At 73.8% G+C, this 54193-nt stretch carries 59 protein-coding genes, 1 tRNA gene and 1 pseudogene (2 of these 61 only partly in view); 22 read left to right on the top strand and 39 right to left on the bottom strand.

Translation table 11 applies throughout. The features are described from left to right. Window positions 1-834 carry the 5' portion of a permease gene (locus OF852_RS13650; protein ID WP_271119704.1) on the bottom strand. Its footprint begins 243 nt before the window's first position, so 834 of the gene's 1077 nt are visible here — the first part of the coding sequence; the start codon lies at window positions 832-834; its stop codon lies off the left edge, out of view. A 36-nt stretch (window positions 835-870) separates the two neighbouring features. On the opposite strand from OF852_RS13650, the gene OF852_RS13645 reads away from it, so the two are divergent. From OF852_RS13645 to OF852_RS13630, 4 genes are all read left to right on the top strand, one after another. Beyond that, the gene (locus tag OF852_RS13645) at window positions 871-1755 is read left to right on the top strand and encodes a metal-dependent hydrolase (protein WP_271119703.1); all 885 of its coding nucleotides are present in this window, start codon (window positions 871-873) and stop codon (window positions 1753-1755) included. A gap of 103 nt (window positions 1756-1858) precedes the next feature. After that, entirely contained in the window at window positions 1859-2389 is a 531-nt protein-coding gene (locus OF852_RS13640) for a MarR family winged helix-turn-helix transcriptional regulator (RefSeq protein ID WP_271119702.1), read from the top strand. Window positions 2390-2585: 196 nt separating this feature from the next. Then, window positions 2586-2933 (top strand): hypothetical protein, encoded by a 348-nt coding sequence (locus OF852_RS13635; protein ID WP_271119701.1) that lies wholly within the window; start codon window positions 2586-2588, stop codon window positions 2931-2933. A 47-nt stretch (window positions 2934-2980) separates the two neighbouring features. Further along, window positions 2981-3301, top strand: a complete 321-nt coding sequence (locus tag OF852_RS13630; RefSeq protein WP_271119700.1) for a DUF3263 domain-containing protein — start codon at window positions 2981-2983, stop codon at window positions 3299-3301. 26 nt (window positions 3302-3327) lie between these two features. Here the strand turns inward: OF852_RS13630 and OF852_RS13625 are convergent, their stop codons facing one another. Then, on the bottom strand, window positions 3328-3561 hold the full coding sequence (locus tag OF852_RS13625) for a CUE domain-containing protein (RefSeq protein WP_271119699.1): 234 nt from the start codon (window positions 3559-3561) through the stop codon (window positions 3328-3330). 161 nt (window positions 3562-3722) lie between these two features. Here OF852_RS13625 and OF852_RS13620 point away from each other — a divergent pair, with 161 nt between their 5' ends. Then, window positions 3723-4343: a hypothetical protein gene (locus tag OF852_RS13620; RefSeq protein WP_271119698.1), complete on the top strand. Its 621-nt coding sequence runs from the start codon at window positions 3723-3725 to the stop codon at window positions 4341-4343. A gap of 120 nt (window positions 4344-4463) precedes the next feature. Here the strand turns inward: OF852_RS13620 and OF852_RS13615 are convergent, their stop codons facing one another. Next, window positions 4464-4889 carry an ImmA/IrrE family metallo-endopeptidase gene (locus OF852_RS13615; protein ID WP_271119697.1) on the bottom strand — a complete coding sequence of 142 codons (426 nt, stop codon included), beginning with the start codon at window positions 4887-4889 and terminating at the stop codon, window positions 4464-4466. After that, window positions 4886-5257 carry a hypothetical protein gene (locus OF852_RS13610; RefSeq protein ID WP_271119696.1) on the bottom strand — a complete coding sequence of 124 codons (372 nt, stop codon included), beginning with the start codon at window positions 5255-5257 and terminating at the stop codon, window positions 4886-4888. The genes OF852_RS13615 and OF852_RS13610 overlap by 4 nt, the downstream gene beginning before the upstream one ends. A 110-nt stretch (window positions 5258-5367) precedes the next feature. On the opposite strand from OF852_RS13610, the gene OF852_RS13605 reads away from it, so the two are divergent. After that, on the top strand, window positions 5368-5613 hold the full coding sequence (locus OF852_RS13605) for a hypothetical protein (RefSeq protein ID WP_271119695.1): 246 nt from the start codon (window positions 5368-5370) through the stop codon (window positions 5611-5613). Between the two features lie 240 nt (window positions 5614-5853). Here OF852_RS13605 and OF852_RS13600 read toward each other — a convergent pair whose 3' ends face one another. Beyond that, on the bottom strand, window positions 5854-6147 hold the full coding sequence (locus OF852_RS13600) for a DUF2510 domain-containing protein (RefSeq protein WP_271119694.1): 294 nt from the start codon (window positions 6145-6147) through the stop codon (window positions 5854-5856). Window positions 6148-6205: 58 nt separating this feature from the next. On the opposite strand from OF852_RS13600, the gene OF852_RS13595 reads away from it, so the two are divergent. The 3 genes from OF852_RS13595 to nadE all read left to right on the top strand — a co-directional run bounded on the left by OF852_RS13595 (window position 6206) and on the right by nadE (window position 8485). After that, a complete protein-coding gene (locus OF852_RS13595; protein WP_271119693.1) occupies window positions 6206-7135 on the top strand; it encodes an aldo/keto reductase in 930 nt (309 codons plus the stop codon). A gap of 235 nt (window positions 7136-7370) precedes the next feature. After that, on the top strand, window positions 7371-7631 hold the full coding sequence (locus tag OF852_RS13590; protein WP_271119692.1) for a hypothetical protein: 261 nt from the start codon (window positions 7371-7373) through the stop codon (window positions 7629-7631). A 32-nt stretch (window positions 7632-7663) separates the two neighbouring features. Then, entirely contained in the window at window positions 7664-8485 is an 822-nt protein-coding gene (gene nadE, locus OF852_RS13585) for an ammonia-dependent NAD(+) synthetase (RefSeq protein ID WP_271119691.1), read from the top strand. A gap of 58 nt (window positions 8486-8543) precedes the next feature. Here nadE and OF852_RS13580 read toward each other — a convergent pair whose 3' ends face one another. Both OF852_RS13580 and ribB read right to left on the bottom strand, forming a co-directional pair. Next, a complete protein-coding gene (locus tag OF852_RS13580) occupies window positions 8544-10016 on the bottom strand; it encodes an MFS transporter (RefSeq protein WP_442908633.1) in 1473 nt (490 codons plus the stop codon). Between the two features lie 65 nt (window positions 10017-10081). After that, window positions 10082-10678 (bottom strand): annotated as a pseudogene (gene ribB / locus OF852_RS13575) (3,4-dihydroxy-2-butanone-4-phosphate synthase); the annotation flags it as partial. Window positions 10679-10771: 93 nt separating this feature from the next. Here ribB and OF852_RS13570 point away from each other — a divergent pair. After that, window positions 10772-11203, top strand: coding sequence for an RbsD/FucU family protein (locus OF852_RS13570; protein ID WP_271119690.1), 432 nt, complete (start codon window positions 10772-10774; stop codon window positions 11201-11203). Window positions 11204-11205: 2 nt separating this feature from the next. Here the strand turns inward: OF852_RS13570 and OF852_RS13565 are convergent, their stop codons facing one another. The 9 genes from OF852_RS13565 to OF852_RS13525 all read right to left on the bottom strand — a co-directional run bounded on the left by OF852_RS13565 (window position 11206) and on the right by OF852_RS13525 (window position 21046). Further along, a complete protein-coding gene (locus tag OF852_RS13565; RefSeq protein ID WP_271119689.1) occupies window positions 11206-12183 on the bottom strand; it encodes a sugar-binding transcriptional regulator in 978 nt (325 codons plus the stop codon). A 23-nt stretch (window positions 12184-12206) separates the two neighbouring features. Further along, window positions 12207-13187, bottom strand: coding sequence for a sugar phosphate isomerase/epimerase family protein (locus OF852_RS13560; protein WP_271119688.1), 981 nt, complete (start codon window positions 13185-13187; stop codon window positions 12207-12209). 77 nt (window positions 13188-13264) lie between these two features. Then, window positions 13265-14242, bottom strand: coding sequence for a D-ribose ABC transporter substrate-binding protein (locus OF852_RS13555; RefSeq protein WP_271119687.1), 978 nt, complete (start codon window positions 14240-14242; stop codon window positions 13265-13267). A 63-nt stretch (window positions 14243-14305) separates the two neighbouring features. After that, the gene (locus OF852_RS13550) at window positions 14306-15436 is read right to left on the bottom strand and encodes an ABC transporter permease (protein WP_271119686.1); all 1131 of its coding nucleotides are present in this window, start codon (window positions 15434-15436) and stop codon (window positions 14306-14308) included. After that, window positions 15433-16986, bottom strand: a complete 1554-nt coding sequence (locus OF852_RS13545; RefSeq protein WP_271119685.1) for a sugar ABC transporter ATP-binding protein — start codon at window positions 16984-16986, stop codon at window positions 15433-15435. Before OF852_RS13545 ends, OF852_RS13550 begins: the two co-directional genes overlap by 4 nt. Next, complete coding sequence (locus OF852_RS13540; protein WP_271119684.1) at window positions 16983-17630, bottom strand: DUF2291 family protein; 648 nt, start codon at window positions 17628-17630, stop codon at window positions 16983-16985. The genes OF852_RS13545 and OF852_RS13540 overlap by 4 nt, the downstream gene beginning before the upstream one ends. 34 nt (window positions 17631-17664) lie before the next feature. Continuing rightward, complete coding sequence (locus tag OF852_RS13535; RefSeq protein WP_271119683.1) at window positions 17665-19200, bottom strand: FGGY family carbohydrate kinase; 1536 nt, start codon at window positions 19198-19200, stop codon at window positions 17665-17667. Beyond that, entirely contained in the window at window positions 19197-20159 is a 963-nt protein-coding gene (locus OF852_RS13530) for a transketolase family protein (protein ID WP_271119682.1), read from the bottom strand. The genes OF852_RS13535 and OF852_RS13530 overlap by 4 nt, the downstream gene beginning before the upstream one ends. Beyond that, window positions 20156-21046 carry a transketolase gene (locus OF852_RS13525; RefSeq protein ID WP_271119681.1) on the bottom strand — a complete coding sequence of 297 codons (891 nt, stop codon included), beginning with the start codon at window positions 21044-21046 and terminating at the stop codon, window positions 20156-20158. The genes OF852_RS13530 and OF852_RS13525 overlap by 4 nt, the downstream gene beginning before the upstream one ends. Window positions 21047-21187: 141 nt before the next feature. Between OF852_RS13525 and OF852_RS13520 the strand changes: the two genes are divergently transcribed. Further along, window positions 21188-22165, top strand: a complete 978-nt coding sequence (locus OF852_RS13520; RefSeq protein ID WP_271119680.1) for a sugar-binding transcriptional regulator — start codon at window positions 21188-21190, stop codon at window positions 22163-22165. A gap of 42 nt (window positions 22166-22207) precedes the next feature. After that, window positions 22208-22873 (top strand): hypothetical protein, encoded by a 666-nt coding sequence (locus tag OF852_RS13515; protein WP_271119679.1) that lies wholly within the window; start codon window positions 22208-22210, stop codon window positions 22871-22873. A gap of 55 nt (window positions 22874-22928) precedes the next feature. On the opposite strand, the gene OF852_RS13510 is transcribed toward OF852_RS13515, so the two are convergent. The 6 genes from OF852_RS13510 to galU form a co-directional block, all read right to left on the bottom strand. Continuing rightward, window positions 22929-23004: transfer RNA gene (locus OF852_RS13510), tRNA-Ala, on the bottom strand. Between the two features lie 55 nt (window positions 23005-23059). Further along, window positions 23060-23536, bottom strand: coding sequence for a nitroreductase family deazaflavin-dependent oxidoreductase (locus tag OF852_RS13505; protein ID WP_271119678.1), 477 nt, complete (start codon window positions 23534-23536; stop codon window positions 23060-23062). 7 nt (window positions 23537-23543) lie between these two features. After that, complete coding sequence (gene pdxH / locus OF852_RS13500) at window positions 23544-24191, bottom strand: pyridoxamine 5'-phosphate oxidase (RefSeq protein ID WP_271119677.1); 648 nt, start codon at window positions 24189-24191, stop codon at window positions 23544-23546. A 4-nt stretch (window positions 24192-24195) separates the two neighbouring features. Beyond that, complete coding sequence (locus OF852_RS13495; protein ID WP_271119676.1) at window positions 24196-25209, bottom strand: hypothetical protein; 1014 nt, start codon at window positions 25207-25209, stop codon at window positions 24196-24198. A 98-nt stretch (window positions 25210-25307) separates the two neighbouring features. Beyond that, the gene (locus OF852_RS13490; protein WP_271119675.1) at window positions 25308-25955 is read right to left on the bottom strand and encodes a GNAT family N-acetyltransferase; all 648 of its coding nucleotides are present in this window, start codon (window positions 25953-25955) and stop codon (window positions 25308-25310) included. Continuing rightward, a complete protein-coding gene (gene galU / locus OF852_RS13485) occupies window positions 25933-26850 on the bottom strand; it encodes a UTP--glucose-1-phosphate uridylyltransferase GalU (protein WP_271119674.1) in 918 nt (305 codons plus the stop codon). The genes OF852_RS13490 and galU overlap by 23 nt, the downstream gene beginning before the upstream one ends. Window positions 26851-26888: 38 nt before the next feature. Between galU and OF852_RS13480 the strand changes: the two genes are divergently transcribed. From OF852_RS13480 to mscL, 3 genes are read left to right on the top strand one after another with little or no spacing between them, the layout of a single operon-like run. Next, window positions 26889-27473 carry a 5-formyltetrahydrofolate cyclo-ligase gene (locus OF852_RS13480; RefSeq protein WP_271119673.1) on the top strand — a complete coding sequence of 195 codons (585 nt, stop codon included), beginning with the start codon at window positions 26889-26891 and terminating at the stop codon, window positions 27471-27473. An 18-nt stretch (window positions 27474-27491) separates the two neighbouring features. Beyond that, window positions 27492-27791 carry an FmdB family zinc ribbon protein gene (locus tag OF852_RS13475; protein ID WP_271119672.1) on the top strand — a complete coding sequence of 100 codons (300 nt, stop codon included), beginning with the start codon at window positions 27492-27494 and terminating at the stop codon, window positions 27789-27791. A 13-nt stretch (window positions 27792-27804) separates the two neighbouring features. Then, on the top strand, window positions 27805-28296 hold the full coding sequence (mscL, locus tag OF852_RS13470) for a large conductance mechanosensitive channel protein MscL (protein ID WP_271119671.1): 492 nt from the start codon (window positions 27805-27807) through the stop codon (window positions 28294-28296). 14 nt (window positions 28297-28310) lie between these two features. On the opposite strand, the gene OF852_RS13465 is transcribed toward mscL, so the two are convergent. Next, a complete protein-coding gene (locus OF852_RS13465; protein ID WP_271119670.1) occupies window positions 28311-28490 on the bottom strand; it encodes a hypothetical protein in 180 nt (59 codons plus the stop codon). Next, window positions 28483-32190, bottom strand: a complete 3708-nt coding sequence (locus OF852_RS13460) for an AAA family ATPase (protein WP_271119669.1) — start codon at window positions 32188-32190, stop codon at window positions 28483-28485. Before OF852_RS13460 ends, OF852_RS13465 begins: the two co-directional genes overlap by 8 nt. A 183-nt stretch (window positions 32191-32373) precedes the next feature. On the opposite strand from OF852_RS13460, the gene OF852_RS13455 reads away from it, so the two are divergent. Continuing rightward, entirely contained in the window at window positions 32374-33765 is a 1392-nt protein-coding gene (locus OF852_RS13455) for a carboxylesterase family protein (RefSeq protein WP_271119668.1), read from the top strand. On the opposite strand, the gene OF852_RS13450 is transcribed toward OF852_RS13455, so the two are convergent. From OF852_RS13450 to OF852_RS13420, 7 genes are all read right to left on the bottom strand, one after another. Then, the gene (locus tag OF852_RS13450) at window positions 33749-34450 is read right to left on the bottom strand and encodes a hypothetical protein (RefSeq protein ID WP_271119667.1); all 702 of its coding nucleotides are present in this window, start codon (window positions 34448-34450) and stop codon (window positions 33749-33751) included. The two genes, OF852_RS13455 and OF852_RS13450, sit on opposite strands and share 17 nt — an antisense overlap. Further along, window positions 34447-35631 carry a zinc-binding dehydrogenase gene (locus OF852_RS13445; protein WP_271119666.1) on the bottom strand — a complete coding sequence of 395 codons (1185 nt, stop codon included), beginning with the start codon at window positions 35629-35631 and terminating at the stop codon, window positions 34447-34449. Before OF852_RS13445 ends, OF852_RS13450 begins: the two co-directional genes overlap by 4 nt. A gap of 3 nt (window positions 35632-35634) precedes the next feature. After that, complete coding sequence (locus tag OF852_RS13440) at window positions 35635-36651, bottom strand: NAD-dependent epimerase/dehydratase family protein (RefSeq protein ID WP_271119665.1); 1017 nt, start codon at window positions 36649-36651, stop codon at window positions 35635-35637. A 16-nt stretch (window positions 36652-36667) separates the two neighbouring features. Then, window positions 36668-37567, bottom strand: coding sequence for a fumarylacetoacetate hydrolase family protein (locus tag OF852_RS13435; protein ID WP_271119664.1), 900 nt, complete (start codon window positions 37565-37567; stop codon window positions 36668-36670). Further along, window positions 37564-38361 carry an ABC transporter ATP-binding protein gene (locus OF852_RS13430; protein ID WP_271119663.1) on the bottom strand — a complete coding sequence of 266 codons (798 nt, stop codon included), beginning with the start codon at window positions 38359-38361 and terminating at the stop codon, window positions 37564-37566. Before OF852_RS13430 ends, OF852_RS13435 begins: the two co-directional genes overlap by 4 nt. 11 nt (window positions 38362-38372) lie before the next feature. Next, a complete protein-coding gene (locus OF852_RS13425) occupies window positions 38373-39407 on the bottom strand; it encodes an ABC transporter substrate-binding protein (protein WP_271119662.1) in 1035 nt (344 codons plus the stop codon). 76 nt (window positions 39408-39483) lie between these two features. After that, a complete protein-coding gene (locus OF852_RS13420) occupies window positions 39484-40356 on the bottom strand; it encodes an ABC transporter permease (RefSeq protein WP_271119661.1) in 873 nt (290 codons plus the stop codon). Window positions 40357-40462: 106 nt separating this feature from the next. Between OF852_RS13420 and OF852_RS13415 the strand changes: the two genes are divergently transcribed. Beyond that, window positions 40463-41692 carry a PucR family transcriptional regulator gene (locus OF852_RS13415; protein WP_271119660.1) on the top strand — a complete coding sequence of 410 codons (1230 nt, stop codon included), beginning with the start codon at window positions 40463-40465 and terminating at the stop codon, window positions 41690-41692. A 49-nt stretch (window positions 41693-41741) separates the two neighbouring features. On the opposite strand, the gene OF852_RS13410 is transcribed toward OF852_RS13415, so the two are convergent. Both OF852_RS13410 and OF852_RS13405 read right to left on the bottom strand, forming a co-directional pair. Beyond that, window positions 41742-42032 carry an iron-sulfur cluster biosynthesis family protein gene (locus tag OF852_RS13410; RefSeq protein ID WP_271119659.1) on the bottom strand — a complete coding sequence of 97 codons (291 nt, stop codon included), beginning with the start codon at window positions 42030-42032 and terminating at the stop codon, window positions 41742-41744. A gap of 196 nt (window positions 42033-42228) precedes the next feature. Then, window positions 42229-42684, bottom strand: coding sequence for an Lrp/AsnC family transcriptional regulator (locus tag OF852_RS13405; RefSeq protein WP_271119658.1), 456 nt, complete (start codon window positions 42682-42684; stop codon window positions 42229-42231). 137 nt (window positions 42685-42821) lie between these two features. Between OF852_RS13405 and OF852_RS13400 the strand changes: the two genes are divergently transcribed. Beyond that, on the top strand, window positions 42822-44504 hold the full coding sequence (locus OF852_RS13400) for an alpha-keto acid decarboxylase family protein (protein WP_271119657.1): 1683 nt from the start codon (window positions 42822-42824) through the stop codon (window positions 44502-44504). Beyond that, window positions 44501-45550: a Glu/Leu/Phe/Val family dehydrogenase gene (locus tag OF852_RS13395; RefSeq protein ID WP_271119656.1), complete on the top strand. Its 1050-nt coding sequence runs from the start codon at window positions 44501-44503 to the stop codon at window positions 45548-45550. The genes OF852_RS13400 and OF852_RS13395 overlap by 4 nt, the downstream gene beginning before the upstream one ends. A gap of 12 nt (window positions 45551-45562) precedes the next feature. Here OF852_RS13395 and OF852_RS13390 read toward each other — a convergent pair whose 3' ends face one another. Further along, complete coding sequence (locus OF852_RS13390; RefSeq protein WP_271119655.1) at window positions 45563-45982, bottom strand: VOC family protein; 420 nt, start codon at window positions 45980-45982, stop codon at window positions 45563-45565. Between the two features lie 259 nt (window positions 45983-46241). On the opposite strand from OF852_RS13390, the gene OF852_RS13385 reads away from it, so the two are divergent. Then, window positions 46242-47144: a hypothetical protein gene (locus OF852_RS13385; protein ID WP_271119654.1), complete on the top strand. Its 903-nt coding sequence runs from the start codon at window positions 46242-46244 to the stop codon at window positions 47142-47144. Continuing rightward, window positions 47141-47692: a hypothetical protein gene (locus OF852_RS13380; protein ID WP_271119653.1), complete on the top strand. Its 552-nt coding sequence runs from the start codon at window positions 47141-47143 to the stop codon at window positions 47690-47692. Before OF852_RS13385 ends, OF852_RS13380 begins: the two co-directional genes overlap by 4 nt. Here OF852_RS13380 and OF852_RS13375 read toward each other — a convergent pair. Then, window positions 47680-48549 carry an alpha/beta fold hydrolase gene (locus OF852_RS13375; protein ID WP_271119652.1) on the bottom strand — a complete coding sequence of 290 codons (870 nt, stop codon included), beginning with the start codon at window positions 48547-48549 and terminating at the stop codon, window positions 47680-47682. The genes OF852_RS13380 and OF852_RS13375 overlap by 13 nt on opposite strands. Before the next feature lie 115 nt (window positions 48550-48664). Between OF852_RS13375 and OF852_RS13370 the strand changes: the two genes are divergently transcribed. Then, entirely contained in the window at window positions 48665-49552 is an 888-nt protein-coding gene (locus OF852_RS13370) for an intradiol ring-cleavage dioxygenase (protein WP_271119651.1), read from the top strand. On the opposite strand, the gene mtnN is transcribed toward OF852_RS13370, so the two are convergent. The 4 genes from mtnN to OF852_RS13350 form a co-directional block, all read right to left on the bottom strand. Next, window positions 49536-50237, bottom strand: a complete 702-nt coding sequence (mtnN, locus tag OF852_RS13365) for a 5'-methylthioadenosine/S-adenosylhomocysteine nucleosidase (protein ID WP_271119650.1) — start codon at window positions 50235-50237, stop codon at window positions 49536-49538. The two genes, OF852_RS13370 and mtnN, sit on opposite strands and share 17 nt — an antisense overlap. Beyond that, entirely contained in the window at window positions 50234-50728 is a 495-nt protein-coding gene (locus OF852_RS13360; protein ID WP_271119649.1) for an S-ribosylhomocysteine lyase, read from the bottom strand. Before OF852_RS13360 ends, mtnN begins: the two co-directional genes overlap by 4 nt. A 122-nt stretch (window positions 50729-50850) precedes the next feature. Beyond that, window positions 50851-52599 (bottom strand): acetyl/propionyl/methylcrotonyl-CoA carboxylase subunit alpha, encoded by a 1749-nt coding sequence (locus OF852_RS13355; RefSeq protein WP_271119648.1) that lies wholly within the window; start codon window positions 52597-52599, stop codon window positions 50851-50853. Continuing rightward, window positions 52596-54193: the 3' portion of a carboxyltransferase domain-containing protein gene (locus tag OF852_RS13350; RefSeq protein ID WP_271119647.1), read on the bottom strand. Its footprint extends 61 nt past the window's final position; the window shows 1598 of its 1659 coding nt (coding positions 62-1659); the start codon falls outside the window, past its right edge; its stop codon occupies window positions 52596-52598. Before OF852_RS13350 ends, OF852_RS13355 begins: the two co-directional genes overlap by 4 nt.

Genomic DNA, 54193 nt, shown 5'->3' with positions numbered 1-54193 from the left:
CGCGAGCACCGAGAGCACGGGGTGCTGCCCGAGCTGGACGAGCAGGTCGCGCTGCACCGCCACCTGGATGAGGCCGGCGATCGCGGATCCGACGAGAAGCGCCGGGAGCATCGCGGTCGTCTCGGCGGCGAACATGCGGGCCGCGCGCGGCAGGCTCGCCCGCTGCGAGCTTCCCGCGTCGTGGGCGCAGGCGGCCTGGAAGGAGGGCGTGAGCAGGCGGTCCGGCTCCGGGTGACGGCTCAGCAGCCAGCCGATCCCGTTCGCGACGAGGAAGCCGCCCACGACGCGCCAGACGAGGATGCCGTCCTGGAGTCCGAAGGCCTGGTACGTCGTGATGATCGTGACCGGGTTGAGGATGGGGGCCGCGAGCAGGAAGGTCATCGCGTCGGGCACGGTGAGCCCTCGCATCACGAAGCCGCGCGCCAGCGGGACGTTGCCGCACTCGCACACGGGCAGCAGCACGCCGAGCAGCGAGAGCACGGCGCGGCGCGGGAGGGCGCGCCGCGGCAGGATGCGCATGAGGACGCTCGAGGGCACCCAGAGCTGCACCGCGATCGAGAGCAGCAGCCCGAGGAAGACGAAGGGCAGCGACTCGACGACGACGCTGGTCGCGAGCGTGATGCCGTCCTGCACCGCGTCCTCGAGGGCGAGCTCGCCGGGCGCGACGAGGCGGATCGCGGCGAGCGTCGCGACGAGGCCCGCGACGAGCAGGATGCGGGTCGGCAGCGTGCGCCCGCGACGCGGGTCGCGCGGCGCGTGCCGACCGTGTGCTCCCCCGGTGCCGCGGCGGCCGCCCGGGCCGGGGCGCGGCGGATCGAGCAGAGCGGAGGGCACGGCTCAAGGGTAGGCGTCGTGTCATAGCGTTGCGGGGTGACGCTCCCAGGAACCGACACCGAGATCCGCTACGCCGCCGGCGACACCTCCGCGACCGCCCTCGTGCTGCACGTCGAGGAGGCCGGCGACGGCCTGGTCGCGGTGCTCCTCGACCGCACCGCGGCGCACCCCGTCGACGCCGGGTGGCCCGATCAGGGCCCTGACCGCGGTGCCCTGCTCGCGGGCGGTGCGCGCCTCGAGCTGCGCGACTGCGTCGTCGGCGCGACCGACGGCGCCGTCCTCCATCTCGGGGCCGACGTGCCGGTCCGCAAGGGCGCGGAGGGCTGGGCCTTCGTCGTCGCCCATCTCGTGGAGGCGGACGCCGCCGCGGCGGCCGGCCTCCGGGAGGGCGGGGAGGTGGAGGTCGAGGTCGATCGGCCGCACCGCCGCGCGCTGTCCCTCGGCCACTCCGCCTGCCACCTCGCCTCCCTCGCCCTCAACGCCGAGCTGGCGGGCGCCTGGCGCAAGGTGGGGCGCAGGGATGCGGCGGGCAGCCCCGACTTCGACGGCACGGCGATCGAGCGGTCGACGATCGAGCCGCACGGGAGCGTCGACGAGTACCGCGTCGGGAAGTCGGTGCGCAAGGCGGGCTTCGACCCGGCCGCGCTCGACGACCTCCCCTCGCTGACCGCGGCCGTCCAGGCGCGCCTCGACGCCTGGACCGCCTCGTCGGGCACCATCCGCATGGAGCTCGACGGGCCCGGTCTCGCCGACCGCCGCCGGTGGACGGCCGAGCTCCCGGAGGGCGAGGTCCGGATCCCCTGCGGCGGCACGCACGCGAGCGCCCTCGCCGAGCTCGCCGGCCTGCGCGTCGTGCTCGCGCCCCGCGAGCTCGAGGGCGCGGTCGGCGTCACGATGACCACCTGCGTGCCCGCGGCCTGAGCCCGCGCGCGACGGGAGCGGCGAGCTGCCGAACCTGAGCGCGAGTGCAGAGACCCCGCGCTTCGCTAGACAGGCTAGAGATGAGGGTGGATAACATCTCTGCATGAGCAGCGCGCAGATCGAGAGCGCCTCCGGCTACTGGTACGGCGACGACTCGAAGACCCAGCAGGGGGTCGACGTGCTGAACGCGCTCCGCCAGTACCGGGCCGCCGAGGTCGCGATGCGTCGCCGCACCCGCACCTCGATGGGCATGGGGGAGACCGACATCCTCGCGCTGCGCTACGTCGTGGCGGCCGAGAAGGCCGGGCGGATCGTCACCGCGAAGCAGCTCGCCTCCCGACTCGAGATCTCGACGCCGTCGACGACCGCGCTCATCGACCGCCTCGAGCGCAGCGGTCACGTGCGCCGCGAGCCGCACCCGACCGACCGTCGCGCCGTCACGATCGTGCCGACCGCGAGCACGCACGACGAGGTCCGGCACACGCTCGGGTCCATGCACGAGCGGATGGTCGAGGTCGCGGAGACCCTCGACCGCCGGAGCGCGCAGGCGGTCATCGAGTTCCTGACGCGGATGCGGGAGGCCGTCGACGAGGTCGACGAGGGCCACGCGTCCGACGCCGTCCCGGGCGCGTAGTCCGACCGCACCCTGCCCGCGCGGGCCGGTGCATTCTGACGTGCCGTCGGCAGCCCGCCGCCCGCCGGGCGCGACGTTCGCGCGCGGTCCGAACCGCCGCTCGTGGCGCGCGACGACCCGAGCAGCAAGCCTGACTTGTCATTTGGATCAGGAATAACTAGTCTGACTAACAATTCACGACAAGGAAGGACCGGCCATGACCGCCACCGTCGCCGCCCCCCGCGAGCACCTCGCCGCTCACGCCGAGCGCGTCACCTGGTCCTCCCCCGACGCCGGCCTCTGGGTCGCGCGCAGTGCCGAGACCTACCTCGGCATGATCGAGCTCCGCGGCCGCTTCTACGCGGTGAGCGGCGCCGACGCGCAGAAGCTCGGCACCTACCGGGGTCTCGCCCAGGCGAAGCGCACCATCGACCCCAGCCGGCCGACCGGCCCCCTCGCCGACCGCGACGACCGGGCCGACCTCGTCGGCACCCTCATCGCCGCCGGCACCGGCCTCATCGCGCTCGCCGCCGCCGTCGCCGGCGTCATCGAGCTCGCCGGCTGACGACGACCATCCCCCTGAATCGCCCACGACGCAAGGAGCCGAACGACATGACCGCCGTCCTCCCCACCACGACCGCCCCGATCCAGACCGCGCGCCCCGGCACCCTCGCCTCCGCGCAGCCCGTCCTCGCCGAGCTCGACCGCCGCATCCTCGACTTCGAGGTCGAGAACCCCGTCAACGGGCAGGCGAAGAACCGCCTCATCCTCTCGACCTTCAGCATGCCGGTCCGCCGCTACTTCCACCTCCTGCAGCGCGTCATCGAGACGCCGATGGCGATGGAGGAGTACCCGCAGGTCGTCGCCCGCTGCCTCCGGGACCCGCGGCTCCAGGCCGACGAGACCCTCTGGGGTCGCGCGCACGCCGGCTGAGCCGTCGACGCCGTCCCGTCTCGGGGCTAGCCCGCGGCCGACGCCGTATCGCCGCGCGACTCGATCGTGGCGCGCAGCAGGCGCTCGCGGACGCCCTCCGCGACCGCGGCCGGCACCAGGTCGCCGGGCACACCGCCGACGATGATCTCGTGCTCCTCGACGAGCACGGACTCGATGTGGCCCCGCCCGATGTGCGGGAAGACCTCGGACAGATGGTCGACGATCCCGGTGAAGGGCACGGCGCCATCGGGGTCAAGCATGATCCGAGCATCGGGCCCCGGGAGAGGCAAGTCAAAGTCGGGCAAGGGGGTTGACAAGCCGGTCCCGGTCGCTCTCGTGCGCGGCGAGTCCACGGGTCACTCAGCGCGGACCCACAGGATGCGGCAGGCGGGCCCCAAGACGCGTGCCGCTCAATGAGTCCATGAGCGATGACGACCGCCTCCCGACCGCCGGCGGATCGGACGCCGCCGCGCGACTCGGGCCCGAGCTCCCGCCTCGCCACGAGAGCCGCCGCCACGGGAGGGTCCTCCGCCAGGTGATCGGCGCCCTGGCCGCCCTCGCCGTCATCGGCTCGCTCGCCGCGATCGGGCCCGCCGCCCCCGCGGGCGCGACCGCGCTCGGCGTCGCCGCCCGCACGGCCGTCGCCGCCGCGGCACTCGCCACGAGAGCGAGCGCACGCACCGCGGAGCTCGAGCAGCGGATGGACGCCGACCGGCTCGCGCGCCTCCGCGACGCCGACCGCGGCCTCCCCCTCGGCGAGCTCGACGAGGAGGAACGCGCCCTCGCCCTCGGCCTGTTCCGCGAGGTCCTCAGCCAGGACGCCTGGACGCAGCTCGAGACGGCCATGGCGGCCGACGAGGAGCTCGACCTGGCCGCCGGCGGGGGCACCGCCTGGGCGACCTCGGCCTACACGATCACGATCCTCGACGCGGGGACCGCCGAGGACCCCGCGCGCTTCGTGCAGCTCCGCGGCCTCGAGCTCGGCGTCAGCGCGATCATCCGGGCGGACGGCGTCGCGGTCGAGGCGGAGCTCGTCGGCTGAGGCTAGGCAGCCGGCTCGGCAGCCGACGCGGGACGGGGCGGCAGGGTCGCGTCCCCTCGCGTGTCGCGGATCCGAGCGACGCGCTCCTCGGCGCCCCGGCCTCCTCGGCGAGCCGGCCTCCTAGGCGACCCGGCGGGCGGAGGCGAGCCCCTCGGGCGCATCGCGTCCGAGGCGCGACAGCCGCTCCCCGTGCCGCTCGAGGTACACGCCGAGCACCTTGCGGGTGACGCCGAGCTCGAGCGACCACCGCGTCGCATCCCCCGTCGCGCGCATCGAGTCGAGCAGGGCGGCGCGATCGACGAGCCGCTCGGCGGCGTAGCGGTCGGCCGCCGCCTCGGTTCGCGGCGTGCTGGCGCGGTGCCCGAGCACGGCGTGGCCGATCTCGTGCGCGAGGATGCAGCGCTCCTGGATGGCAAGCAGGCCCGGCCGCAGCAGCACCAGGCCCTCGTCGGGAAGCCAGAGGCCGTCGTGCCCCATGCGCGCCGTCTCGACCCGCAGCCCCAGGACCTCCGCGTGGCGGTACGGGTCGTAGGGTGCTCGGGTCACGGGTGCTCCTGCTCCGGATCTGCCTGGGTGCGGTCGTCGCCCGCGGCACGGGCTTCGATCTCATCCTGCCGGGCGGGGGCGACATCGTCGCGGGACGGGAGCGCCGAGAGCGGGGCTCGACGCCCGCCGGACTCGACACCGGCGAGGAACGCGGCCGGCTCGAAGCCGAGGACCGTGCCGAGGATCTCGATGTCGGTGAGGGTGAAGCTCTTCTCCTCGCGGAGCCGCTCGGCGAGGTAGTTCGCGGACAGGGGGCTCCGCCTGGCGATCGTCGCGATCGAGAGCCCCTGCTCGGTCTTGCGAGCGCGGAGGGCCGCCGCGACGGCGCGCGCGTAGGCGCTGGGCGACGGCTCGGCTCGACGGGGCACGTGCCACACCGTACCGAAACCGGCTGGACGCGTCTGCCCGCGCGTGCGGTTCTCCACAGGGCAACCGATATCGGTTGACGTGGTCGACGAGCGCGACGACGATGGTCCGCATGTCTGAGCGTCGGATGCCGCTGCACCTCGTCGTCGCGCGGAACCTCCTCGAGGAGCTGCGACTCCGCGAGACGCCCGCGATGCCGCCGCGACGTCGGCTCGCCGCGGAGCTCGACCTCGAGGAGGCCGAGGCGCAGCGCATCCTCGACGGCGATCGCGCGCTCGACCTCGACGAGCTCGACCGGATCGCGACGGCGCTCCTCGTCAGCCGCGCGCGGCTTCTCGGCCTGTCCGCGGGGCGTTGACCACCGTCCGCGATGCGCTGATCGGGTCGCGATCGAGACCGCCGCGATCCGACGAGGCGCAGGCTCGCGCGACGACCGTCGCGTGCGCTGGGGGAACACTGGCAGAACGATCTGTTCAGGAGCCGCAGGGCGAGCCGGCCCGCCTACCGTGGATTCGGCTGCCAGGATCCGGCAGCCGGCCGCATCCCCCCATGCGGCATCAGACGCCCCGGCGGGCTCTCCGTCGGGGCGTCGCCGCGCTCAGGCGCCGGCGGCCGCGAGGAGCATCCCCATGATCACGGCCCCGAACAGGATGACGAGGCCGCCCGCTCCGAGGACGATGAAGACGACGCCCGCGACGGGCACCTGGCGGCGAGGCGGGGCACCGGGCGCCGAGCCCGGAGCCCCCGGCGCCGCCGGGAGGCCGAGCGCCTGCCGGGCACCCGGGGCGTCGAGGTGCTCGTCGGCGAAGTAGGCGCTCCAGGCGGCGCCATCCCACCAGCGCTGACGGCCGGTCGCGGGGTCCAGGTACCAGCCTGCCGGCGTCGCGCTCATGTCGGCCGAGCCTAGCGCGGGCCTGGCGTGCAGGCGCCGGAGCGCTGAGGATGGAGGCATGAAGACCCTCCCCATCCCCGCCCTGGGCCGCTCCGCCTCCAGCGTCGTCCTCGGGCTCATGCGCATCGCCGAGCTCGACGACGAGCAGATCCGCACCCTCGTCCGCACCGCGATCGACCACGGCGTCGACGTGTTCGACCACGCCGACATCTACGGCGGCGAGCGCCACCGCTGCGAGGAGCGCTTCGGCGAGTCGGGCGCGATCCCGGCGGCCTCGCGAGGCGACGTGATCATCCAGAGCAAGGTCGGCATCCGGCCCGGCATGTTCGACTTCTCCTACGAGCACATCATCCGCACGGTCGACGAGTCGCTCGCGGCGCTGCGGACCGACTACCTCGATCTGCTCCTCCTCCACCGTCCCGACACCCTCGTCGAGCCCGAGGAGGTCGCGCGCGCCTTCTCCGAGCTGCAGGCCGCCGGCAAGGTGCGCGCCTTCGGCGTCTCGAACCACACGCCCGGGCAGATCGAGCTGCTGCGCCGGAGCCTGCCGATGCCGATCGCCGTGAACCAGGTGCAGCTCTCGATCACGCACGCGCCGATCATCGCGCAGGGGCTCGCCGCGAACATGGCGGGCCTCGACCAGTCGATCGACCGCGACGGCGGGATGCTCGACTACGCCCGCCTCCACGACATCACGCTGCAGGCGTGGTCGCCCTTCCAGAAGGGGTTCTTCGACGGCGTCTTCGTCGGCGACCGCGAGGCCTACCCGGAGCTCAACACGGCGCTCGACGAGATCGCGGCGGCGCACGGCATCACGCCCACCGGCGTCGCGGTCGCGTGGATCGCGCGCCACCCGGCCGGCATCCAGACCGTCCTCGGCACGACGAGGCCGGAGCGGGTGGCGGAGTCGGCGGCGGGCGGCGGCGTGCAGCTCAGCCGCGAGGAGTGGTACCGCCTCACGACCGCCGCCGGTCACCTCCTCCCCTGACTTCCCTCACCCCGTAGACATGTCTGTGGCGCCGGGGACGGCTGCATCACGCCGTCCCTCTCGCCGCAGACATGTCTATTGCGGGAAGGGGAGGGGGATGGGGCGGGATCGGCTGGTGAGAAGCTCCGGATCGGCTGTGCGCGGCCGGGGGACAGACGACAGGCGGCGAATAGTTCGACAGACTAGTAATTCGTCGTCCTCGGGCGACGCGCACCATCGACGAAAGGGCTCCACCATGACGATCCTCGACCGCACCCGCACCGAGATCGCCGCCTCCGAGACCCACCCCTCGCTCGGCTCCGCCGGCGCCGCCGAGGTCTCCCCCGTGACCGCGACGCTCTACCGCGTCACCTTCGGCGACGACATCGTGGGGTACATCGACTACGTCGAACCGCTCTGGATCGCCTACCGCGGGACGCGATCCGATCTCGCCGTCGAGAGCGGCCAGCACCGCTCCATGGTGCTCGCGCTGCGGGAGCTCACCGCCCGCGCTTGACGCGCACCCCTCCCCCGCGCTGGACTCTGTGGATGGAGTCCTCCCGCCCCGACATCATCCGCGACCTCGGCGTCGCCCCCGAGATCGATCCGGCCGCCGAGATCGAGCGCCGCGTCGCGTTCCTCGTCGACTATCTCGCCGCATCCCGTGCACGCGGCCTCGTGCTCGGCATCAGCGGCGGCCAGGACTCCTCGCTCGCGGGGCGCCTCTCGCAGCTCGCCGTCGAGCGCGTGCGCGCCGCCGGCGGCGAGGCGTCCTTCACCGCCATCCGACTGCCCTACGGCGCGCAGGCCGACGAGGACGACGCGCAGCTCGCGCTCCGCTTCATCCGGCCCGACCGCTCGCTCGCGATCGACATCCGACCCGGCGTCGACGCGCTCGCCGCGACCGTCGGCGAGGCGCAGGGCGCGCCCCTCTCCGACTACCAGCGGGGCAACGTGAAGGCGCGGATGCGGATGGTCTCGCAGTATGCGGTCGCCGGCACGGAGGGCGCCCTCGTCGTCGGCACCGACCATGCGGCGGAGGCCGTGACGGGCTTCTTCACGAAGCACGGCGACGGCGGCGCCGACGTGCTCCCGCTCGCCGGGCTCTCGAAGGGCCAGGGCGCCGCGCTCCTGCGCGAGCTCGATGCGCCGGCGCGGCTCTGGGAGAAGGCGCCGACCGCCGACCTCCTCGACGACCTCCCCGGCCAGACCGACGAGTCGGAGCTCGGCGTCGGCTACGCCCAGATCGACGCGTTCCTCGAGGGGCGCGAGGTGGATGCGGAGGCCGCGAGCGCGCTCGAGGCCCGCTATGCGGCGACCGAGCACAAGCGCCGACCGCCGGTCGGCGTCGACGACGACTGGTGGCGCTGAGCGCCGGGGATGACGCGCTGAGCCGCGATCCGGCTCTCCCGGCGTCACCCGGAACGCGTCAGCGCGGGAGCGCGGTCGAGGCGTCGGCGACCGAGTCGCCCGCCTCCCCTGCGCCGGACCCGCCCGCGCCCTCCTCCGAGCCGGGCGCCGGGACGGACTCCTCGTTGTCGCGGTAGAGCGCCGAGATGCGCCGGTACGACCTCGTGAGGAAGGCCAGCGCCGCGATGACGATCATGACGAGCCCCGCGACGAGGAACACGAGGGCGATGCCGCGAGCCTCCCCCTCGCCGAGCAGCCAGCCGAAGGCCTCCTTGCCGGCGGTCGAGTCCATGTAGGGGATGATCGCGAACTGCGCGATCGGCGCGATGAGGAACGCGGTGACCGGCGCCGCCGCCGACTCGAATGCCTGCGCGAAGCCGAACACGCGACCCTGCGTCCGGAAGGGCACGACGCGCTGGATGACGGTCTGCTCGGCCGCCTCGATGGCCGGCACGAGCGACATGTAGAGCCAGATCCCGAGGACGTAGATCCACCACCAGTCGCGGATCGTGAAGAGCGCGCCGAGCAGGCCCATGACCATGAGCAGGAACAGCATGGTGCGGATCGGGTTGCGGCCCAGACCGAACTTCGCGATGACGAGCCCGCCGATGATGAAGCCCGTCGAGGTCGCGCCGAGCACGATGCCCCAGATCTCGACCGGGAAGATCTCGAGGCCGTACGGGTCCATGAGCGCCATGTACACGCCGCCGATGAGGTTGTTGAAGGTCGAGAAGACGATGAGCGCGAAGAGGCCGGTCGCGGCCCGGACGGCCGTGATGCTGCCACGGAGGTCGACGAGCGGCTGCCGCTCGCCGCTGCGCTCGGGCTCGGCCTCGGGGATGCGGAGCACCAGCAGGTGGGCGAGCGCGACGGCCGTGAGGATGATCGCGATGAGCAGCGTCCACCCCATGCCGAGGAGGCCCATCGAGAGGCCGCTCAACACGCTCGTGACCATGAACGCGAGCCCCTGGACGGTGCCGACGAGGCCGTTCGCGTTCGCGTGCCGCTCCTGCGGGACGAGGAGCGTGACGGTCGTCGAGAGCGCGATGTTGCGCATGTTCTCGACGACGGCGCCCGCGAGGATCGCGAGTCCGAAGACCCAGATGAGCGGTGAGCCGAGGTCGAGCAGGGTGCGCTCCGGCACGAGCAGGTAGAGGACGCCCGCCGCGCCGAAGAGCACGAGGGTCACGATGCTCGCGAAGATCATCACCCGGTGCTTGCGATGGCGGTCGACGATCGTGCCGAACACCATCGCGAAGATCGCGATGAGCAGCATGTAGAGCCCGCCGATGACGCCGGTCGCGAGCACGGAGCGCGTCTCGAGGTAGATCCAGAAGGTCAGGGCGAACCAGAGGTAGCTCGTCGTGACGTTCGCGACGGCGGTGTTGACGAGCACGCCCATGAAGGTGCGCATCCCCCGCTCGGGCGTCTGCGAGGCGGAGATCGCGACGGGGGTCTCGGGCGCTGCGTCGCCCGACTCGCTGTGGCTCATGTGAACAACGTACACATGGCCGCCGACATCGGCCAGAGGCAGCGGGCTCAGACGGGCGAGGAGCGCAGGTACTCGACGAGGTCCGCGATCGACGCGACCAGCACCCCCTCCCGCGCTCCGATCTCGAGGAGCTCGGGGAGGCGCGCCATCTCGCCGTCGGCGCCGACGATCTCGGAGATCGCGGCCACCGGCTCGAGCCCGGCGAGGCGGAGCAGGTCGATCGCCGCCTCCGTGTGCCCGTCGCGCTCGAGCACGCCGCCCTCGACCGCGCGGAGCGGGAGGATGTGGCCGGGTCGGGTGAGCGCGCTCGGAGCCGAGGCGGGGTCGGCGAGGACACGCAGCGTGTGGGCGCGGTCGGCGGCGCTGATGCCGGTCGAGAGCCGGTCGGCCGCATCCACCGTCACGGTGTAGGCGGTGCCGCGCGGGTCCTCGTTGTCGGCGACCATGAGCGGGAGCGCGAGCCGGTCGGCGAGCTCGTTCGTCATGGGGGCGCAGATGAAGCCGGAGGAGTTGCGCACGAGCCAGGCGATCCAGGGCTGCGTCGCGTGCTGGGCGGCGAGGACGACGTCGCCCTCGTTCTCGCGATCCTCGTCGTCGACGACGATGACCGGTCGGCCGGCGGCGAGCTCGGCGACGACGTCGGGGATGGACGAGAGCGGCATGGTCCGAGTGTTCCACGGAGGCGACAGAGAGCGCGAATCCAAGCGGATGCGACTGCCTATTCAGCGACACCCGCGGTGCGCTACCGTTCGACCATGCTCAAGGGGATCGATCCGCTGCTGTCGGGAGCGCTGCTCAAGGCGCTGGATGAGATGGGCCATGCCGATCGACTGCTCCTCGTCGACCGCAACTACCCGGCGAACTCGGCCGGCGCGCCCGTCATCCGCCTCGGCGAGGTGACCGCGGTGCGCGCGATGACCGCGATCCTCTCCGTCCTCCCGCTCGACGACTTCGTCGAGCGCCCGCTCGCCCGGATGGAGACCGACGGCGATGCGGCGGTCACGACCGCCACACAGGACGAGGTCCTCCGCCTCGCCTCGGCCGAGCACGGCAGCCGGCTCGAGTACGAGGTCATCCCCCGCGAGACCTTCTACGCGGCGGCGCGCGAGTGCGTCCTCGTCGTGCACTGCCTGGAGTCCGAGCCCTACAGCTGCTTCATCCTGCAGAAGGGCGTCGTGTTCGACTGAGCTCAGCCGAGCAGCGCCCGCGCCGTGCGCGAGTCGGTGACGAGCACGTCGATCCAGCCGCCGAGCGCCGCCGCCCGGATGGCCGCGAGCTTGCGCTCGCCGCCCGCGACCGCGACGGTCCTCGGGATGCCGCGGAGCGGTCCGGCGGGGATGCCGAGCACGCGGCCGTCGAGCGCCGTCGCCACGGGCTCCCCCGCCGCATCGAAGAAGCGGAGGCAGATGTCGCCGATGGCGCCGGCCGCGACGAGCGCCTCGAGGTCCTCGCGGCTCACCGCGTTGCCGGAGCTCGCGAGCAGCGGCGAGGGCTCGACCGCGCCGATCCCCACGAGCGCGACGGTGATCCGCCGCCAGTGCGCGCCGAGGTCGGCGAGGTAGGGATCGGCGAGGATCGCATCCCGCGCGGCGGCGCTGCCGACGATGCCCGGCACAGGGAAGAAGCGGGGCGCGGCGCCCGTGACCCGGGCGAGCCGATCGGCGAGGCGCGTCGCCTGCACCTGCACCTCCGGGACGCCGATGCCCCCGATGAGCTGGACCACCTCGCGCGCCCGCCCGCCCGGGCGGGCGACCATCGCATCCACGGTGGCGAGCAGGGACGCCGACCAGGAGGAGATGCCGATTCGGTCGCTGGGGAGGAGCGTCGTGGAGAGGTAGGAGGCGGCCGCACCGCCGAGCGCGCGGAGCAGCCCCTCCTCGTCGCGCTCGTCGACCGAGGCGACGATCACGTCGGCGAGCCCGAGCCGCTCGCGGACCCGCTCCTCGAGGTCGGCGCTGACGCCCTCGGGCGAGACGACCACCGTGCGGACGATGCCCGCCTCGACCGCCTCGCGGAGGAGCCGGGAGACCTGCGACTGCGAGATCCTGGTGCGCTCCGCGATCTCGGGCTGCCGCAGCCCCTCCTCGTGGTACATCCTCGCGAGCCGCACGAGGAGCGCGAGGCGCGCCGCCGGCGGAACGGCCGGGCCGGCCGCCGACGGGCGCATCGCGGGCTCCCCGTCCGCGCCGCTCAGGCCCCGTAGAGGGCCTGCTGCGCGATGCGGTTCGCGGCGACGGCGTCGTGGCGCTCCTGCGCCGCCATGAGGCCCTCGACGTCGAGGCGCCCGAGGCCGCCCTGCACGCGCTTGAGGAAGTCGATCGCGAAATCCGCCGCCTCCACGCTGTCCTCGCGGAAGGGGAACTGGTCGAGCTGCCACACGCCCTTCCAGTCGTTCTTCTCGAGCGTCCAGAAGAACTCGAAGAGCTCGATGGGGTGCACGGAGCCCGCGATCATGTCGTCGTCCCAGCTGCGCAGGTTGTCGTTGACATCCATGCCGAAGAGCCGGCCGTAGTCGATCGCGAGCTGCGCCGAGTCGGCCGGCGACTCGCCCCCGAACAGCGCATGCCCGAAGTCGAGGAGGATGCCGACGTTCGGCAGGCCGATCCGCTCGATCCCGAGGAGGGTGCGCGACACCGAGTCGAAGCTCATGTGGACCCGGGGCTCGCGCGGCTTGTACTCGATGACGAACTTGAGGTCGGGGTTCTCGCTCGCGAGCCGGCCGACGCCGTCGAGCGACTGCTTCCAGAGCGCGCCGTGGTCGACCTGGAACGGGTAGTCCCAGCCGTCCTGCCCCGGCCACAGCTTCACGTAGTCGGCGCCGAAGTGGCGGACCACATCCGCCGCGTCGGTGATCAGCTCGTGCGCGAGCTCGCGGACACCCGGGTCGGGGTTCGTGAACGAGCCCTTCGCGAACTGGCGCGTGTAGATCTCCGGCGTGATGCCGATGACGGAGAGCCCGGCCTCGTCGAGGGCCGCGCCGACCTGCTCGTTCGAGAAGTCCCCGCCGAAGAACGGCCAGTTGAGGTCGACGACCGAGAGATCGCGGACGGTGCCCGCGAGTCGGATCGCGTCGAGGATGCTGCGCGGCTCGCCGTAGCCGTCCGTCGCGTAGCGGTCCACGTAGGTGGCGAAGTGCCAGATCCCGGCACCGAACTTCTGCTCGTCGGTCATGTCTTCCTCGTATCTCCCGTCGTGGTGGGGGCCGGGGCGCCGCGCTCAGGCGCCCCGGCCGGGTGCTCGGCTCGGGTCTAGCCCTCGAGCGCGAACAGGGTGTACTGCTCGGCGTTGTCGGCGTTGATGACGATGCAGTCGATCGACTGCTTCTCCTCGGCGCCGGTCTCGCCCGTGCGGATGAACTCGTCGGCCTGCTGCACGGCGAGCTCCGAGATCTGCACGGCGGGCTGGAGGCCGGTCGCGAGGAGCTTGCCGTCCTTGATCGCCTGCACGGCATCCGGGCTGCCGTCGAAGCCGGCGATGACGATCTGGTCGAGCAGGCCCGCCGCCTCGACGGCCGCGACGGCGCCGAGCGCCATCGTGTCGTTGCCGGCGATGATGCCCTGCACGTCCTGGCTGCGCTGGAGGAGGGTCTCGACCTTCGCGAAGGCCTCGTCCTGGCTCCAGTTCGCGGTCTCCTGCGCGACCGAGGTCAGCTCCGGGTACTGCGAGATGACGCTCGCGTAGGCCTCCGAGCGGACGCCCGCGTTGGTGTCCGTCTCCTTGCCGGTGAGCTCGATGTAGTTGCCGCCGTCGGGCAGCGCCGCCACGAACTCCTCGGCGACCGCCGCCGCGCCCTGCGCGTTGTTCGCGACGATCTGCGCCTTCGCGATGCCGGTCTCGTTGATCTCGCGGTCGATGAGGAAGACGGGCACGCCCGCGTCCTCCGCCTTCTGGATGGGGCCGACGGAGGCGTCGGCGCCGGCGTTGTCGAGCACGATGGCCTTGGCGCCCTGGCTGATGGCGGCGTCGATGAGCTCCGACTGCTTGTTCGGGTCGTCGTCGTGGGACGAGACGGAGGTCTCGTAGCCGAGCTCCTCCGCCTCCGCCTTCGCGGCGTCGGCCTCCGCCTTGAAGAACGGGTTCTCCTGGGCGGGCGTGATGATGGCGATGAGGCCGCCGGCCTCGCCGCCCTCGGCGGGCTCGTCGCCGTCGCCCGCCGCACAGCCCGCGAGGGCGAGCGCGGCGACCGAGGCGGTCGCGAGGGCCGTGAAGATGCTGCTTCGCTTCATTGCTGGGTACCTTCCTGGTTCCTTGGGGGGCCGGCCGACGGCTCTGCCGGGCGGCTGGTCCGGTCAGCGCTGGTGCACGGATGCGCTGTCGGAGTCTGGCGATGCCGCGGTCGGCGTCGCCCCGGTGGGGGGCGAGTCCTTCCCGGCGGCCGCGAGGGCGGCGTTCTTGGAGCGCGTGATGCGCTGCTGGGCCTGGTCGAGGACGACCGCGAGGATGATGACGGCGCCCTTGATGGCGACCTGCCAGAACGTCGAGACGCCGACGATGACGAGGCCGTCGCTGAGGAAGCCGATGACGAAGGCGCCGAGGAGCACGCCCCGGACGTTGCCGCGGCCGCCGGTGAGCGCCGCGCCGCCGATGACGACCGCCGCGATGGCGTTGAGCTCGAAGGTCTCGCCGGTCTGGGGTGCCGCGGCCGTCAGCTCGGAGCTGATGATGAGACCCGCGGTCGCGGCGCAGAATCCGCTGATCATGTAGACGCGGAGCTTGACCTTCTTGACCTGCACGCCCGCGAGCTCGGCGGCCCGCTCGTTGCCGCCGGTCGCGTAGACCCAGCGGCCGAAGGGCGTCTTGCGGAGCACGAAGACGGCGATGATCGCGAAGACGATCATGATCCAGATCGCGGAGGGCACGCCGAGGAGGCGGCCGCCGCCGATGAGGTTGAAGCCCGTGTTGCCGAGCTCCGGGTCGCCGCCGAGGCGCGGGTACGTCGACCCGTTCGAGATGAGCAGCGCCGCGCCTCTCGCCACGTAGAGCATGCCGAGCGTCGCGATGAACGGCGCGACGTTGAAGCGCGTGATGAGGAAGCCGTTCACGAAGCCGACGAGGGTGCCGACCGCGAGCGAGCAGAGGATCACGACCCAGACGGCGGGATAGAGCACGACATCCAGCGAGTCGATGCGCAGCCCCTGGAGGAGCACGCCCGCGACGACGCCGGAGAGCCCGACGGTCGAGCCGATCGACAGGTCGATGCCGCCCTTGAGGATCACGAACAGCATCCCGAGGGCGAGGATCGCGTTCATCGCGACGTGGCGCGTCATGGTGATGACGTTGTTCAGCGTGAGGAACGAGTCCGACAGCAGCGCGAACACGATGATGAGCACGATGAGCGCGATGAAGGCGCGCCCCTCGAGCAGGAGGGCGCCCCAGTCGAGGCGGCGGGCTCCGGCCCGGTCGGTCGTCGTCGCGGTCACTGTGCCGCTCCCTTCGTGTCGTGCGTGCCCTCGCCGCTGGCGACCATGAGCTCTTCGCGGGTGGTGGTCCTCGGGTCGAACTCGCGGACGATCCGCCCCTTCGACATGACGATGATGCGGTTGGCGGTCGTCAGCGCCTCGCCGACCTCGCTCGTCGCGTACAGGACGGCGAGCCCGCGGCGCGCCTCGCGCGCCATGAGGCCGAAGATCTCGGCTTTCGCGCCGACGTCGATGCCGCGCGAGGGCTCGTCGAGCAGGAGCACGTCGGGCCGGGTCATGAGCACCTTGCCGATGACGACCTTCTGCTGGTTCCCGCCGCTGAGCGAGGTGATGGATGCCGTGGGCCCGGAGGTCTTGACGCGCACGTCGCGCACGCCCTCCGCGATCGCCGTCTTCTCGCGACGGTCCGAGACGAACAGGCCGCGGACGAAGGCGCCGAGCGCCGACAGCGAGAGGTTCTGCCCGACCGACATGGTCTGGACGAGCCCGTCGCGCTGGCGGTCCTCGGGGACGAGCGTGAGGCCCAGCTGGATGCGCTCGGCGATCGTCTCGGCGTCGAGCTCGCGGCCCTTCACGGTGACGGTGCCGGAGAGCACGCGCCCCCGCCCGGCGAGCGCCTCGAGCAGCTCGGTGCGGCCGGCGCCCATGAGCCCGTAGAGGCAGACGATCTCGCCCTCGCGCACCTCGAGGTCGAGCGAGTCGACGCTGAGCCGGGAGGAGTTCGCGGGGTCGCCGACGCTGACCCCGCTGAGCGAGAGCGCGACCGGGCCGAACTCCTCGAGGAGGTCGGGGGCGAGGTCGCCGATGCTGCGGCCCACCATGTTCGCGATCACCCACTCGATGTCGATGTCGGCGGCCTCGGCCTGCGCGACGAGCTCGCCGTCGCGGAACACGACCGCGTGGTCGGCGATCTCGAGCGCCTCCTCGAGGTGGTGCGAGATGTAGACGATCGCGACGCCCGCGGCGGTGAGCTCGCGGATCACCTTGAAGAGCACCTCGACCTCGCTGCCGGAGAGGGCGGAGGTCGGCTCGTCCATGATGAGCACGCGGGCCTCGCCGGCGAGGGCGCGGGCGATCTCGACGACCTGCTGCTGGCCGAGCCGGAGGTCGGCGACGAGCGTGCGCGGGTCGATGGGCTCCTCGAGCCGCTCGAGGAGGCCGCGCGTGATGTCGCCCTGCGTGCGGTCGTCGACGACGATCCCGCCCCGGGCGAGCTCGCGCCCCATGAAGATGTTGTCCCGCACGGAGAGGTTCGGGCAGAGGCTCAGCTCCTGGTGGATGATCGCGATCCCGAGCGAGACGGCGTGCACCGTCCCGCGCAGCGCGACCTCCTCGCCGTCCAGCTCGAGCGCGCCGGAGGTCGGCGTCTCGACGCCGGAGAGGATCTTCATGAGCGTCGACTTGCCGGCGCCGTTCTCGCCGAACAGCACCGTCACGGCGCCGCGGCGGATCTCGAAGTCGACGCCCTTGAGCGCGCGCGTCCCGCCGTACTGCTTCGTGATCCCGACCGCGCGCATGACGACGCCGGTCCCGGTCGCGGCGGCCGTCATCCCAGCACCTCGATCTTCACGGGCACGACCGAGACGAGCGAGGGGTTCACCCGGAGGAAGGCGCCCGTCACGACGATCTGCTTCCCCTCGGCGGCCGCCGCGTCGAAGTCGTCGAGGACCTCGGCGCGAGCGCGGTTGTTGAGCTCGGTGCCGACGTTCTGGTACTCGAGCTGGTTGGTGAACTCGTTGAAGGAGATCTCGCCCGTGACATCCCGCAGCGCGGTGCCGTTGACGGCGGGGCCCACCTGCACCTGCACCGTGACGTCGTCCGGGACCCCCTCCACGGACACCGGCATGACGGGCGGCGTCGCCTCCCCCGCGGTGGCGGTGAAGGTGACCGGGAAGGCGAAGGCGCTCGAGGCGCCCGAGGTGTGCCCGAGCTCGGACTCCTCCGCCCCGTCGGCGAGCTGCTGGAGCAGATCGGCGAGATCGATCGCGTCCGCCTCCACGGCGCCCGCGATGCCCGGGTACTCCTCCTCGGCGAAGGTCGCCGCGTCGAAGCCGCCGGCGGCGCCCGCGTCGGCCTCCTCGGTGCTCACGACCTTCACGTTGAAGGCCGCGAGCACGAGCACCACGGCGATCACCGGGACGGCGATCATCCAGGGGCGGAGGCGGGTCGTCGTCTCTCGCGTGGTCGGGCTCATTCGCTCACCTGCTCCTTTGCAGTTCGGGTCCGTGTCAGCGCGCGGGCTGGTCGGCGGGGTCGGGGACGGGGAGGAGGTCGGGGACGATCACGGGGGCCGTGCGCGCGCGGGCGACGGCGTCGAGCCAGCGGGACCGGCGTGCCGCGACGGACGCACGGTCGAGCTGCGGCGCGACCTCCGCGCGGGAGCGCGGGAGCGCGGCGAGCTCCGCGTCGCTCCAGATCCCGACGGCGCGGCCGGCGAGGTGCGCGGCGCCGAGCGCCGAGAGCTCGGCCGCGGCCGAGGGTCGGACGACGCGGCCGCCGAGGTCGGCCTGGAGCTGCATGAGCCACGGGTTGGCGCTCGGTCCGCCGTCGGCGAGGACGAGCTCGATCCGGGTGCCGACCGCGGCGTCCGCGGCCTCGAGGACGTCCTCGACCTGGAGCACGATGGACTCCGCTGCGGCGCGCGCGATCTGGCCGGCGCCCGCACCGAGGTCGAAGCCGACGAGCACGGCGCGCGCGTCCTCGTCCCACCAGGGGGCGCCGAGGCCGGCGAAGGCGGGGACGAGGTCGAGCTCGCCCGGCTCGGCGGCGGCCGCGAGCTCCATGACCTGCGCGGGCGTGGAGCCGAGGAGGCGGGCCAGCCAGACGAGGGTCGCCCCGGTCGCGAGGATGTTCCCCTCGAAGGCGGTGCGCGCCTCCCCGTCGATCTGCCAGGCGAGCGTGCGGGCGAGGCCGCGGCCGGCATCCGCGCCCTCGGGCAGGAGGCCCATGACGGAGGAGCCGGTGCCGTAGGTCGTCTTCACGGCGCCGGGTGCGCGGACGCCGTGCCCGTAGAGGGCGGCGTGCGAGTCCCCGAGGACCGCGTGGATGCGGGTGCCGTCGGGGAGGCCCGCGATGCCGCGGACGGGCGCGCTCGGGGCGTCGCTCGCGACGACCGCCGGGAGCACCTCGCGCGGGATGCCGAAGAGCTCGAGGAGCTCATCCGACCAGTCGGCGGTGGCGAGGTCGAGCAGCTGCGTGCGGCTCGCGTTGCCCGCCTCGATGCGGTGCTCGCCCGTGAGGCGCCAGAGCAGCCAGGCGTCGACCGTGCCGACCGCGAGCCGGCCGGCGCGCGAGCGGGTGCGGTCGGGGTCGTGGCGGTCGAGGAGCCAGGCGAGCTTCAGCGCGGAGAACATGGGATCGATCGGGAGGCCGGTGATCTGGCGGACCCGCTCGCCGTGGCCCGCGTCGAGGAGCCCGCGCGCCGTGGCCGCGGTGCGCCGGTCCTGCCAGCCGAGCATCGCGCCGAGCGGGTCGCCGGTCTCGAGGTCCCACGCGAGCGCCGACTCGCGCTGCGAGCTCAGGCCCAGCCCGGCGACGCGCGCGGGGTCGATCTGCGCGAGCACGCGCTCGACCGCGTCGACGACGCTCTGCGCGATCTCGAGCGGGTCCTGCTCCACCCAGCCGGAGGCGGGGTGCTGCTGCGCGAGGGGCACCGACGCGTCCGCGACGATGCTGCCGTCGCGGGCCACCGCGACCGCCTTGGTCGCGCTGGTTCCCTGATCGACGGCGATCAGGAGCGGCGCATCCGCCGCGGGCCGGGTCATGAGACGAGCGCCTCCTCGGCTGCGGCGACGATGCCATCGGCGGTGAGCCCGAAGTGCTCGAGGAGGACGTCGGTGCTCCCGGTCGGCGCGAACTCGGTGAGTCCAAGGATACGGAGCGACACATGTCGGTCAAGCGTCAGCTGTCCGACGACCGAGGCGACCGCGGCGCCGAGCCCGCCGGCCGTGTTCGCCTCCTCCGCCGTGACGATCGCGCGCGTGCCGCGGGCGGCCTCCTCGATCGCGGCCGTGTCGAACGGGGCGATCCAGGCGGCGTTGAGCACGGCGGCCGAGATCCCCCGCGCCTCGAGCGCGTCGGCGGCGGCGAGCGCACGCGAGACCAGCGTGCCGGTCGCGACGATCGTGACGTCCTCGCCGTCGCGGAGACGGTCGATCCGGCCGCGCTCGAGCACCGCGCCCTCGGGCGTGACGTCGGGCACCTTGTGCCGGCCGACGCGGATGAACATCGGCCGGGGGTCTGCCGCCGCCTGGCGGACCGCGTCGCGCGTCTGCGCGCGATCGGCCGGCACGAGGATGTCGAGGCCGGGCAGCGCGCGGAGCCAGGAGAGGTCCTCGACCGAGTGGTGCGTGGGGCCGAGCTCGCCGTAGGCCATGCCGGGGCTCATGCCGCAGAGGATGACGTTGTGGCGGCTGTAGGCGACGTCCGCCTTCACCTGCTCGAGCGAGCGCCCCGTGAGGAACGGCGAGGCCGCGCAGACGAAGGGGATGAGGCCCGCGTTCGCGAGGCCGGCGCCGACGCCCACCATGTCCTGCTCGGCGATGCCGACGTTGATGAGCCGGTCCGGGAACTCGTCGCGGAAGGCGGTGAGGTTCGAGGAGCCGACCGAGTCGTTGCAGACGGCGACGATGCGCTCGTCGGTGCGCGCGAGCTCGATGAGCTGCTCGGCGAAGGCGATGCGGTTGTCGTGCACGGCGGGCGCCGCGCTGGTCTCGGCGCTCATGCCAGCTCCTCCAGTGCGGTCGCGACCTGCTCGGCCGACGGGACCTTGTGATGCCATTCGACGCGATCCTCGATGAAGGAGACGCCCTTGCCCTTGACGGTGTTCGCGACGATCGCGACGGGGCGGCCGGTCGTCGAGGGCCCGAAGGCCTCGAGGAGCTGGCCGTAGTCGTGCCCGTCGACGACGCGCACCTCCCAGCCGAAGCTGGCGAGCCGCTCGTCGAGCGGGTCGAGGCGGTTCGTGTCCTCGGTGCGGGCGCCCTGCTGGAGACGGTTGCGGTCGACGACGATCGTCAGGTTGTCGAGCTCGTAGTGGGCGGCCGCCATGAGCGCCTCCCAGTTGCTGCCCTCCTGCATCTCGCCGTCGCCGAGGACGACGACCGTGCGCGATCCGGTGCCGAGCAGGCGCGCGCCGAGCGCGGTGCCGACGCCGACGGGGAGGCCGTGCCCGAGCGGGCCGGTGTTCGTCTCGACGCCGGGCACCTTGACGCGGTTCGGGTGGCCGTTAAGCGCCGACATCGGCGACATGAAGGTCGAGAGCTCGTCCGGCGCGAAGTAGCCGCACCAGGCGAGCGTCGAGTAGAGCGCGGCGGCGCAGTGCCCCTTGCTGAGGATGAAGCGGTCGCGGTCGGCGCGGTCGGGGTCGGCCGGGTCGATGTCGAGGACGGCGTTGAAGAGGACCGTGAGGATGTCGGTCACGGAGAGGTCGCCGCCGATGTGGCCGGCCCGGGCGCCGTCGATCATGCGCACGATGCTCCGGCGGGTCCAGTTCGCGCGCTCCCGGATGAGCTCGTCGCGAGCGGCGGCATCGGCGGCGTCGGCGATCGCGGTGCGCGCGTGCTCCCAGTCCGCGATCTGGGTCGGGTCGGCGGTGAGCCTGTGCGTCATTGCTGCATACCTATTCATTGGGTGCGGGGCTACCCCAATCCTCACGATGCCGACTCGATATGTCAACAGTGAATATCTACCCCAAACGCTCGTGCGGGTCTAGACTGCGAGATCACGCCCGAGCACCGAGAAGGAGGGCACGTGGCCCTGGACCCCGCGCCCCGCCGCGCCGCGAACGCCGACCGGCTCAACCTCATGACGAAGGTCGCGCGGCTGTACCACGAGCAGGGTCTTCGACAGCCGGAGATCGCCCAGCGCCTCCACGTCTCGCAGTCGCGCGTCTCCCGGCTCCTCAAGGAGGCCGCCGACACCGGCATCGTGCGCACCGTCGTCATCCCGCCCGCGGGCGTCTACTCCGAGATCGAGGACGCGCTCCGGGACCGCTTCGGCCTCGCCGACGCCGTCATCACCGAGGCGCCCTCCGACAGCGAGTCCGCGCTCCTCTCCGCCCTCGGCGGCGCGGGCGCCCAGTACCTCGAGGCGACGCTCACCGGCTCCGACCGCATCGGCATCTCCTCCTGGTCCTCGACCCTGCTCGCGACCGTCGACTCCATGCAGCCCCGAGGCACCCGCAGCGCCGTCGAGGTCGTCCAGCTCATCGGCGGCGTCGGCTCGCCCAGCGTGCAGGTGCAGGCGACCCACCTCGCCGAGCGGCTCGCCCAGGTGACCGGCGCCGATGCGCGGTTCCTCCCCGCCCCCGGCATCGTCGCCTCCCCCGCCGTGCGCGACGCCCTCCTCGGCGACCGCTACATCGGGGACGTCGCCGAGCTCTGGGCGCACCTCACCGTCGCCCTCGTCGGCATCGGCAGCCTCGAGCCCTCGCCGCTGCTCGAGTCCTCCGGCAACGCCGTCTCGGCACCCGACCGCGATGCGCTCCGCGAGCACGGCGCCGTCGGGGACGTCTGCCTGCGCTTCTTCGGCCCCGACGGCGAGCTCGTCGACGCCGAGCTCCACGACCGCGTCGTCGGCATCGGCAGCGGGCAGCTGCGCGCCATCCCGCGCATCGTCGGCATCGCGGGCGGCGCCCGCAAGCTCGCCGCCATCCGCGCGGCCGCTGAGGGCGGCTGGATCCACGTGCTCGTGACCGACCTGGAGACGGCACGGGCGCTGCTGGCCTAGGCCGCGCGGGGCTGCCGTCCCACCCGCGCCGATAGCGGCCGCATGCGAGGGAAGAAGGTCCGGCCGGGCGACGGCCACGAGCTCCGGCGGTACCGCTGGTGGCAGCCGTTCACCCGGACGCTCTTCCACATCCGCCTGCCCGACGCCGATGGCCGGCCCCGGCTCTGGTCGGTCGACGTCCGGCTCATGGGCGACGGCGACGACGGCGAGGTGCGCGCCCGCCTCTACCTCGACGGCGCGAATCAGGCGGTCTCGAAGCTGCCGGCCGTCTTCCCCGTCCCGGGCGGGCGCATCGAGGTCGCCGCGAGCAGCTTCGGCTTGAAGCGCTGCCATTTCGTGCCGCTCGACGCGGACGGGCGGGAGGCGGGATCCGCCCGCCAGCTCGCCCCCGACCCCGCCTCCGCCGAGGGACGGCGGGCGCGGCTGGACCGCCGCCGACCGGGGCTCAGTCGGGCGATGGGCGCCGCATCGATCGTCGTGCTCGTCGTCGCCCTCGCGCTCGGGCTGCCGCAGCTCGTCGAGACCGTCACCTCGCTGCCGTTCCTCGCCGAGCACATCGACCCCATCCGCTCGCCGCTCGTGCTGCCGCCGTGGGCGAACGTCGCGCTCGTCGTCGGCGGCATCGTCGCGAGCACCGAGCGGGCGCTCCGGCTCCGCTACAACTGGCTGCTCGACGGCGGCGGCGAGGTGCCGCTCGGCGACGCCTAGTCGGCGAGCTCCGCACGACGAAGGGCCCGGCGCATCGCGCCGGGCCCTTCTGTTCTGGTGGAGCTGAGGGGAATCGAACCCCTGACCTTCTCATTGCGAACGAGACGCGCTACCAACTGCGCCACAGCCCCGAGAACCAGGCAACGCTATCACGCGCGGCGACCTCCGCCGAAATCGAGACGGGGCTCAGCGCGGCTCGAGCCGGAAGATCCGCAGCACCCGCCCGGCGGCCCGCTCGTAGCCACGGTAGCCGGGCCAGTTCCGCTCCAGCTCGGCCCACACGGCCTCCCGCTCCTCGTCCGGCACGAGCGCGGCGCGGACGGGGATGCGGCGGCCGCGGAACTCGATCTCCGCCTCGGGATGCGCGAGCAGGTTCCAGGTCCAGGCGGGGTGCCGTTCGCGCGCGAAGTTGCTGCCGGTCACGTAGATGGCGCCGCCCTCCGTCGGGCAGCACATGAGCTCGACGCGGCGCGGCTCGCCGCTCCGGGCACCCCGAGTGTGGAGCACGAGCGAGGGCACGATGAGGCCGCTCGACACGACCCGGCCGCCCGTCAGCGCCGACACGACGCGCTCGAGCCGGGGCATGATCCGCGGCCCGTGGCGCCGGAACCAGCGCGTGCGCGTGACGCGCGCGACGGCCGGCCGCATCACCCTCGGGAGCATGCCCGCATCACGGCTGCAGCCGCTCCACCCGCCAGCCGGCCGGCGCACCCTCGTCGCGGCTGAGGAGGATGCGGTCGTGGACCCGCGAGGGTCGCCCCTGCCAGAACTCGATCCGATGCGGCTCGACGAGCCAGGCGCCCCAGCCATCGGGCCTCGGGATCGCGTGCTGCCCGGCGAAGCGCGCCTCCGCCTCCGCGACCCGCCGGTCGAGGTCCTCGCGCGATCCGATCGGCTGCGACTGCTCGCTCGCCCAGGCGCCGAGCTGGGAACCCCGCGGTCGGCTCGCCCAGTAGGCGTCGCTGATCGCCTCGGGGGCCGGGGCCGCCGTGCCCTGGATCACGACCTGCCGTCGCAGCGGATACCAGGGGAAGAGGAGCCCGACGCGGGACTCGTGCGCGAGCGCGCGGCCCTTCCGAGAGCCGGCGTTCGTCACGAACTCGAGCCGTCCGCCCTCGATCGCCTTGAGCAGCACGGTCCGGCTGGAGGGCGCGCCGTCGGGGTCGACGGTCGAGAGGACCATGGCGTTCGGGTCCGGCATCCCCGTCGCCTCGGCCTCCGCCAGCCAGCCGCGGATGCGGTCGATCGGCTCGCCGGGGAACTCGGCCTCGTCGAGGGCGGGGCCGTCGTAGTCGTCGTGCCGCTCGAGCGAGCTCATCCGCTCAGCCGGCCGCCCGGCGGCGGCGGAGCATCGCATCGACGTCGGGGGCGGCCTGTGCGTCGAGGTCGTCGACGAGGCCCATCCGCGACCAGCGGCTCGGGGCCGCGGGGGTCGACCCGGTCGCAGCCGGGCGCGCGGGCGCCGTCGAGGCGCTCGCGGCGGCGGGTGCGGCGGGCACCGGAGCGGGCGTCTCCGCCCGGCGGCGCACTGGCTCGGTCGGCATCGGGAACGCGAGCACCTCGGGCGCGCGGTGCGCCGCGCGCAGCGCCGCCTGCGCCGCCTCGGAGGCGTCGCGCATGAGCTGCTCGGCGTCCGGCTGGGGGCGGAGCTCCTGGTGCTCGGGCTGCCCGAGGTAGCGGGGGCGCGGCACGGGCACGGGCGTCCACGACCGGTCCGCGGCCGGCCGCGGCTCGGCGCGCTCGACCGGCTCCGCGCGCCGCTCGACGCGGCGTCGCGGCGTGGCGGCCTCCGCGATCCTGGGCAGGCGGATGCGGCGCTTCGCGAGCTGACGGTGGGTGCCGAGCGCGAGGGAGACGGCGACGCCGGCGACCGCGAGCACCGCCCACGACGCGGCGACCGCGCCCGTCGTCGCCATGAGGACGATCTGGATGCCGGCCGCGGCGAGCGCGCCGAGCAGGACGAGCGTGGCGGCGAGGCGGGTGCGGCGCTGGCGGCGGCGGGCGAGCTCGACGCGCTCCACGAGCGGGTCGCGGTGGCGGGCGAGCTCCTCGAGGGCGGCGCGCTCGCGGGCGCGGCGCCGGAGCTCGGCCTCCTTCTCGCGGGCGCGGAGCACGCGCTCCTGCGCCGCCGCATCCCGGGCCCGGACCTCGAGGCGCACCTGCTCGGGGACCTCCGCGGACTCGGCCATGATGCGCAGCGTCTGCTGCAGCCGGGTCGCGTTGCGCTCCGTCGCGAGGTACTCGCTTCGGCGCACCCAGGTCGGCACGAGGTAGGCGAACCAGAGGACCGCGGCCACGAGGAGCATGATGCCCGTGCTGCCCCCGGTGAACTCCATGCGCACACGGTACGGGCGGGATGCGGGCGCGGCGGCGCGCCACCCCGGGCGCCGCCGATCTCGGAGCGGGATCGGCGGATGCGCGGCCGGGCCCCGCCTCAGGGGTAGCGGAGCGGCCGCATGGCCGCGACGCGGTCCTGGTCCGGGATGGTCGCGGCGCTCGCCGGCACGCGTCCGTCGCGCCAGCGCCGGAGCAGACCCTGCGGGAGCTCCTCGACCGTGAGGGCGAAGCAGAAGTGGTCGCGCCAGTCGCCGTCGATGTGGATGTACCGCCGGCGCAGACCCTCGTAGCGGAAGCCGAGCTTCTCGACCACCCGGAGGCTGGCCTTGTTCTCCGGGCGGATGCAGATCTCCATGCGGTGCAGCCCCAGCCCGAAGAAGCAGTGGTCGGTCGCGAGCGCGACCGCCGCGGGCGTCACGCCGCGGCCCGCGAAGCGCTCCGAGACCCAGTAGCCGATCGTCGCCGAGGAGAGCGAGCCGTAGACGATGCCGGAGACGTTGAGCTGCCCCGCGAACTCGCCGCCCACCTCGATCGCGAACGGCGCCCCGAGGCCGGCGCGCGCATTCGCGAGGAGGGCGCGGATGCCGGCGCGCGCGTCGAAGGCGGCGGGGCCGTGCGGGCTGGTCGCCTCCCACCGGCGCAGCCAGCGGCGGTTCTCGACGAGCTCGCGCTCGAGGGCGCGCGCGTCCCGGAGCCGGATCGGCCGGATCGCGACCTCGCCGTCACGAAGGGTCGGGATCCCCATCGCCGTCACCCAGTCCCGCCGCGAACTCGCGCAGCCACGGGCGGAGCTCGGGACCGAGGTCCTCGCGCTCGACCGCGAGCTGCACGACCGCCTTGATGTAGTCGGCCCGGTCGCCCGTGTCGTAGCGGCGGCCGCGGAAGACGACGCCGTGGACCCCGCCCGCCCAGTCGGGACCGTCCGCCATCTCCTGCAGCGCGTCGGTGAGCTGGATCTCGCCGCCCTTGCCGGGCTCGGTGCGCTCGAGGATGTCGAAGATCTCGGGGCGCAGGACGTAGCGCCCGATGATGGCGAGGTTCGAGGGCGCCGTGCCGGGCGCGGGCTTCTCGACGAGTCCCGTGATCCGCACCACGTCCTCCTCGTCGGTGGGCTCGACGGTCGCGATGCCGTACAGGTGCGCGACCGAGGGGTCGACCTCGAGGAGCGCCACGATCGTCGTGCTGCGCTGCTGCTGCACGTCGAGCATGCGCGTGAGGAGCACGTCGCGGTGGTCGATGAGGTCGTCGCCGAGCAGCACCGCGAAGGGCTCGTGGCCGACGTGCATCTTCGCGCGGAGGACCGCGTGGCCGAGGCCCTTCGGGTCCCCCTGGCGGAGGTAGTGGACGTCCGCGAGGCCGGTCGAGTAGTTGACCTTCTCGAGCTTGTCGGAGTCGCCCTTGCGCTCGAGCGTCGACTCCAGCTCGCCGACGCGGTCGAAGTGGTTCTCGAGCGCGTTCTTGTTGCGGCCCGTGATCATGAGCACGTCGGTGAGGCCGGCGGCGACCGCCTCCTCGACGACGTACTGGATCGCGGGCTTGTCGACGACGGGGAGCATCTCCTTCGGCATCGCCTTGGTCGCGGGCAGGAAGCGGGTCCCGAGGCCTGCGGCCGGGACGACGGCTTTCGTGACGGGGGCCATTCGTCAAACATAGCGGGCGGCGCACCTAGAATCGCAGTGTGTCGGACGACATCGAGGACCGGAAGCGCGCCCTCCGCGCCGAGCTCCGCCGACGACGGCGGAATCGCACCGCGAGCGAGCGGGAGTCCGCCGAGGCGGGCATCACCGCCCGCCTGCTCGAGCTCAGCGAGCGCATCGGCGCCGCCTCCATCGCCGCCTACCTCTCCACGCCCGACGAGCCGGGCACGCGCGCCTGGCTGCGCGAGCTCGACGCCCGCGGCACCCGCGTCCTCCTCCCCATCTCCCGCGTCGACGGCCTCCTCGACTGGGCGCCCTACGACGGCGAGGCGGAGGAGTCCGACATCCTCGGGATGCCGACCCCGACGAGCGAGATCCTGGGACCCATCGCGATCAACGAGGTCGACCTCATCGTCGTGCCCGCGGCCGCCGTCGACCGGAGCGGGCTGCGCATGGGCTGGGGTCGGGGCTACTTCGACAAGACCCTCGGATCGATGGAGAACTGCCCGCCCGTCTATGCTGTGATCTTCGACGACGAGCTCATCGACGAGGTCCCGCGCGAGCGCCACGACATGCCCGTCGACGGGGTCGTGACGCCGAGCGGCATCGTCGAGCTCCGCGCCTGACGACCCGCCCGAGGACCCATGCCCACCTACTCCTACCGCTGCACCGAGTGCGGGAACGCCTTCGACATCCAGCAGTCCTTCACGGACGACTCGCTCACCGAGTGCCCGAGCTGCCGCGGGCGGCTGCGGAAGCTGTTCAGTGCGGTGGGCGTGACCTTCAACGGCTCGGGCTTCTACCGGACGGACAGCCGCGCGGGCTCGACCTCGGGCTCCTCCTCGTCCTCCTCCGGCGGCTCCGGCTCGTCCTCGAGCGCGCCCGCCCCGACCTCCTCCTCCGGCGGCTCGACCTCGTCCGGCGGCAGCACCTCGACCAGCTAGGGAGCCCCCGCTCATGCTCAAGGGATTCAAGGACTTCATCCTCCGCGGCAACGTCATCGACCTCGCGGTGGCGGTCGTCATCGGCGCGGCCTTCACCGCGATCGTCACGGCGCTCGTCGAGGGCATCTTCAACCCGGTGATCGCGCTGCTCTTCAACGCCGACTCGATCGCGGGCGCCGGCATCACGATCCGCGAGGCGAGCGAGGGCTCGGAGGCGATCGTGCTCTCCTGGGGCCGCGTGCTCTCGGCGCTGATCCAGTTCCTGCTCATCGCCGCGGTCGTCTACTTCGCGCTGATCGTGCCGATGAACTACCTCAAGTCCAAGGCCTTCAAGAAGCGCGAGAACGACGAGGCCCCCGCGCCGGCCGTGCCGAGCGAGACCGACCTGCTCGTCGAGATCCGCGACCTCCTCGCGGCGCAGAACGCGGGCCAGCGCGGCGTCGAGTCGCACCCCGCCTTCAACAGCGGCGCGCAGCAGCAGCAGCAGCAGCAGCCCGAGAAGTAGGCCGCGCCCGCGGCTCAGTAGTGCGGCGGCTTCTCGGCGCGCATCCGCGCGTCGTTCTCGCGGCGATCGTGCCGCGGGGCCTCCGGCTCGGGATGCGGGTCGGAGCCCTCCGGGGGCGCGGTCGTCACGCGGCGACGCCGGCGTGCGGGCCGCGGCTCCGCCGAGGCGCCCTCGTCGTCCTCGGGATCAGGCACCCTGGATCGGGATCTCCTGCGTGCGCGGACCCGCCGCGAGCCCGGCCAGACGCGCGACGCGGTCGGCGACCGCCTCGGGGTCGCCGAAGAGCTCGAAGGCGTGCACGCGCGCATAGTGCCAGCCGAGTCGGCGCAGCACCTCGGGGCGCAGGCGCAGCGACTCCCGCAGGCTCCGGCCCATGAGCACCGCGTCCGTGTCGACGACGATGCAGGTGCCGCCGTTCGCGACGACGAGACCGAGCTTGCCGCGATGGCCGAGGGCGACCCGCAGCCCGCGCGCCTCGAGGCGGCGGGCGAGGTCCACGAGCATGGGGTCGCCGTCGTCCGGCAGCGCCGGCTCGGCGTGGCGGGCGGCGACCTCGTCGAGGATCTCCGCGAGCGCGATGGCGCCGTGCCGCATGCGGCCGTCCTCGACGTCCGCGGGACGGAAGCAGGTGACGATGTGGAGCGAGCGCCGTGCGCGGGTCATCGCGACCGCGAGCAGCCGCTCGCCGCCGGGCTTGCCGAGGGCGCCGAAGTCGGAGAGCACCCGGCCGTGCGGCGTGCGGCCGTAGCCGAGCGAGAACACGACGCGGTCGCGGCTCTGCGCGGCGGCGCGCTCGATGGTCGTCACCGCGAAGGGCTCGGGCCGGTCGGCGGCGACGAAGTCGGAGAGCGCCGTGTCGTCGACCGTCGCGCGGAGCACCGCCTCGAGCACGCGCACGGCGTGCTTCTCGCTCGCGGTCACCACCATGAGGGACTCGCGCGGGCGGGTCGTCGCGTGCTGGCGCACCAGCTGCACGACCCGGTCGACCTCGGCATCCACGCTCTCGACGGATCCCGTGACGGGGTCCGGCAGGCCCGTCCCGTCGTCGACGTAGTCGAGCACGAGGCTCCCGTGGCCGAGGAAGGAGCCGGCCCACGGCAGCGAGTCGATGCGGCCCGCGTAGAAGCGGCGGTTGACGAGCTCGGCGAGGTCCTCGCCGCCGGCACGGTAGCTGCGGGTGAGCGAGAGCACCGGGAGGAGGCCGGAGAGCTGCGCGAGCGCCGAGCGCGCGTGGAGCTCGTCGAGGTCGATGGCGGGCAGCTCGTCGGCCGCGTCGGGGTCGCCGATCGCGGTGAGGAAGGGGGCGGGGGTCTGCGTGACGGGGTCGCCGAAGGCCACGACCTGGGCGGCCCGGCGGATGCCGCCGACGGCCTCCGCGATCGTCATCGCCCCGGCATCCACGAGGAGGACGGCGTCGAAGCCGAGCTCGGTGCTGACCTCCGCCATCTCGTAGGGCGAGGCGAGCCACACCGGCGCGATGGGCCGCGCGAGGTGCGGCGCGGTGCGGGCGAGGGCCTGCGAGGTCGCGCCGGGGCGGGTGAGGGCGCGCTTGAGGGCGGTCGCCTCCTCCGGCCAGTCGACGAGGCCGATCTTCCAGCTCTCCGCGAGCTGCCAGGCGAGGAGCTGGGCGCTGCCGGAGGCGTGCGCCTCGTCGACGAGGCGGAAGTCGGCCTCGAGCCGCTCGAGCACGCCCGTGTTGGCGCCGAGCAGCGCGCGGTCGCTCTCGAGCAGCGAGTCGAGGGCGCTCCGCCACCACGCGAGCTCGAGCTCGGCGGCGACCTGGTGCTCGGGCACGTGCCGCGCCGAGAGGTCGGTCATGAGCGGGTCGAGCTCGAGATGCTTCAGCGTCGCCATGAGCGCGCTGCGCTCCTGCAGGTTGTCGAGCACCTCGCTGTCGGCGGCGAGCAGCTGGAGGCGGCTGCCGAGCTCGGTGAGCGGGAGCGCCTCGAGACGCTGCTCGCCCGTGAGGCCGAGCGGGCCGTCGATCACGGCGAGGTCCTGCGCGACCTGCTGCCAGGCGACCTGCACATCGGCGATCCCGACCGGCACCTCGGGCGCGACGCCCGCGGCGACGTAGCGCTGCCAGAGCAGGCGCTGCTGCTGGATGCGGGTGAGCGCCTCGTGGAGGTCGCCGACGTGCATGCCCGGCCGGACGTACTCGCGCGCGAGCTTCCTGAGCCGACGGCGGTTCGGCGCCGTCATGGCGGGCGAGTCGCGGCGGGATGCGGTGGCGGCGATGAGCTCGGTGAGCGGACGGTCGAAGACGGCCGGCACGAAGCGGTCGAGGGTGTCGCGCAGCTCGGTGAGGAGCCGCAGGTAGACGCCGAGCTCGGCGACCGTCTCGAAGGGGCGCATCCGGGTCGAGCCGATGAGCTCGGTCGCGCGGACGAGCAGGCGCGGGAGTCCCTCGGCCTGCAGGCGCTTCGCGAGCGCGTGGGCGCGACCCGCCTCCTCGCCGCTCGCGAACTGCGCGCCGTACCAGGGCGAGTCGCCGGGGCCGTAGCGGAACTCGCCGAGCCGGGCGGCATCCACGATGGTCGTCGCGGCGAGCGTGCGGTCCTCGGCGAGCGCCTCGACGGTGCGGCGCGAGAGGCGTGCCCCGGTCGAGGGCGGATCGGGCAGCAGCGCGAGACGGGAGAGCTCGGTCACGCAGTCGAACACGGAGATGCCGAGCGCGCCGTCGGGGCGGGTCAGCGCACCGCGGTAGTCGAGGAGGACGCTGCGGAGGCGGACGAGCGCCTCGTCGATGTCGCCGACCTGCGGCGACTGGGCCTTCTCGTTGCGGCCGATGCCGCGCACCAGGTCGCGGCGGAGGCTGCGCGGCGAGACGGCGACGCCGGGCAGCCCGATCTCGCTGAAGCGCTCGGCGATCGCTCGGAGGCTCGCGCGGCGCGGGCTCGTGACGAGCACGCGCTTGTTCTGCTGGACGAGCGCGCCGATCGCGTTGACGATCGTCTGGGTGCCGCCCGTGCCGGGCATGGTCTTCACGACGAGCGAGTTGCCGGCCGCGATCTGGGCGACCACGTGCTCCTGCTCGGCGTCCGCGTCCAGCAGGAGCGTGTCGGTCGACGGCTCGCGGCGGTCGGGGTCGCCCGACTCGACCGGGTTGACGGCCTGCTCGAGCGTCCATTTCGCGGTCTTGTTGCCGCCGAGCGCATCGAGGACGGGGTGCTCGAGGGTCGCGGCGTCGGCGGTCATCGCCGTCGCGACCTCCGCGAAGGTGGAGACGACGAGGCGCGGCTGCACCGCGAAGTCCTGCAGGTGCCCGGTGAGCGCGCGGAGCTGGTCGATGACGGCGTTCGGCTTGAAGGTGCCGTCGGCGTCGGTGAGGGCGACGAAGGCCTCGGCGTCGAGCGAGATCCCGAACTGGGTCTCGAGCGCGTGCGCGAAGGCGGGGTTGAGTCGGGGGCCGCCGCGCAGCTTCACCTCGAAGTCGCGGCCGGCGCGCCGGATCGCGAGGGGGCGCAGCAGGATGGGGCCGCAGTAGTCGACGGCGTCGTGGCGCCAGGTCGCGATCCCGATGCCGAGCTCGACGGCGTCGATGCCGCGCGTGGTGGCGAGCTCGAGTCCCTTCTCGGCGATCTGGTCGGCGGCGCGGCGCGCGGTGCGCAGCGCCATGTCGTCCCGGATGAGGTTGGAGAGCAGCGTCGTCGCGCCCGTGATGAAGCGCGCGAGACCCCCGGGGTGCGTCGTCGAGAGCTCGATGCGCGTCGAGGGCGCGTCGAGGAAGTGGATGAGCGGCGAGCGGCCGCCGATGCCGGCGAGCTCCTCGCGCCATGCGCGCCACGCGGGCGCGGCGATGTTGCCGGAGGCCCAGTCCTCGCCCCCGACATCGAGGGCGTGGGGGGCCGTCAGCTGGCGTTCGGCGCGGGGCGCCGACTCCTCGTCGTCCACGAGGTCCTCATCCCGTCGATCAGCAGACCACACACCGCCACAGTAGGGCGGGGGCGCCCGGAACCCCGGGAGGTCGCGGGGGTTTCGCGCGCACGGGCCGAATCGTCTCAACCCGTGGTCGAAGGTTGCGCGGTGCGCCGACGGCACCGGCGCTCGCTCGGATCCGCCGGATACGGTGCCAGGGTGAGCTCCTCCGCCCCCTCGCCCCGCCGCATCGAGACGCCGCACGGCACCTACCTCGGGATCGAGCGCGACGGCGTCGTCCGGCTCCGCGGCATCCGCTACGCGGAGGCGGCGCGCTTCGCCGAGCCCCGGCCGGTTCCGGCACCCGGCCGCGGCGTCGAGATCGATGCGACCCGACCCGGGCACGCGCCGCCGCAGCGCTCCTCGCCGTCGCTCGAGTCGATCCTCCGGGACATGCTCGGCGGGCTCGAGCAGGGCGAGGACTGCCAGACCCTCTCGGTGTCGCTCCCGGCCGACCTCCGCGCCGGCGAGCGGCTGCCCGTCATGGTCTGGATCCACGGCGGCTCGTACGTCACAGGCGCCGCGGATGCGGCGATCCACGACGCCTCGGCGCTCGTGCGGGAGCAGCGGGTCGTCGTCGTGGCGCTCGGCTACCGGCTCGGGGTGCTCGGGTTCCTCGGCGCGGACGCCGCACCCGGCCGGCCGGCGGTCTCCCCGAACCTCGGGCTGCTCGACCTCATCGAGGGCCTGCGCTGGGTGCGCGACCGGATCGCGGAGCTCGGCGGCGATCCCGAGCGGGTGACCGCCTTCGGGCAGTCGGCCGGCGGGCACGCGATCGCCCACCTCATGATCTCCGACGGCGCCGACGGGCTGTTCCGGCGCGCCGTCATCCAGAGCGCGCCGCTCGCGCTGAGCCGGCACCGCGAGCGGCTCGTGCGCGCCATGCGGCGGGCGGCACGCCCGCTCGGGGCGGACGACGGGATCGAGTCGCTCCTCGATGCCCAGACCCGCGCCGAGCACGCCGGGCTGCCGTTCGGGCTCAAGGGCGGGATGCCCTTCGGCCCGAGCTACGGGCACGCGCCGCTCCCGCGCGAGGAGGAGGCGGATGCGGCCTGGCGCCGGCGGGCGCCCGAGGTCGAGGTGCTGATCGGCTCGACGACGGAGGAGGCGGGCTTCTTCACCGCCGTGCTCCCGGCGACGCGGCGGCTCCGCCGCGGAGGCGCCGGATGGCGGCTGCTCCGCGCCGGGCTCATCGCGCCGCTGACGCACCGCCTCTACCGCGACCCCGCGCGCCGCTTCGCCCGGCGCCACCGCGAGGCGGGCGGTCGCGCCACCGTCTACGAGCTCGGCTGGACCACCGTGCGCAGCCCGCTCGGCCCCGTGCACGCGGCCGACATCCCGCTGCTCCTGGGCGGGCCGGAGGCCTGGGCGAGCACCGCCTTCGCGGGCCCGCGCGACTGGGAGGCGGTCGACCGCCGTGGCCGCGCGCTCCGCGCCATGTGGGCCGCCTTCGCACGGACGGGCGAGGTGCCCGAACCGGGCACGGAGGATCCGGGGATCGAGCTCGAGCGCGGGCCGGGCGCCGAGGCGCGCCTCAGCTCGCCTCGCTGACCAGGCGGTACTCCCGCAGCCGCAGCTCCTCCGCGGCGGCCTCCACCTGCGGCGTCGCGAGCAGCTCGCGCAGCCGGTCCCCCTCGAGCCTCACCTCGACGCCGTGCACCTCGAGGACCGCGTACCAATGGGCGCCGCTGCTCGATCCGGCCATCGAGCGCCCCTCGGCGGTCGCGTCCTTCGCCGCCGTCGCCCCGCCGTCGCCCTCCACGAGGAAGCCGCCGAGCACCGCGCGGTCGTCGACGGCCCGGGCGATCGCGGCCTGGAGCGCCTCGCGCAGCTCGCCCTCCCGCCCCTCGACGGGGCTCAGCCTGAGCACCGCGACGCGGCCGGAGGTGCCGACCCCCTCGCTCGCCGTGACCCGGCCCACCGCGCGCTCGTTCCCCCGGAACGCGCCCGCGATCCGGCGCGTCCACTCCGTCGGGGTGTCGAGGGCGCGCAGGTAGGGCTCGCTCGTGAGGGTCGCCATCTCGGCCGTCTCGTAGAAGGAGAAGAACTCGACGGGTCGGGATGCCGGCTCCGGCGCCGTCTCGACGAAGCGGCGCCCGCGCTCGAAGCCCGGCACCGCGAGGCGCTCCGGGAAGTGCTCGAAGCTGTACCAGTCCTCGAAGTCGGGGAGGTCCTCGGCGTCGACGCTGATGACGTTGACGAGCATCCCGGCGCCGAGCCGGACGGGCGCGCTCACGACGCCGCTCCCGCGTCGGCCTGCGACATGACGTCGACCTGCGACATGACGACGATCGCGCGACCCGGGATGCGGCCCGCGGCGAGCTCGCGGTAGGCCTCGTCCGCGTCCTCGATGCCGTAGCGCCGGGTCACGGCCCGCCGGACGTCGAAGCCGCCCTCCGCCGCGAGCCGGGCGACGCGCGGCAGGTCGCGACGCGTCCGCGCCCCGAAGGAGCCGAGCAGCGCCTGTCCGCGACGCACGAGCGGCGTGATGGGGATGGATGCCGCGGCCGCCCCGGCGGCGATCCCGACGACGACCGCGCGGCCGCCCTCGCGGAGCGCGCCGACCGCCGTCTCGATGGTCTGCGGGCGGCCGAGCGCCTCGAAGGCGACGTGCACGCCGCGGCCGCCGGTCGCCTCCCGGACCGCCTCGACCGCATCCACGCTCATCGAGTTCACGACGACGTCGGCGCCGAGCCCGCGTGCCGCCTCGAGCTTCGCGTCGTCGATGTCGACGGCGATGATCGGCGAGGCGCCGAGGTGCCTCGCGATCTGGAGGATGCTCGTGCCGACGCCGCCGGTCGCGACGACCGCGACCGACTCGCCCGCCTGCAGCCCCGAGCGCTCGATCGCGCCGAGCGCCGTGAAGGCGGCGCAGCCGAGGACGGCGGCCTCCTCGAGCGGCAGCTCGTCGGGCACGGCGGCGAGCGCCGAGAGCGGCACGACCGCGTACTCCGCGAGTCCCGCCATCGAGTACATCGAGAGGCGCGAGCCGTCGGCGCGCGCGAGCCGCGAGCTGCCGTCGAGGAGGTTCCCCTTCAGCCGGTTCTCGGCGAAGAACACCTCGCACACGTCGTCGCGGCCCGCGAGGCACGACTCGCATGCCGTGCACGGCATGATGAACGCGCCCACGACGCGGTCGCCCACCCGGCGCTCCCCCGCATCCGCCGTGCCCTCGCCGATCGCGACGACCGTGCCGCTGATCTCGTGCCCGAGCACGCCGGGGCCGGGGAACGCGACCTCGCCCTTGAGGACGTGGAGGTCGGTGTGGCAGACGCCGCACGCGGCGACGCGCACGAGCGCCTCCCCCGCCTTCGGCACGGGGACGGGGATGCGCTCGATGTCGAGGCGCGCCTCGTCGCCCGGCCAGACGGCGGCGAGCATCGTCGCGCCCTCGGCGGGCGCCTCGGTGTCCGGCATGGCTCAGAACGCCCCGTCGCGCTGCTGGAACTTCGTCGGCTTGCCGATCGTCGGGCCCGAGGCCGCGACCCAGCCGGCGACCCGCTCGATCATCTCCTCGAGCGTCGTCGTCGGGAAGCCGAACTCGCGCTGCAGCTCGCCGCCGTCGAGCACGTAGGCGGTGCCCGACTCCTCGCCCTCGAAGACGGGGTCGCGCCCGAGCACCTCGCCGAAGCGCTCCGCGAGGCGGCGCACCGAGGCGATCTCCGGTCCCGTGATGTTGAGCTTGCGGGCCGGCGACTCGGCCAGCCTGAGCGAGCGGATCGCGTACTCGGCGACATCCCGCTGCCAGATGACGCTCGTGTGCCCCATCGCGAGGGGGATCGGCGTGCCGTCCATGACGGCCTGCGCGATCTCCTGGAGCACGCCGTAGCGCGTCTCGATCGAGTAGGCGAGACGGAACAGCAGCACGGGCGTGCCGTTGACCTTGCTGAAGTGCTCGAACACCCGCTCGCGGCCGAGGCACGACTGGCCGTACTCGCCGATCGGCCCCGAGGGGTCGGACTCGCGCGAGCCGCCACGGGAGGCGTCGGCGAGCGGGTAGGTGACGAGCGTCGAGAAGGCGACGATCCGGGAGTCGCGGTAGCGCTGCGCCACGCGGCCCGGGAGGTAGGCGTTCATCATCCAGGTGAAGGGCTCGTTGCCCGTCGTCCCGAACTTGTGGCCCGCCATGTAGATGACGTTCGCCGCGTCCGGCAGGGCGGCGAGCTCGAGGTCGTCCGTGAGGTCCGCCGCGACCGTCTCGACGCCGTAGCGCTCGAGGGAGGCGCGCGCGGCCGGGTCGCTGAAGCGGGCGACGCCGATGACCTTCTTGTCGAGGCCTGCCGCGTCGACGGCGCGCTTGGCCTGGATGGCGACGCTCGGCCCCACCTTCCCGCCGACCCCGAGCACGACGATGTCGCCCTCGATCGTGCGGAGGTCGTCGACGAGCGCCTCCGTCGGCGTCGTGAGGTCGTCCTCGATCTGCTGGATCACATCCATGTGCTGCTCCTCGGTCTCAGCGGGAGGCGGTCGCCGCGGCGACGACCGTGTTGCGGAGGGTCCCGATGCCCTCGATGGAGGCCTCGACGACATCGCCGGGCCGGAGGAAGATCGCGGGCTCGCGGGTGAAGCCCACGCCGCCCGGGGTGCCGGTCGCGATGATGTCGCCCGGCTGCAGCGGCCACACCGAGGAGAGGTGCGCGACGAGCTCGCGCACGCCGAAGATGAGCTGCTCGGTGCTCGAGTCCTGCATCGTCTCGCCGTTCAGCTCGAGGTGCACGCGGTGCGGGCGGTCGACGTCGAACTCCTCGGCGGTGACGAGCACCGGGCCGACCGGGCCGAAGCCGGGGAAGGACTTCGCGGTCATCCACTGGCTCGTGCGGCGCTGCCAGTCGCGGGCGCTCACGTCGTTGACGATCGTGAAGCCGGCCACGGCGTCCATCGCCTCCGCCTCGCTCACGCGGCTCGCGTGCCGGCCGATCACGATGGCGAGCTCGACCTCGTAGTCGACCTCGTCGCTCTCGACCGGCAGCGGGATCTCGTCGTCCGGGCCGACGACGGCCGCCGGATGCTTCGCGAACACGATCGGCGCGACCGGCACCTCCGCGCCCGTCTCCTCCGCGTGATCGTGGTAGTTCAGCCCGATGCAGACGAAGGTGCGCGGGTTCGGCACGGCCGCGAGGAGCTCGCGGCTCGAGGCCGCGATCCAGTCGCCCGGCGCGCTCGCCGCGACACGGCGCTCCAGCTCCGGCCGCCAGTACGCCCAGTCGTCGAGGAGGTCGCGGACCGAGATCGGCAGCGCATCCCCCCGGTCGCGCGGGGCGACCAGGACGGGGAGCAGCTGATCGCCGCCCTCCCCCTCGCGCAGCACGGCGGCCGCCGCGAATCCGGAGTGGTCGATGGAGACGAGCTTCATGCCGCCGATTCCTTCCTGTGGTCCTGGACGCCGAGGAGCCGGCGGATCTCCCGGCTGACCTCGTCGACCTCGTGCGACTCGTCGTCGAGCAGGCGCGGGCGCGGACGCTCGAGCCGGAACTCCTCGATGATGCGGCCCGGGCGGGACGACATGACGATGACGCGGTCGGAGAGCAGGGTCGCCTCCGAGATCGAGTGGGTGATGAAGAGCACGGTCGGCCGGCGATCCATCCAGAGGTCCTGGAGGTCGTAGCACATCTGCTCCCGCGTGAGCGCGTCGAGGGCGCCGAAGGGCTCGTCCATCATGATGAGCGGCGGCTCGTGGAGCAGCGCGCGGCAGATGCCGACCCGCTGCTGCATGCCGCCGGAGAGCTCGTGCGGGCGGTGGTCCTCGAAGGCCTCGAGCCCCACCTGCTTCAGCAGCGCTCGAGCCTTCGCCTGCGCCTGCTCCCTCGGCATCCGCCGCATCTCCGCCTGGAGCATGATGTTCGACATCACGGTGCGCCAGTCCATGAGGAGCGGGTTCTGGAACACGATCCCGAGCTCGCTCTGCGGGCCCTGGACGCGGCGCCCGGCGATGTCGATCTCGCCGCGGGTGGGGGCGATGAGCCCCGCCGCCGCCTTGAGGAGCGTCGACTTGCCGCAGCCCGAGGGGCCGACGACGGAGACGAACTCGCCCGCCTGGATGTCGAGGTCGATCGGGCCGAGCGCGTGGACCGGCCCCGATCCCGTCTGGTACTCGATCTCGAGGCCGCGCACCGAGATGGGGGCGCCCCGCGTGGTCTGAGCGGTCATGGTGTGGTCCCTCACTCCGCCGTCGCGTAGTCGTTGGTGTAGTAGGCGTCGACCGACTCCGCCGGCGTCAGCCCCGAGTACTCGGCGAGGATCTCCTCCGTCGCCTGCCAGTCCTCCTCGGTCGTCTCGCAGACCGGCAGGCCCTCGCTCGCCTCCGTGTGGAGGAGCGGCACGGTCGCCTCGATCTGGGTGAGCGCGAGGTCGCGGTCGAAGCCGGGGACGCCCTCCACGAAGTCGTCGGCGGCGGCCTCCTGGTTCTCGGCCACGTACTCGGCGGACTCCTGGGTCGCCTGGATGAAGCGGGTGAGGAGGTCCTCGTTCTGCGCGGCCCAGGCGGTGTTCACGACGATGCCCATGCTCAGGGTGTCGACGCCGAGCTCCGAGAAGGAGAGGTAGTCCATCTCCTCGCCGGAGGAGATCTCGAGGGCCGGCAGCTGCAGCGTGTAGTAGCCGAGGAAGGCCGTCGAGGCGCCCGTGAGGACCGAGTTCTGCTTCGCGGCCGGGTCGGAGAGGCCGACGAGGTCGAGGTCCTTCTCGGTCATGCCGTTCGCGGAGAGGACCGCGGGGAAGATCTGCGAGAGCGAGTCGCCGGGCGTGACCGCGACGGTCTCGCCGCGGAGGTCGTCGATCGAGGAGATGCCGGCATCCGCGGGGAAGATCGCCGCCATCGGGTTCTTCTGCGCGAGCACGCAGGCCATCTGCACCGGCAGGCCCTTCGCGACGCCGCCCATCATGGTGCCCGCGTCGACGAGGCCGACCGGGTCGCTGCCGGAGGCGACGAGCTGGAGGGTGGAGGCGGAGCCGGTGCCCTCGAGCGGGTCGAGCTCGATGCCGTGCTCGGCGTAGATGCCCTGCACCATGCCGGCGAAGAACCACGGGTGGTCGGCGGCCTCGTAGGTCCAGTTGAGGCGGATGGGCAGCCGGTCGAGGCCGTCCTCGGTCGTGCCGCCCGGGCCCTGGCCCTGGGGCGCGCCGGCGCAGGACGAGAGGACGAGGGCGGTGCCGGCCGCGAGGGCGGCGGCGGCGATGCGGCGGGTGCCGGACATGGAGCTCTCCTTCGAGTTCATGCGGTGCGGGTGGATGCGGGTGCGGTGGGTGCGCTCGGATGCGGCGGTCTGCGGATCAGATCGCCGGCCCCGAGGTGACGGCCGTCTCCGAGCGCTGCGAGACGTGCCACGGGATGACGAGCCGCTCGATGAGCGAGACGAGGTAGTAGAGCGCGAGCCCGAGGATCGTGAGGATCACGATGCTCGCGAAGAGCAGCGGGGTGTCGAGGTTGGCGTTCGCGCGCAGCAGCAGGTAGCCGAGCCCCTCCGTCGCGCCGACGAACTCGCCGACGACGGCGCCGACGACCGCGAGCGTGATCGCGACCTTGACGCCCGCGAAGAGGTGCGGGAGCGCGCTCGGCAGGCGCACCTTGCTGAAGACCGCCCAGCGTCCGCCGCCCATGGTGCGCACGAGGCTCGCCATGTCGGGGTTCGAGGAGCGGAGGCCGGTGATCGTGTCGAGCAGGATCGGGAAGAAGCAGATGAGGAAGGTCACGAGGACCTTGGGCCCCGGTCCGAAGCCGAACCAGACCACGAAGAGCGGCGCGAGCGCGATCTTCGGGACCGTCTGGAGGAGCACGAGGAAGGGGTAGACGATCCGCTCAAACCAGCGGAAGGAGACGATGAGCATCGCGATGGGGACGCTCACGGCGACCGCGATGAGGAAGCCGGCCACGACCTCCCCCGTCGTGACGAGCGTCGCGCCCCACAGCTCGACGCGATTCGACACGAGGGAGTCGACGGTCTGCACGGGGCTCGGCAGCAGGTAGGCGGGGATCGCGAAGACGGTCACGACGAGCTGCCAGACCGCGATCACGACGAGGCCGACGAGCGCCGGCACGAGCCAGCCGAGATCCAGCGGCCGGCGCCGACGCGGCGCCGCCGGGTCGGCGGTCGCGATCGACGCGGTCGCGGACCTGTCGGGTGCGGGTGCGGTTCGCGCGGGCATGTGCTGGCCTCCTGGATGACGTCGTCGTCTTCTTGCCGAACAGGCTCACATGTGCGAACTTCCCGGATCCAGGGAAGAACTCCGGCGTTCGACGTACGATCTTGTGGTGTCTTCACAATCCCAGCTGATCTACGCGCCGGATGTGGACCTCCTCACGGCCCGGACCGTCGACATCATCTGGGGCAGCTACCCCGGCTACTCCTCCGACGTCTTCGACAAGAAGGAGCTCATCCCCTCCGTCCGGCAGAACCTCCTGCTCGCCGTCCGGGTGCTCCGTCGCGGCGCCGCCCCGAGTCCCGAGGAGCTGCGGGAGGGGCGCGGGCTCGGCGCCCGCCGCGCCAGCCAGAGCGTGCCGCTCGAGTCGGTCATCCAGGCCTACCGCTCCGCCGAGCGGACCATCATCCTCGACCTGTTCTCCGACTCGCAGTCCTGGCCGGTGCGGCTCACCAGCCACTACGCCGACCTCGTGATCTCGACCTTCGACCTCCTCACACAGGAGATGATCGACTCCTACCGCGACACCTCGACCTCGATCGAGGCGGCGCGACGGCGCGTCGAGAACGAGCTCGTCCGCGCCGTCGTCGAGGGGGCGCCGCACCCCGCCGAGCTCGACACCTGGACGAGGACGCTCGGCATCGACCCGCGCCTGCCGCGCATCGCCTTCGCGATCGCGACGGACTCGGTCGCCGACTTCGCCGAGGTGCACCGGCTGCGCCGTCGGCTCGCGGCCGCCCTGCAGCCGCACGTCGCGGGGCCCGTCGTCTTCGGGGATGTCGGCGAGCTCACGGTCGGTCTCGCCTCCCCCCGGCGTGCGGCCGACTTCCCCGCCGCGCTCGAGCGGGCGGTGCGGCAGCAGGAGCTCGAGGGGCGGCTCGTGATCGGCGTCGGCGGGGCGGCGTCCGATCTCCGCGCCGCCGCCGAGTCCTGCCGGCAGGCGATCGAGACGGCGGGCGTCGCGGGCGGGCGACCGGGCGGGGCGAGCGTCACGCACTATGCCGACGTGCTCGTCGACGTGCTCCTCTCGAGCCGTCCGCAGGTCGCCGACGAGCTCGCCGCGAGCCGCCTCGGGGAGCTCGACCGGCATCCCCACCTGGTCGAGACGCTCGAGGCGCTCATCGCCCACGACCTCTCGCAGTCGGCGGCCGCGCGCGCGCTCTTCGTGCACGTCAACACGGTGGCGCACCGGCTACGCCGCATCCACGAGCTCACCGGCTACGACCCGCTCCGGCTCGACGACCTCGTCTCGATGGCGATCGCGCTGCGCTGGCGGGGGCGCGGGAAGGCGAGCACGGCCGGGGCGGCCGGAACCGGACACGACGGAGGCGGGGCGGCCTGAGCCGCCCCGCCTCCGGGGTTCGTGCCGGGCGGGCCGGAACCCTGGGCCGCTAGGCCTCCTGTGCGCCGATCGCGAAGCGCACCGCGCCCTGGTCGTCGACCTGGGCGTCGAGCACCTTGTCCTCGAGGATCGGGGCGGCGTTCTCGCCGAGGAAGATCTTGGCGCCGTCGCTCTCGACGACCGCATCGGTCGGCTGGGGCTCCGGCGCGATCGCGACCGCGAAGTCGGTGCCGGCCTGGCTGTCGGCCTCGATGCGGAGGCCGCCGTCCTCGACCTCGGGGTTCTGCGCCACGAGGGTCTTGACGACGGTGCTGGCGGCGGGAGTCATGGTGAGCGTCATTGGGGGTTCTCCTTCGCTCGTTCGGAAATCCGGACGGCGTCCACGCTTCCCCGATCCGCCGCGCGCTTCAAGCGCATCCACCGGACACGGAGCCTTCTCACACGCCCCTTTCCTCCAATAGACATGTCTCTCGACGCCAGGACGGCTGGATGCGGCCGTCCGCGGCGCCGCAGACATGTCTCTGGCGAACCGGGACTCAGAGGAGCTGGTGGAGGCGGCGGGCGAGCAGCTCGCGGAGCACGATGCTCGTGGAGGTGCGGCGGATGCCGGGGCACTCCATGATGCGCTGCGTCACCCGGTAGACGTCGTCGGGGTCGGCCGCGACGATCTCGATCGAGAGATCGCTCGCCCCCGCGACACCCAGGCACTCGACGACCTCGGGGATCTCGGCGAGCGCCGGGATGAGCCCGTCGAAGCGCGACTGGTCGACCTCGGCGGTGACGATCGCCCGCATCGGGCGCCCCACGGCGGCGGGGCGCATGCGGGAGGTCCCGCGGTCGAGCAGCCGCCCGTCGAAGATGCGGGCGAGCCGCGCCTGCACCGTGCCGCGGGCGAGCCGGAGCTCCTCCGCGAGCGACTGCACGGTCGCGCGCGGGCGCGCGTCGAGCGCGCGGAGGAGGCGGCGGTCGGTCTCGTCGAGGATCTCGGTCATCGGCGTCGGTCTCCCGGAATCGTCTCCATGCCGCGGATCGCCCGATCTGGCGCGCGATCCCGGCCCTGCATTGATCATTCTGCACAGCCTCCTGATGGATGCTTGAGCATCGTGCCGATCGGCGAGACGATCGGACCATGACGTCGGCGTCTCACGAGACCATCACGCTCGGCGGGTACCTCGCCGAGCGCCTCCGCCAGCTCGGCTGCGACCGCGCCTTCGGCCTGCCCGGCGACTACAACCTCGCGCTCCTCGACGAGCTCCTCGCCGCCGGCCTCACCTGGACCGGCACCGCGAACGAGCTCGGCGCCGCCTACGCCGCCGACGGCTACGCGCGGATGCGGCGCAGCCTCGGCGCGCTCGTCACGACCTACGGGGTCGGCGAGCTCTCCGCGCTCAACGGGATCGCGGGCGCCTTCGCCGAGGACGTCCCCGTCGTGCACGTGGTCGGGATGCCGGCCACGACCGCGCAGGGCGAGCGGACGTTGCTGCACCACACCCTCGTCGACGGCGACATGAGCCACTTCGTGCGGATGCAGGGCGAGATCAGCGCAGCCGTCACGGTGCTGCGCACGCCCGACGCGGGGGCCGTCGACCGCCTCCTCGTCGACGCCGTCGCGAGCTCGAAGCCCGTCTACCTCGGCATCCCCTCGGATCTCGCGACCGCGCCCGTCGACCGGGCGCGCCTCGAGCAGCCCCTGCCGCTGCGCACGAGCGACCCGAGCGCCCTCGAGGCGCTGCGCGATGCCCTCGCGCACCGGCTCGCCGACGAGCCGCGGGTCGTGCTCCTCACGGGCGTGCGCACCCACCGCCGGCACGGCGAGGCGCTCGTCGCCGAGCTCGCCCGCATCGACGGCGTCCGGGTCGCCGCCCAGCTCTCCTCGAAGTCCCTCCTCGACGAGTCGGACCCCGCGAACCTGGGCACCTACGCGGGCGCCCTCACCGCCGACGAGCGCACGCGCGCGCAGGTCGACGGCGCCGACGCGCTCATCCTCGTCGGCACGATCATGAGCGACATCCTCACCGGCTTCTTCAGCCACGGGTTCCGCGAGGCGGAGACGATCGAGCTGCAGCCGGGCCTCGCCCGGATCGGCGGCACGCGCATCTACGGCGTCGAGCTGCGCGACGCGCTCGGGCTCCTCCACGAGGTCCTCCTCGCCCGCCGGGTCGACCCGGCATCCCACGCGGCGCGTCCCGGCGACGCCGTCATCGCGCCGCCGCGCGAGCTCGAGGCGCCCGACCCCGACGCGCCGCTCTCGCACGCGGCCGTCTGGCCGACGCTCGAGCGCTGGCTCCGACCCGACACCCTCCTCGTCGCGGAGGCGGGCACCGCCTTCTACGGCGCCGTCGACCTCAGGATGCCGGACCGCTGCGACGTGCTCGGCCAGCCCGTCTGGTCGTCGATCGGCTACACCCTGCCCGCGACGCTCGGCGCGATGCTCGCCGTGCCCGGCCGCGAGACGGTGCTCGTCATCGGCGACGGCGCCGCGCAGCTCACGGTGCAGGAGCTCGGGACGATCTTCGCGAACGGCCTCACGCCGACGATCCTCGTCATCAACAACGACGGCTACACGATCGAGCGCCTCATCCGCTCGCCCGAGGCCGCCTATCAGGACATCACGGCCTGGAACTGGACCGCGCTGCCGGCCGCGCTCGGCTTCCCCGGGGTCGGCGTCTCGCGGGCGACGACCGCGGCCGAGCTCGAGGGGGCGCTGGATGCGGCGAGCGCGGAGCCGGATCGGGCCCACCTGATCGAGGTGGTGGTGCCGCGCGACGACGCCCCGGCCCTCCTCCGCGCGGTCGCGGGGAGCATCCGATGAGCGGCGCGAGCGGCGCCATCGCCCACGAGCGCGTCGAGATCGCCCGCGGCCCGCGCTCGGGCCTCACGATGATCGTGGCGCTGCACTCGAGTCGCCTCGGCCCGGCCCTCGGCGGCTGCCGCCTCTGGCACTACCCGAGCTGGCGCGAGGCGCTCGACGACGCCCTCCGGCTCTCGGAGGGGATGACGGCGAAGAACGCGCTCGCCGACATCGGCTCCGGCGGCGGGAAGGCGGTGATCCGCCTGGAGCCGGGCGACACGCTCGACGGCGAGCGCCGCCGCGACGCCTTCCTCGACCTCGCCGAGCTCGTGGCCCGCTTCGACGGCCGCTACATCACCGCCGAGGACGTCGGGACGAGCTCACGGGACATGGCCGTCATCCACGAGGTCACCCCGCACGTCGTCGGCCTCCCCACGGAGACGGGCGGCGTGGGCGACCCCGGCGCCTTCACGGCGCGGGGCGTCGAGCACGCGATCCTCGCGACGCTCCGGCGGCTCGGCCCGGGCGGCGTCGCGGGCACGCGCTTCGCGATCGCGGGGCTCGGCCAGGTGGGCGGCGCGCTCGCGCGCACGCTGGCCGCGGCCGGCGCCGAACTGGTCGTGACGGATGTGAACGAGGCGAGGCGGGAGCTCGCGGTCGAGCTCGGCGCGATCTGGGTCGAGCCGGATGCGGTGCACCGCGAGCGGGTCGACGTGCTGGTGCCGGCGGGCGTCGGCGGGATGCTCACCCCCGAGGTCGTCGAGGCGCTCGACTGCCGCGCGATCGTGGGCCCGGCGAACAACCAGCTCGCCGAGCCGGGGGCGGATGCGCGGCTCGCCGAGCGCGGCATCCTCTACGCCCCCGACTTCGTCGTCAACGCGGGCGGCGTCATCCACCTCGCGGCGCGCAACGCGGGCGAGGCGGAGCGCTCGGTGCTCGCGCGGATCGACCGGATCGGCGAGACGCTCGAGCGCATCTTCGAGGTCGCCGAGCGCGACGCGACGACCCCGCTGCAGGCCGCGGAGACGATCGTGGCGGAGCTGCTGGCGGCGGGGCCGCGGAGCTGAGGGCCCGGCGGCTCAGCTCTCGGCGGCGCCCGAGATGTTGACCATCCAGCCGACCCCGTAGCGGTCGACGAGCATCCCGAAGCTGTCGCCCCAGGGCGCCCGCGCGAGCGGCTCCTGGATCTCGGCGCCGTCCGAGAGGCGCTCCCACCAGCCGGTGAGCGCCGCCTCGTCGTCGCCGCTCAGCGAGATCGAGAAGGCCTTCTCGCCCGTCGGGGCCTCCAGGTGCGACGGCACGTCGGAGACCATGAGCGTGAAGCCGCTCGGGGTGTCGAGCTGCGCGTGCATGACGAGCTCGGCGTCGGAGGACTCGCCCATCCCGGACTCGCCGTAGGTGGAGACGGCGAGCTCGCCGCCGAAGACGCCCTGGTAGAAGGCGGCGGCCTCGCGGGCCTCGCCGTGGAAGTTGAGGTACGGGTTGAGCAGGACGGACATGGTCACTCCTTCGTGGGGCCGGTGCGCCCCACTCTCCTCCCCTCGCCCCCGGCGCACCACCCCGCCGTCCTGCCGTCGTGCAGGGACGATGCTGCGGAATCCGTCGTCCGTCCCGGCTCCGGCCACGAGAACCGTGACGATTCCCCCACATGAGGGGATACCCGAGCGTGCCCGCGCGATCTAGGCTCACGCAGAGAACCCTCGGTCCGCCCACCGGGGAGGGAGTATCGGGCTCCTGGATCGGGAAGGGGTCGACACGATGCGCACGCTCGCGCCCCGCGACGCCGAGTCGACCGAGACCGGGGACGTCCGCGTCGCCGAGGTCCGATGGAGCCGCATCGGCGGCACCTGGCTCGCCCTCATCGCCGGCGTCCTCGCGATCGCGATCGTCATGGTCGTCGCCGATTTCGGCCACGCCCCCGCCGCCTCCGCCGACACCCCGCCGCCACTCGTCGCGACCCCCATCGACGACGGCCGCGAGCAGGTCTTCGACCGGCTCGTGGATGCGGCGCGGCAGCAGCCGGACGTCGCGCGGTACCCCGCGGTCGACATGGTCGTCGAGTACGAGCAGTGGTCGACCCTCATCGACGCCGACGAGGAGGCCGCCGTGCTGCCGCTCTCGGTCACGCGGACGCGGCGCCTGGACGGCACCTCGAGCCTGCGGACCGTCGCCGCCGACAACCGCTGGGGCGGCGTGCTGCCGGTGGATGCGCGCCGGCCGGGCGAGGTCGTCGACGACCTCGCCTCGACCGCCGAGGAGTCCGACGCCGCCTACGGGCCGGCGCCCGAGACCGACGCGACCGCGCTGTCCGACCGCCTGCTCGAGCGCGCGGTGGACGGCACGACCGGCGACCTCTTCCAGGGGCTCGAGCGGCTCCGCTCGCGGTGGACGCTCGGCGGCTCCGACACCGCGGCGGCCCTCGAGGCGATCCGCGATCGCGACGACGCCGTCGTCGTCGGGACGGTCCGGGATCGCCTCGACCGGACCGGCGTCGCCATCCGCACCGATTCGCGGGGTGGCGGGCACTTCCGCGACATCCTGGTCTTCGACGCCGCGACCGGCGCCCTCCTCTCCTCCGAATCCCAGTACCTCGGTGGACTGGAGGAGGTCGGCGTCCGCCCGGACACCGTCATCGGCTACACCGCCTGGAGAACCTCGTGAATCGTCCCCGTCTCATGATCGCCGCCGTGCTCGCATCCCTCGCGCTCATCGCCGCCCCCCTGTCCGCGCACGCCGCACCGGCCCCGTCGTCCGAGAAGCCGCTCGTGTCCTCGAACAGCGCGAAGTCGGACCCCCGCACGCCCCAGCAGAAGATCGACGCCGTGCTCGCGGAGATCCCCGACGCCGTCCAGACCTCCGACACCTCCGTGTCGTGGGAGGGCGGCACCGTCGTCCTCGACATCGCCGCGACATCGTCGAACGCGCGCCTCTCCACGTCGAGCGTGACGACCTCGTGCCCCGCCAACCGCTACTGCGCGTGGTCGGAGGAGCAGCGCCAGGGCGACCGCCTCACGTTCTCCAACTGCGCCGCCGGCACCGTGGCCAAGCTCACGGCGATCTCGGTCGGCATGTCGCTGCAGAACACCCGGTACCAGGGCCGCGTCGACGCCCGCCGTTCCGGAACGCTCGTCGACCGGGTCGCGGCCGGCGGCTACGTCTCCAACACGGGCAGCAACCCGCCGAACACGCTCACCTGCTACCCGGTCTGATCCAGCACCGCGTCGAGCGCCGAGGGCAGTGCGTCCAGCACGGTGATGTGACCGTCGCGGGCTCGCAGCTCGAGCCGCGCGGACGGCAGGAGCTCGAGCAGGCGCTGCGCGTGCGAGGGCGGGATGACGCGGTCGCGTCCGCCCTGCACGAGCAGCACGGGCACGGCGACCGCCGCGAGCGCGACGCCCCAGTCGCGCGCGAAGGCCGTGTCGTCGTCGATGATGCCCTCCGGGCCGTCGGCGGCGGAACGGCCGACGTCGTCGCCGAGCGGGCTCCAGCGTCCCTCGAGGGCCTCATAGTCCTCGGCGGTGAAGGAGCCCGGCTCGAACGCCGCGGTCTCCTCGAAGCGCGCGCGGCCCGCGCGACCGCCCTCGAGCGCCGCGCGGAGCCCTCCCGCGTCCGCCATGCCGGCATCCCAGGCCCAGGCTCCGCCCTCGAGCGGCGCCGGGCTCGCGAGCGTCACGACCGCCGCCACCCGCTCCGGGTCGGAGGCTGCGGCCGCGAGGGCGTGCGGCCCGCCGCCCGAGGCGCCGATGTGCACGGCGCGGTCGAGGCCCAGCGCCTCGGCGACCACCCGGTGATCCTCGCCGACCGAGGCGACCGTGCGGCCGGGATGCGGTGTCGAGCCGCCGTAGGACGGGCGCCCCGCGGAGATCAGCCGGAGGCCGCGCTCCCCCGCCCAGCGCGCGACCGGCGCGAGCGGGGCGCCCGTCTGCGGCGAGCCGTGGTGCCAGACCATGACGAGGCCGTCGGCTCGCACACGCGCACGGGGCGCCGCGAGCTCGTGCACGCGGATGAGCCGGCCATCCGGCATCGGCACGTCCCGGACCACAGCGGATGCGGCATCCTCGCTCATGATCTCGAGGCTAGCCCCGGCATGCGTCACAGGAACATCAGGGCCGGCACCGAGGCGGCGCGGGCGTCATGGTCGTGACGCCGGGGGACGGCGTCACGAACCGGAGGAGCCCGACATGACCCGCAGTGCACACCGAAAGCCGACCGCCGTCGACCCCCGCTGGCTCGACGCCCGGGGGAACGAGATCGAGGAGGAGGACCGCGGGCTCGTCTACGACGTGCGCACCCTCGTCGACCGGCGCCGGGCGCTCGGCCTCTTCGGCGCCGTCTCGGCGACCGCGCTGCTCGCGGCGTGCGGGGTCGCGCCGAGCACGACGGACGGCGGATCCGGCAGCGGATCGGCCAGCGGATCCGGCAGCGGATCCGCCAGCGGATCTACCGGCGACGAGGTGCCCGACGAGACCGCCGGCCCCTACCCCGCCGACGGCTCGAACGGGGTCGACGTCCTCGACGACTCCGGCATCGTCCGGCGCGACATCCGCTCCAGCTTCGGCAGCTCGACGACGACCGCCGAGGGCGTGCCGCTGCAGATCGAGCTCACCGTCCGCGACGCCGCCAGCGGGGATGCCCTGGCCGGCGCCGCCGTGTACCTGTGGCACTGCGATCGCGACGGGAACTACTCGCTCTACAGTCCTGGCATCGAGGACGAGAACTACCTCCGCGGCGTCCAGAGCCTCGACGAGAACGGGACGGCGACCTTCACCTCGATCTTCCCCGCCTGCTACTCGGGACGCTGGCCGCACATCCACTTCGAGGTCTACGCGGATGCCGACTCGGCCGTGTCCGACGGCCCCATCGTGAAGACCTCGCAGATCGCCCTCCCGAAGGAGGCCTGCGCGGCCGTGTATGCGACGAGCGGCTACGAGCAGAGCGTGCGGAACCTCGCCCAGGTCTCGCTCGCGAGCGACAACGTCTTCGGCGACGACGGCGGCATCCACCAGCTCGCGAGCATGTCGGGCTCGGTCGCGGCGGGGTACCGCGCGGCGCTCACGATCGGGGTGTGAGCCGCCCGAGCAGCGCCGCGACGGTCGCGGCCGACCGCGCCGCCGCCTCCTCCGCCTGCATCGAGAAGGTCGCGTCGTCCGCCAGATCCGACACCGCGCGCACGCCCGCGACCGGGATGCCGTGCCGGTGCCCGACCTGCGCGAGCGAGGCGGACTCCATGTCGACGACGGCCGTGCCCGGGAAGTCGGCGAGGACCCGCACCGAGCGCTCGGCGCCGATGAAGGAGTCGGTCGAGACCGCGGAGCCCGCGCGCGTCGGGAAGCCGGTCTCGGCCGCGAGCTCGACCGCGAGCGCGACCGCCTCGGCGTGGCCGTCGTAGCTCGCCGGCATCCGCGGCACCTGCCCGAGCTCGTAGCCGAAGGCGCGCGCGTCCGCGTCGCCGAGCACGAAGCGGTCGACGAGCACCACATCCCCGACGGCCGCGCCCGCGCTGATCCCGCCCGCGGTCCCGGCGCTCACGATGAGCTCGACGGGCGCGTCGAGGCGGGAGGCGATCGCGGCGGTCGCCGTGACGGCGGCGTTGACGAGCCCGATGCCGCCCTCGACGACGAGCACGGGTCGCCCCGCGATCGAGCCCGTCCAGGCGGGTGCGCCCGCGATGGGCGACAGCTCGACCGGGTCGGCGACGTGCTCGAGGAGCGCCCGCGCCTCCGCCGCCATCGCGCCGTAGAGGAGGACCGTCACGCGTCGTCGCCCGCGGGCGCCATCACGACGCCCCACTCGGCGCGGCCGTCGAGGAACGGGCGGACCGCCGACTTCGCGCCCTGGAGGCTGTGGTGCTCGGCCCAGCCGCACTGCACCTCGTTCGCCGCCGGGACCTCGCGCGCGTCGAGGATGTCGCGCAGCGTCCGCTCGACGAGCTCGAAGACCTCCGCCTCCTCCGGCTCGCCGTCGAGCGCGAGGTAGAAGCCGGTGCGGCAGCCCATGGGCGAGAAGTCGATGACGCGATCCGAGTGCGCGCGCGAGAGCTCCGCGAAGAGGTGCTCGACCGAGTGCGTCGCGGCGGAGTCGAGGTGCCCGGCGTTCGGCTGCGTGAAGCGGAGGTCGTACTTCGAGACGACCCCGCCGCTCTTCAGCGCCTTGCGGTCGGCGAGGCGGATGTAGGGCGCCGCGACGGCGCGGTGGTCCAGGTTGAAGGACTCGACGCGGTGGCGGGCGGGCGTGGAATCGGTCATGGATGCGGCTCCTTCGTGGGCGGTGCGGGCGCGGCGGCGCGGTCCCCACCATTCTCCCCCGCCGGCGCCCGGGCCGCCGCCGCATGACGCGCGGCGACGCGACGCGTCGCCGGTCCGCTCGCTCAGGCCTCCACGCGGCCGAGGACCTCGCCCGCGGCGAGCTGGGCGCCCGGCTCGACGCCGTGCCGGAGCGTGCCGGCGCGGGGCGCGTCGACGCGGGCCTCCATCTTCATGGCCTCCATGACGACGACGCTCTGGCCGGCCTCCACCGTCTCGCCGTCCTCGACGAGCCAGTGCACGACCGAGCCCGCGATCGTGGCGACGACGTCGCCCTCCCCGGCGCCTGCCGCGCCGCCGGCCGACCCGCCCGCCGGGCCCGGCGCCGCGCCCGCGCCGCCGGCGACCGCGCCGAGCGCGAGCCCCGCCGGCAGCCCGAGCCGCACCCGGCGGCCGTCGAGCTCGATCCAGGTGCGCGTCACGCCGGCCGCCTCGGCCGGGGTCGGCGCCGGCTGGAACTCGTGCTCCTCGGCGAACTCGGTCTCGATCCAGCGCGTGTGCACGCCGAGCGCGTCCTCGGCGGCGAAGGCGGGATGCTCGACGACCGCGCGATGGAAGGGCAGCACCGTCGGGATGCCGTCGACCTCGAACTCGGCGAGCGCCCGGCGGCTGCGCGCGAGCGCGGTCCGGCGGTCCGGGCCCCAGACGATGAGCTTCGCAAACAGCGAGTCGAAGGCGCCCGGCACCTCCGAGCCGGACTCGACCCCCGCATCCACCCGCACGCCCGGCCCGGCGGGGGCCCGGAACCGCGTGATCGTGCCGGGGCCGGGGAGGAACCCTCGGCCGGGGTCCTCGGCGTTGATGCGGAACTCGAGGGCGTGCCCGCGCACGCGCCGCTCGGCGAGCGCCGGGTCGAGCGCCTCGCCCGCCGCGACGCGCAGCTGCCAGGCGACGAGGTCGAGGTCGCTCGTCTCCTCCGTCACCGGGTGCTCGACCTGGAGGCGCGTGTTCACCTCGAGGAAGGAGAGGTCGCCCTCCGCGCCGAGCAGGAACTCGACCGTGCCGGCGCCCGCATAGCCGGCGGCGCGGCAGATGCCCGCGGCGGACTCGAGCAGGCGCGACTCCTGCTCCGGCGTCAGGAACGGCGCCGGCGCCTCCTCGACGAGCTTCTGGTTGCGCCGCTGCAGCGAGCAGTCGCGCGTGCCCAGCGCGAGCACGGTGCCGTGCTGGTCGGCGAGCACCTGCACCTCCACGTGCCGGGGCCGGTCGAGGAAGCGCTCGACGAAGCACTCGCCGCGCCCGAAGGCCTGCACCGCCTCGCGCACGGCGGCCTCGTACTGCTCGACGAGCTCGTCCTCGCGCCAGGCGACGCGCATCCCCCGCCCGCCGCCGCCGTGGGCGGCCTTGATCGCGACGGGGAGGCCGTGCTCGGCCGCGAAGGCGACGACCGCCTCCGCCGACTCGACGGGGCCGGGGGTGCCGGCGACGAGCGGCGCGCCGACCGACTCGGCGATGCGGCGGGCGGAGACCTTGTCGCCGAGGCGCTCGATCGCCTCGGGCGAGGGGCCGATCCAGACGAGCCCCGCCTCCTGCACGGCCCGCGCGAACTCGGCGCTCTCGGAGCGGAAGCCGTAGCCGGGGTGCACCGCATCGGCGCCGGACTCGACGGCGGCGCGCACGAGCTTCTCGATGTCGAGGTAGGTCTCGGCGCCCGTCGAGCCCTCGAGCGCGACCGCCTCGTCCGCGACGCGGACGTGGAGCGCATCCGCGTCCTGGTCGGCGTAGACGGCGATCGAGGTGCGGCCGGTGTCGGCGCAGGCGCGGGCGATGCGGACCGCGATCTCCCCGCGGTTGGCGATGAGGATGCGCTTCACGGCAGCTCCTGTCGGTCGGTGCGCCCGGCGGGTGCGGGCGCGGTCGCGCCCTCGCCGAGCTCGAAGCGGAGGCGGAGGCCGGGGGCGGCCTGCGCGAGCAGGGCGAGCGCGCGGTGGCGCACCACCCCGATGATCGGGTACCCGCCCGTGATGGGGTGGTCGGCGAGGAACACCATCGGCTGGCCGCTCGGCGGCACCTGGATGGAGCCGCTCACGGCGCCCTCGCTCGGCAGCTCGCCGTCGCGGAGGCGGTCGAGCGGCTCGGCGCCCTCGAGGCGGAGGCCGACGCGGTCGGCGTGCGCGGTGATGGTCCACGGCTGCTCGAGCAGGCGGCGGATCGCCGCCTGGTCGAACCAGTCGTCACGGGGGCCGAGGTCGATCGGCACGGTCAGCTCCTCGCTCGCGTGCTCGGGCCAGGGCTCGGGCGCGCCGACGGCGGGCGAGGGGATGCCGGGGGCGCGCACGGCGAGCACGTCGCCGTCGGCGATCGGCTCCGGCCCGAGGCCCGCGAGGGTGTCGGTCGCGAGGCTGCCGAGGACGGGCGGCGCGTCGAATCCTCCGCGCACCGCGAGCACGGCGCGCATGCCCGCGAGGGGGGCGCCGAGCTCGATCCGGTCGCCGTCGTCGAGCGCGACGGCACGCTGGTCCTCGATGCGGAGCACGGCGTCCCCCCGATGCACCGTCACCGGCACGCGGGCGCCCGTCACGGCGACGACGAGGGCGCCGCGGGCGCGCGCCCGGAGGCCGCCGTAGGGGATCTCGAGCACCGCCTGCTCCGGGTCGCCGCCGACGAGGCGGTTCGCGAGCCGCATGGCAGGCGCGTCGAGGATGCCGCTCTCGGCGACCCCGAGCGGGCCGAGCCCGGGGCGGCCGGCGTCCTGCAGGAGCGTGCGGAGGCCGGCGCGCTCGATGACGAGCGCGAGCGCCGCCTCGCCCTCGCTCGTCGAGGAGCGCCCGTGACGCGGACGCGTCTCGACCACCGGGGCGGCCGACTCCACGAACCGCACCCGGTCCCCCGGCCGCATCGCCGCGGGCGGGTCGCGGTCCACATCCCACATGGGCATCGGCGTCGTGCCGATGAGCTGCCAGCCGCCCGGGCTCTCGCGCGGGTAGACGCCGCTGAAGCGCCCCGCGAGGGCGACCGAGCCGGCCGGGATGCGGGTGCGCGGCGTGGGCCGGCGCGGCACGTCGAGCAGCGGGTCGCCCCCCACGAGGTACGCGAAGCCGGGTGCGAAGCCCGCGAAGGCGACCGTGTACGCGGAGCCGGTGTGGCGCCGCACGAGCTCCTCGACGGAGACGCCGAGGTGCGCCGCCATCTCGGCGAGGTCCTCGCCGTCGTAGACGACCGGGATCTCGACGAGGGAGCCGGTGCCGCGCTCGACCGGCTCGGCGCTCACCGCATCCAGCCGCTCGAGGAGCTGCGCGCGGCCGATGCGGGCGGGGTCGAAGCGGACGAGCAGCGTGCGCGCGGCGGGCATGAGCTCGCCGACGCCCGGGATCGCGGACTCGCCCGCCTGCAGCGCCTCGAGCCGCGCGTGCAGCCCGAGCGCGTGCTCGAGGTCGGGCAGCTCGACGAGCACGGCGCGGTCGCCGG

It is taken from the genome of Homoserinibacter sp. YIM 151385 (assembly GCF_027912415.1).
In the GTDB taxonomy this organism is placed as follows: Bacteria; Actinomycetota; Actinomycetes; order Actinomycetales; family Microbacteriaceae; genus Schumannella.
Note: the sequence above shows the minus strand (reverse complement) of the source record. Positions and strands in the feature narration are given on the sequence as shown.

Coding starts and splice junctions, on each gene's coding strand:
- OF852_RS13490 (WP_271119675.1), bottom strand. CDS start 25,955: ATGGGGATCCCGACCCTTCGTGACGGCGAGGTCGCGATCCGGCCGATC.
- pdxH (WP_271119677.1), bottom strand. CDS start 24,191: ATGAGCTCGCTCGAGCGGCACGACGACTACGACGGCCCCGCCCTCGAC.
- OF852_RS13505 (WP_271119678.1), bottom strand. CDS start 23,536: ATGCTCCCGAGGGTGATGCGGCCGGCCGTCGCGCGCGTCACGCGCACG.
- nadE (WP_271119691.1), top strand. CDS start 7,664: ATGGAGTCCTCCCGCCCCGACATCATCCGCGACCTCGGCGTCGCCCCC.
- OF852_RS13535 (WP_271119683.1), bottom strand. CDS start 19,200: ATGACCCGGCCCGCGGCGGATGCGCCGCTCCTGATCGCCGTCGATCAG.
- OF852_RS13540 (WP_271119684.1), bottom strand. CDS start 17,630: ATGAGCCCGACCACGCGAGAGACGACGACCCGCCTCCGCCCCTGGATG.
- OF852_RS13400 (WP_271119657.1), top strand. CDS start 42,822: ATGACGTCGGCGTCTCACGAGACCATCACGCTCGGCGGGTACCTCGCC.
- OF852_RS13370 (WP_271119651.1), top strand. CDS start 48,665: ATGACCCGCAGTGCACACCGAAAGCCGACCGCCGTCGACCCCCGCTGG.
- OF852_RS13360 (WP_271119649.1), bottom strand. CDS start 50,728: ATGACCGATTCCACGCCCGCCCGCCACCGCGTCGAGTCCTTCAACCTG.
- OF852_RS13635 (WP_271119701.1), top strand. CDS start 2,586: ATGACCGCCACCGTCGCCGCCCCCCGCGAGCACCTCGCCGCTCACGCC.
- OF852_RS13525 (WP_271119681.1), bottom strand. CDS start 21,046: ATGACGCACAGGCTCACCGCCGACCCGACCCAGATCGCGGACTGGGAG.
- OF852_RS13565 (WP_271119689.1), bottom strand. CDS start 12,183: ATGCGCCCGTCGGCGGCCGGCCCGGCCGTTCCGCCGGCGGCGCGCCTC.
- OF852_RS13440 (WP_271119665.1), bottom strand. CDS start 36,651: ATGGATGTGATCCAGCAGATCGAGGACGACCTCACGACGCCGACGGAG.
- OF852_RS13410 (WP_271119659.1), bottom strand. CDS start 42,032: ATGACGCTCACCATGACTCCCGCCGCCAGCACCGTCGTCAAGACCCTC.
- galU (WP_271119674.1), bottom strand. CDS start 26,850: ATGGCCCCCGTCACGAAAGCCGTCGTCCCGGCCGCAGGCCTCGGGACC.
- OF852_RS13425 (WP_271119662.1), bottom strand. CDS start 39,407: ATGTCCGGCACCCGCCGCATCGCCGCCGCCGCCCTCGCGGCCGGCACC.
- OF852_RS13375 (WP_271119652.1), bottom strand. CDS start 48,549: ATGAGCGAGGATGCCGCATCCGCTGTGGTCCGGGACGTGCCGATGCCG.
- OF852_RS13640 (WP_271119702.1), top strand. CDS start 1,859: ATGAGCAGCGCGCAGATCGAGAGCGCCTCCGGCTACTGGTACGGCGAC.
- OF852_RS13390 (WP_271119655.1), bottom strand. CDS start 45,982: ATGTCCGTCCTGCTCAACCCGTACCTCAACTTCCACGGCGAGGCCCGC.
- OF852_RS13545 (WP_271119685.1), bottom strand. CDS start 16,986: ATGACGGCCGCCGCGACCGGGACCGGCGTCGTCATGCGCGCGGTCGGG.
- OF852_RS13395 (WP_271119656.1), top strand. CDS start 44,501: ATGAGCGGCGCGAGCGGCGCCATCGCCCACGAGCGCGTCGAGATCGCC.
- OF852_RS13600 (WP_271119694.1), bottom strand. CDS start 6,147: ATGAGCGCGACGCCGGCAGGCTGGTACCTGGACCCCGCGACCGGCCGT.
- OF852_RS13495 (WP_271119676.1), bottom strand. CDS start 25,209: ATGGAGTTCACCGGGGGCAGCACGGGCATCATGCTCCTCGTGGCCGCG.
- OF852_RS13605 (WP_271119695.1), top strand. CDS start 5,368: ATGTCTGAGCGTCGGATGCCGCTGCACCTCGTCGTCGCGCGGAACCTC.
- OF852_RS13560 (WP_271119688.1), bottom strand. CDS start 13,187: ATGACCGACGAGCAGAAGTTCGGTGCCGGGATCTGGCACTTCGCCACC.
- OF852_RS13530 (WP_271119682.1), bottom strand. CDS start 20,159: ATGAGCGCCGAGACCAGCGCGGCGCCCGCCGTGCACGACAACCGCATC.
- OF852_RS13625 (WP_271119699.1), bottom strand. CDS start 3,561: ATGCTTGACCCCGATGGCGCCGTGCCCTTCACCGGGATCGTCGACCAT.
- OF852_RS13405 (WP_271119658.1), bottom strand. CDS start 42,684: ATGACCGAGATCCTCGACGAGACCGACCGCCGCCTCCTCCGCGCGCTC.
- OF852_RS13435 (WP_271119664.1), bottom strand. CDS start 37,567: ATGAAGCTCGTCTCCATCGACCACTCCGGATTCGCGGCGGCCGCCGTG.
- OF852_RS13475 (WP_271119672.1), top strand. CDS start 27,492: ATGCCCACCTACTCCTACCGCTGCACCGAGTGCGGGAACGCCTTCGAC.
- OF852_RS13515 (WP_271119679.1), top strand. CDS start 22,208: ATGCGAGGGAAGAAGGTCCGGCCGGGCGACGGCCACGAGCTCCGGCGG.
- OF852_RS13555 (WP_271119687.1), bottom strand. CDS start 14,242: ATGAAGCGAAGCAGCATCTTCACGGCCCTCGCGACCGCCTCGGTCGCC.
- mscL (WP_271119671.1), top strand. CDS start 27,805: ATGCTCAAGGGATTCAAGGACTTCATCCTCCGCGGCAACGTCATCGAC.
- OF852_RS13595 (WP_271119693.1), top strand. CDS start 6,206: ATGAAGACCCTCCCCATCCCCGCCCTGGGCCGCTCCGCCTCCAGCGTC.
- OF852_RS13430 (WP_271119663.1), bottom strand. CDS start 38,361: ATGACCGCTCAGACCACGCGGGGCGCCCCCATCTCGGTGCGCGGCCTC.
- OF852_RS13630 (WP_271119700.1), top strand. CDS start 2,981: ATGACCGCCGTCCTCCCCACCACGACCGCCCCGATCCAGACCGCGCGC.
- OF852_RS13590 (WP_271119692.1), top strand. CDS start 7,371: ATGACGATCCTCGACCGCACCCGCACCGAGATCGCCGCCTCCGAGACC.
- OF852_RS13445 (WP_271119666.1), bottom strand. CDS start 35,631: ATGCCGGACACCGAGGCGCCCGCCGAGGGCGCGACGATGCTCGCCGCC.
- OF852_RS13420 (WP_271119661.1), bottom strand. CDS start 40,356: ATGCCCGCGCGAACCGCACCCGCACCCGACAGGTCCGCGACCGCGTCG.
- OF852_RS13580 (WP_442908633.1), bottom strand. CDS start 10,016: ATGAGCCACAGCGAGTCGGGCGACGCAGCGCCCGAGACCCCCGTCGCG.
- OF852_RS13570 (WP_271119690.1), top strand. CDS start 10,772: ATGCTCAAGGGGATCGATCCGCTGCTGTCGGGAGCGCTGCTCAAGGCG.
- OF852_RS13385 (WP_271119654.1), top strand. CDS start 46,242: ATGCGCACGCTCGCGCCCCGCGACGCCGAGTCGACCGAGACCGGGGAC.
- OF852_RS13620 (WP_271119698.1), top strand. CDS start 3,723: ATGAGCGATGACGACCGCCTCCCGACCGCCGGCGGATCGGACGCCGCC.